Origin of the sequence: Aquimarina macrocephali JAMB N27 (assembly GCF_000520995.1) — a bacterium.
Taxonomy (GTDB): domain Bacteria; phylum Bacteroidota; class Bacteroidia; order Flavobacteriales; family Flavobacteriaceae; genus Aquimarina; species Aquimarina macrocephali.
Genome location: NZ_JACA01000011.1, coordinates 1 through 57,671, shown reverse-complemented (window position 1 = coordinate 57,671; position 57,671 = coordinate 1). Strand labels below are relative to the sequence as shown.

Annotated in this window: 52 protein-coding genes (1 of these 52 running past the window's edge); 26 read left to right on the top strand and 26 right to left on the bottom strand. The window is 32.7% G+C overall.

All coding sequences use genetic code 11. The features are described from left to right. Nucleotides 1-993: the 3' portion of an NAD(P)/FAD-dependent oxidoreductase gene (locus tag Z054_RS0108170; RefSeq protein ID WP_024769587.1), read on the top strand. The gene continues 159 nt to the left of window position 1, outside the view; only the last 993 of its 1,152 coding nucleotides appear in the window; its start codon lies beyond the left edge, outside the window; the stop codon is at nucleotides 991-993. An 81-nt stretch (nucleotides 994-1,074) separates the two neighbouring features. Here the strand turns inward: Z054_RS0108170 and Z054_RS0108165 are convergent, their stop codons facing one another. From Z054_RS0108165 to Z054_RS0108155, 3 genes are all read right to left on the bottom strand, one after another. Beyond that, nucleotides 1,075-1,935, bottom strand: coding sequence for an OmpA/MotB family protein (locus Z054_RS0108165; RefSeq protein WP_024769586.1), 861 nt, complete (start codon nucleotides 1,933-1,935; stop codon nucleotides 1,075-1,077). A 98-nt stretch (nucleotides 1,936-2,033) separates the two neighbouring features. Continuing rightward, nucleotides 2,034-3,026 carry a glycosyltransferase family 2 protein gene (locus Z054_RS0108160; protein WP_024769585.1) on the bottom strand — a complete coding sequence of 331 codons (993 nt, stop codon included), beginning with the start codon at nucleotides 3,024-3,026 and terminating at the stop codon, nucleotides 2,034-2,036. Nucleotides 3,027-3,174: 148 nt separating this feature from the next. Continuing rightward, nucleotides 3,175-3,618 (bottom strand): type I restriction enzyme HsdR N-terminal domain-containing protein, encoded by a 444-nt coding sequence (locus tag Z054_RS0108155; RefSeq protein WP_024769584.1) that lies wholly within the window; start codon nucleotides 3,616-3,618, stop codon nucleotides 3,175-3,177. A gap of 26 nt (nucleotides 3,619-3,644) precedes the next feature. Here Z054_RS0108155 and holA point away from each other — a divergent pair, with 26 nt between their 5' ends. Further along, entirely contained in the window at nucleotides 3,645-4,649 is a 1,005-nt protein-coding gene (holA, locus tag Z054_RS0108150) for a DNA polymerase III subunit delta (RefSeq protein ID WP_024769583.1), read from the top strand. 1 nt (nucleotide 4,650) lies between these two features. Here holA and Z054_RS0108145 read toward each other — a convergent pair whose 3' ends face one another. Both Z054_RS0108145 and Z054_RS0108140 read right to left on the bottom strand, forming a co-directional pair. Further along, nucleotides 4,651-5,379 (bottom strand): SDR family oxidoreductase, encoded by a 729-nt coding sequence (locus Z054_RS0108145; RefSeq protein WP_024769582.1) that lies wholly within the window; start codon nucleotides 5,377-5,379, stop codon nucleotides 4,651-4,653. Between the two features lie 79 nt (nucleotides 5,380-5,458). Further along, a complete protein-coding gene (locus Z054_RS0108140) occupies nucleotides 5,459-5,914 on the bottom strand; it encodes an Lrp/AsnC family transcriptional regulator (protein WP_034238836.1) in 456 nt (151 codons plus the stop codon). Nucleotides 5,915-6,153: 239 nt separating this feature from the next. Between Z054_RS0108140 and Z054_RS0108135 the strand changes: the two genes are divergently transcribed. Beyond that, nucleotides 6,154-7,437: a cystathionine gamma-synthase family protein gene (locus Z054_RS0108135; RefSeq protein ID WP_024769580.1), complete on the top strand. Its 1,284-nt coding sequence runs from the start codon at nucleotides 6,154-6,156 to the stop codon at nucleotides 7,435-7,437. Nucleotides 7,438-7,534: 97 nt separating this feature from the next. Here Z054_RS0108135 and Z054_RS0108130 read toward each other — a convergent pair whose 3' ends face one another. From Z054_RS0108130 to fumC, 3 genes are all read right to left on the bottom strand, one after another. Further along, nucleotides 7,535-8,077 (bottom strand): SRPBCC family protein, encoded by a 543-nt coding sequence (locus Z054_RS0108130; protein ID WP_024769579.1) that lies wholly within the window; start codon nucleotides 8,075-8,077, stop codon nucleotides 7,535-7,537. Nucleotides 8,078-8,295: 218 nt separating this feature from the next. Continuing rightward, complete coding sequence (locus Z054_RS0108125; RefSeq protein WP_035091097.1) at nucleotides 8,296-8,715, bottom strand: DUF2147 domain-containing protein; 420 nt, start codon at nucleotides 8,713-8,715, stop codon at nucleotides 8,296-8,298. A 370-nt stretch (nucleotides 8,716-9,085) separates the two neighbouring features. Then, nucleotides 9,086-10,483 (bottom strand): class II fumarate hydratase, encoded by a 1,398-nt coding sequence (fumC, locus tag Z054_RS0108120; RefSeq protein ID WP_024769577.1) that lies wholly within the window; start codon nucleotides 10,481-10,483, stop codon nucleotides 9,086-9,088. A gap of 188 nt (nucleotides 10,484-10,671) precedes the next feature. On the opposite strand from fumC, the gene Z054_RS32120 reads away from it, so the two are divergent. After that, a complete protein-coding gene (locus Z054_RS32120; protein WP_167549785.1) occupies nucleotides 10,672-10,848 on the top strand; it encodes a hypothetical protein in 177 nt (58 codons plus the stop codon). A 72-nt stretch (nucleotides 10,849-10,920) separates the two neighbouring features. On the opposite strand, the gene Z054_RS0108110 is transcribed toward Z054_RS32120, so the two are convergent. The 3 genes from Z054_RS0108110 to prfB form a co-directional block, all read right to left on the bottom strand. Beyond that, complete coding sequence (locus Z054_RS0108110) at nucleotides 10,921-13,365, bottom strand: TonB-dependent receptor domain-containing protein (protein WP_024769576.1); 2,445 nt, start codon at nucleotides 13,363-13,365, stop codon at nucleotides 10,921-10,923. Nucleotides 13,366-13,557: 192 nt separating this feature from the next. Then, on the bottom strand, nucleotides 13,558-13,899 hold the full coding sequence (gene arsC / locus Z054_RS0108105) for an arsenate reductase (glutaredoxin) (RefSeq protein ID WP_024769575.1): 342 nt from the start codon (nucleotides 13,897-13,899) through the stop codon (nucleotides 13,558-13,560). A 17-nt stretch (nucleotides 13,900-13,916) separates the two neighbouring features. Further along, nucleotides 13,917-15,015, bottom strand: a protein-coding gene (prfB, locus tag Z054_RS0108100) for a peptide chain release factor 2 (protein ID WP_152538500.1) whose coding sequence is annotated in 2 segments (ribosomal slippage) — nucleotides 13,917-14,951 and nucleotides 14,953-15,015 — 1,098 coding nt in all. Because the reading frame shifts where the segments join, the coding sequence is not laid out codon by codon here. Nucleotides 15,016-15,117: 102 nt separating this feature from the next. Between prfB and Z054_RS0108095 the strand changes: the two genes are divergently transcribed. From Z054_RS0108095 to Z054_RS0108055, 9 genes are all read left to right on the top strand, one after another. Next, the gene (locus Z054_RS0108095; protein WP_024769573.1) at nucleotides 15,118-17,529 is read left to right on the top strand and encodes a zinc-dependent metalloprotease; all 2,412 of its coding nucleotides are present in this window, start codon (nucleotides 15,118-15,120) and stop codon (nucleotides 17,527-17,529) included. A gap of 141 nt (nucleotides 17,530-17,670) precedes the next feature. After that, entirely contained in the window at nucleotides 17,671-18,888 is a 1,218-nt protein-coding gene (locus Z054_RS0108090) for a lanthionine synthetase C family protein (protein WP_024769572.1), read from the top strand. A gap of 224 nt (nucleotides 18,889-19,112) precedes the next feature. After that, nucleotides 19,113-19,313 (top strand): hypothetical protein, encoded by a 201-nt coding sequence (locus tag Z054_RS0108085; RefSeq protein WP_024769571.1) that lies wholly within the window; start codon nucleotides 19,113-19,115, stop codon nucleotides 19,311-19,313. A 180-nt stretch (nucleotides 19,314-19,493) separates the two neighbouring features. Next, nucleotides 19,494-19,700, top strand: a complete 207-nt coding sequence (locus tag Z054_RS0108080) for a response regulator transcription factor (RefSeq protein WP_024769570.1) — start codon at nucleotides 19,494-19,496, stop codon at nucleotides 19,698-19,700. 468 nt (nucleotides 19,701-20,168) lie between these two features. Beyond that, complete coding sequence (locus Z054_RS0108075; protein WP_024769569.1) at nucleotides 20,169-20,360, top strand: hypothetical protein; 192 nt, start codon at nucleotides 20,169-20,171, stop codon at nucleotides 20,358-20,360. 26 nt (nucleotides 20,361-20,386) lie between these two features. Then, the gene (locus tag Z054_RS0108070; RefSeq protein ID WP_024769568.1) at nucleotides 20,387-20,590 is read left to right on the top strand and encodes a hypothetical protein; all 204 of its coding nucleotides are present in this window, start codon (nucleotides 20,387-20,389) and stop codon (nucleotides 20,588-20,590) included. Between the two features lie 178 nt (nucleotides 20,591-20,768). After that, nucleotides 20,769-20,945: a hypothetical protein gene (locus tag Z054_RS31630; RefSeq protein WP_161635260.1), complete on the top strand. Its 177-nt coding sequence runs from the start codon at nucleotides 20,769-20,771 to the stop codon at nucleotides 20,943-20,945. Nucleotides 20,946-20,957: 12 nt separating this feature from the next. Further along, nucleotides 20,958-22,205 (top strand): HlyD family secretion protein, encoded by a 1,248-nt coding sequence (locus tag Z054_RS0108060; RefSeq protein ID WP_024769567.1) that lies wholly within the window; start codon nucleotides 20,958-20,960, stop codon nucleotides 22,203-22,205. A 3-nt stretch (nucleotides 22,206-22,208) separates the two neighbouring features. Next, nucleotides 22,209-24,338 carry a peptidase domain-containing ABC transporter gene (locus tag Z054_RS0108055; RefSeq protein WP_024769566.1) on the top strand — a complete coding sequence of 710 codons (2,130 nt, stop codon included), beginning with the start codon at nucleotides 22,209-22,211 and terminating at the stop codon, nucleotides 24,336-24,338. Nucleotides 24,339-24,414: 76 nt separating this feature from the next. On the opposite strand, the gene Z054_RS0108050 is transcribed toward Z054_RS0108055, so the two are convergent. Then, complete coding sequence (locus Z054_RS0108050) at nucleotides 24,415-24,606, bottom strand: hypothetical protein (RefSeq protein WP_024769565.1); 192 nt, start codon at nucleotides 24,604-24,606, stop codon at nucleotides 24,415-24,417. Nucleotides 24,607-24,753: 147 nt separating this feature from the next. After that, the gene (locus Z054_RS0108045) at nucleotides 24,754-26,484 is read right to left on the bottom strand and encodes a helix-turn-helix domain-containing protein (RefSeq protein ID WP_161635259.1); all 1,731 of its coding nucleotides are present in this window, start codon (nucleotides 26,482-26,484) and stop codon (nucleotides 24,754-24,756) included. Nucleotides 26,485-26,601: 117 nt separating this feature from the next. Between Z054_RS0108045 and Z054_RS0108040 the strand changes: the two genes are divergently transcribed. Further along, nucleotides 26,602-27,645 (top strand): threonine aldolase family protein, encoded by a 1,044-nt coding sequence (locus Z054_RS0108040; RefSeq protein WP_024769563.1) that lies wholly within the window; start codon nucleotides 26,602-26,604, stop codon nucleotides 27,643-27,645. 30 nt (nucleotides 27,646-27,675) lie between these two features. Here the strand turns inward: Z054_RS0108040 and Z054_RS0108035 are convergent, their stop codons facing one another. Then, entirely contained in the window at nucleotides 27,676-27,996 is a 321-nt protein-coding gene (locus tag Z054_RS0108035) for a YegP family protein (protein ID WP_024769562.1), read from the bottom strand. 116 nt (nucleotides 27,997-28,112) lie between these two features. Beyond that, nucleotides 28,113-28,436, bottom strand: a complete 324-nt coding sequence (locus tag Z054_RS0108030) for a YbaB/EbfC family nucleoid-associated protein (RefSeq protein ID WP_024769561.1) — start codon at nucleotides 28,434-28,436, stop codon at nucleotides 28,113-28,115. Nucleotides 28,437-28,506: 70 nt separating this feature from the next. Here Z054_RS0108030 and Z054_RS0108025 point away from each other — a divergent pair, with 70 nt between their 5' ends. The 3 genes from Z054_RS0108025 to Z054_RS0108015 all read left to right on the top strand — a co-directional run bounded on the left by Z054_RS0108025 (nucleotide 28,507) and on the right by Z054_RS0108015 (nucleotide 33,300). Then, nucleotides 28,507-30,642: a S9 family peptidase gene (locus tag Z054_RS0108025; RefSeq protein WP_024769560.1), complete on the top strand. Its 2,136-nt coding sequence runs from the start codon at nucleotides 28,507-28,509 to the stop codon at nucleotides 30,640-30,642. A gap of 87 nt (nucleotides 30,643-30,729) precedes the next feature. After that, nucleotides 30,730-31,770: a PLP-dependent cysteine synthase family protein gene (locus tag Z054_RS0108020; protein ID WP_024769559.1), complete on the top strand. Its 1,041-nt coding sequence runs from the start codon at nucleotides 30,730-30,732 to the stop codon at nucleotides 31,768-31,770. Nucleotides 31,771-32,040: 270 nt separating this feature from the next. Next, complete coding sequence (locus tag Z054_RS0108015) at nucleotides 32,041-33,300, top strand: aminotransferase class I/II-fold pyridoxal phosphate-dependent enzyme (RefSeq protein WP_024769558.1); 1,260 nt, start codon at nucleotides 32,041-32,043, stop codon at nucleotides 33,298-33,300. 124 nt (nucleotides 33,301-33,424) lie between these two features. On the opposite strand, the gene Z054_RS31625 is transcribed toward Z054_RS0108015, so the two are convergent. From Z054_RS31625 to Z054_RS31315, 4 genes are all read right to left on the bottom strand, one after another. Then, entirely contained in the window at nucleotides 33,425-33,571 is a 147-nt protein-coding gene (locus tag Z054_RS31625; RefSeq protein WP_161635258.1) for a hypothetical protein, read from the bottom strand. Between the two features lie 367 nt (nucleotides 33,572-33,938). Beyond that, on the bottom strand, nucleotides 33,939-34,106 hold the full coding sequence (locus Z054_RS31620) for a hypothetical protein (RefSeq protein WP_161635257.1): 168 nt from the start codon (nucleotides 34,104-34,106) through the stop codon (nucleotides 33,939-33,941). 239 nt (nucleotides 34,107-34,345) lie between these two features. Then, nucleotides 34,346-35,464 carry a GNAT family N-acetyltransferase gene (locus Z054_RS0108000; RefSeq protein ID WP_024769557.1) on the bottom strand — a complete coding sequence of 373 codons (1,119 nt, stop codon included), beginning with the start codon at nucleotides 35,462-35,464 and terminating at the stop codon, nucleotides 34,346-34,348. 136 nt (nucleotides 35,465-35,600) lie between these two features. Then, complete coding sequence (locus Z054_RS31315; protein WP_161635256.1) at nucleotides 35,601-37,304, bottom strand: transporter; 1,704 nt, start codon at nucleotides 37,302-37,304, stop codon at nucleotides 35,601-35,603. Nucleotides 37,305-37,365: 61 nt separating this feature from the next. Here Z054_RS31315 and Z054_RS0107990 point away from each other — a divergent pair, with 61 nt between their 5' ends. The 7 genes from Z054_RS0107990 to Z054_RS0107965 all read left to right on the top strand — a co-directional run bounded on the left by Z054_RS0107990 (nucleotide 37,366) and on the right by Z054_RS0107965 (nucleotide 46,915). Continuing rightward, entirely contained in the window at nucleotides 37,366-37,635 is a 270-nt protein-coding gene (locus Z054_RS0107990) for a DUF4834 family protein (RefSeq protein ID WP_024769555.1), read from the top strand. Between the two features lie 34 nt (nucleotides 37,636-37,669). Further along, nucleotides 37,670-40,111, top strand: coding sequence for a YfhO family protein (locus Z054_RS0107985; protein ID WP_051473706.1), 2,442 nt, complete (start codon nucleotides 37,670-37,672; stop codon nucleotides 40,109-40,111). Nucleotides 40,112-40,119: 8 nt separating this feature from the next. Then, nucleotides 40,120-41,406, top strand: a complete 1,287-nt coding sequence (locus tag Z054_RS0107980; RefSeq protein ID WP_394331057.1) for a glycosyltransferase family 4 protein — start codon at nucleotides 40,120-40,122, stop codon at nucleotides 41,404-41,406. Between the two features lie 326 nt (nucleotides 41,407-41,732). Then, complete coding sequence (locus Z054_RS30015) at nucleotides 41,733-42,566, top strand: BspA family leucine-rich repeat surface protein (RefSeq protein ID WP_051473705.1); 834 nt, start codon at nucleotides 41,733-41,735, stop codon at nucleotides 42,564-42,566. Further along, nucleotides 42,538-43,227, top strand: coding sequence for a BspA family leucine-rich repeat surface protein (locus tag Z054_RS28105; RefSeq protein ID WP_051473704.1), 690 nt, complete (start codon nucleotides 42,538-42,540; stop codon nucleotides 43,225-43,227). Before Z054_RS30015 ends, Z054_RS28105 begins: the two co-directional genes overlap by 29 nt. 306 nt (nucleotides 43,228-43,533) lie before the next feature. After that, a complete protein-coding gene (locus Z054_RS30010; protein ID WP_024769552.1) occupies nucleotides 43,534-45,276 on the top strand; it encodes a BspA family leucine-rich repeat surface protein in 1,743 nt (580 codons plus the stop codon). A gap of 181 nt (nucleotides 45,277-45,457) precedes the next feature. Next, entirely contained in the window at nucleotides 45,458-46,915 is a 1,458-nt protein-coding gene (locus Z054_RS0107965) for an oligosaccharide flippase family protein (RefSeq protein WP_024769551.1), read from the top strand. A 64-nt stretch (nucleotides 46,916-46,979) separates the two neighbouring features. On the opposite strand, the gene Z054_RS0107960 is transcribed toward Z054_RS0107965, so the two are convergent. Continuing rightward, complete coding sequence (locus tag Z054_RS0107960) at nucleotides 46,980-48,269, bottom strand: hypothetical protein (RefSeq protein ID WP_024769550.1); 1,290 nt, start codon at nucleotides 48,267-48,269, stop codon at nucleotides 46,980-46,982. 239 nt (nucleotides 48,270-48,508) lie between these two features. Between Z054_RS0107960 and Z054_RS0107955 the strand changes: the two genes are divergently transcribed. Beyond that, nucleotides 48,509-49,483: a hypothetical protein gene (locus Z054_RS0107955; protein WP_024769549.1), complete on the top strand. Its 975-nt coding sequence runs from the start codon at nucleotides 48,509-48,511 to the stop codon at nucleotides 49,481-49,483. Nucleotides 49,484-49,640: 157 nt separating this feature from the next. On the opposite strand, the gene Z054_RS0107950 is transcribed toward Z054_RS0107955, so the two are convergent. The 3 genes from Z054_RS0107950 to uvrA form a co-directional block, all read right to left on the bottom strand. Beyond that, complete coding sequence (locus Z054_RS0107950; protein WP_024769548.1) at nucleotides 49,641-50,735, bottom strand: amidohydrolase family protein; 1,095 nt, start codon at nucleotides 50,733-50,735, stop codon at nucleotides 49,641-49,643. A 300-nt stretch (nucleotides 50,736-51,035) separates the two neighbouring features. Next, complete coding sequence (locus Z054_RS0107945; RefSeq protein ID WP_024769547.1) at nucleotides 51,036-51,704, bottom strand: hypothetical protein; 669 nt, start codon at nucleotides 51,702-51,704, stop codon at nucleotides 51,036-51,038. Nucleotides 51,705-52,159: 455 nt separating this feature from the next. Next, on the bottom strand, nucleotides 52,160-54,940 hold the full coding sequence (uvrA, locus tag Z054_RS0107940) for an excinuclease ABC subunit UvrA (RefSeq protein ID WP_024769546.1): 2,781 nt from the start codon (nucleotides 54,938-54,940) through the stop codon (nucleotides 52,160-52,162). Between the two features lie 240 nt (nucleotides 54,941-55,180). Here uvrA and Z054_RS0107935 point away from each other — a divergent pair, with 240 nt between their 5' ends. After that, entirely contained in the window at nucleotides 55,181-55,765 is a 585-nt protein-coding gene (locus tag Z054_RS0107935; protein ID WP_024769545.1) for an RNA polymerase sigma factor, read from the top strand. 233 nt (nucleotides 55,766-55,998) lie between these two features. On the opposite strand, the gene Z054_RS0107925 is transcribed toward Z054_RS0107935, so the two are convergent. From Z054_RS0107925 to Z054_RS31615, 3 genes are all read right to left on the bottom strand, one after another. Beyond that, entirely contained in the window at nucleotides 55,999-56,667 is a 669-nt protein-coding gene (locus Z054_RS0107925) for an endonuclease III domain-containing protein (RefSeq protein WP_024769544.1), read from the bottom strand. A 70-nt stretch (nucleotides 56,668-56,737) separates the two neighbouring features. After that, nucleotides 56,738-57,487 (bottom strand): LytR/AlgR family response regulator transcription factor, encoded by a 750-nt coding sequence (locus Z054_RS0107920; protein ID WP_024769543.1) that lies wholly within the window; start codon nucleotides 57,485-57,487, stop codon nucleotides 56,738-56,740. Then, on the bottom strand, nucleotides 57,488-57,671 hold a 184-nt coding region (locus tag Z054_RS31615), incomplete at its 5' end, for a hypothetical protein (RefSeq protein ID WP_035091094.1). It abuts the gene before it with no gap.

Below are 57,671 nucleotides of genomic sequence, written 5' to 3'. Positions count from 1 at the left end.
TTACACTCTCTTGGTCTCATAAAGATATTTGAAAAAAACGCGATCAGGAAAACATATGGTTACCATTCAATGTGGGGAAATACAAGAATATTGAATAATAATTTTTTCTCTCAATTGTCGTATAAAAATGGGTTAAAAATTGATAAACAAGCTATAGTAGACGATCTCGAACAGCTGTGTAATGAGAATGTGATAAGCTATGAAAAAATGTTGAATATGATAATTTCTAAAGAAGAAGTTATTGTAGAAGTAGAAAATAATCATCAAAAAGAAATTATTACGGCAAAGATGATTATTGATGCAACAGGAAGGAATCGTGCTATTCTTAAGAAATTAAATATCCCTATTCGATTATATGATAACCTAATATCTTTTAGTTGTCACTTGCCAAGAATAGAACACCCAAAATTAACATACGATGTATTTGTAGAATCTTTTGAAGATGGGTGGGGTATTGTTTCTGGTTTAGACGAAAAAACTAATGTCTTATCGATTTTTACAAATAGAGAAAATCTTGTTCAGTTAAAATTAAGAGATTATTCGGATTGGCAATCGGTTTTGTCTAAAACTACTTTGTTAAAAGATTTTCTGGTAGAACAATCTGAAGTGAAAATTATAGGATCGGATGCAAATTCTTCTATAGCCAATTATTTATCGGGAGAAAATTGGCTGGCGGTTGGTGATGCAGCTTTATCTTTTGACCCTCTTTCTTCTCATGGTATTGCTAATGCGATATATACAGTAAGAGAAGCTTCAGATGCTATCGAATCCTATATATTAACAGGTGATAGAAAAGGGTTTGTGATGTATTCCAAAACATTGTTTTCTATTTTTGATAGTTATTATATGGTAAAAAATGAATTATACAGATCAGAATCCAGGTGGATGGAATCTTCTTTTTGGAAGAAATTCTTCCAACCAGGAGAGGAGCAAGACAAAGAAAAAACTCATAATTTTCCCAGGCAGAGTGGTACTGGTATCATTTTGGATTAATGAAAAAGCATAATACTTAAATACAAAAAGGGAGATCAAAATGATCTCCCTTTTTATATGCATATAAAAAATATTCTTTTATTATTTTTTTGTAGCTTTTTTCATACCATCTTCAATCATATTATAAAACTGATCAAGTTTTGGTAATACAACAATTCTTGTACGTCTGTTTTTTGCTTTGCTTGCTGCAGAATTATTATCAGTTACTGGTATGTAATGACTTCTTCCGGCAGCAGTCATACGTTTTGGATCTACTTTAAAGTCGTTTTGTAATACTCTTACTACAGAAGTAGCACGTTTTACACTTAAATCCCAGTTATCCAAAAGCACTTTGTTTTTGATAGGCACATTATCAGTATGTCCTTCTACTAAGAATTCGATATCTGGTTTATCATTAACAACTTTTGCTACTTTACCTAGTACTTCACGAGCTCTTGCAGAAACATTATAGCTACCACTCTTGAAAAGTAACTTGTCTGAAATAGAAACATAAACAACTCCTTTTTCTACATTAATCTCTATATCTTCATCAGCAAGATTTCCTAAGGCTCCCTTAAGACTGGTTACAAGTGCCAAGGTTACAGAATCCTTTTTGGTAAGAGCATCCTGCATTGTTCTTATTTGTAAATCTTTTTCTTTAATACTTTCTAAAGATTTTTCTAGATTCTCTGCTTCCTTAGTAGAAAGAGTGGCTAAATTACCTACATTGTTTAATAGAGCAGAATTTTGATTTTTAAGATTAGATACCTGATCTTGAAGAACTTTAAGTTGCGAAGATGAACTCGCTTTTTCTTCAAGGCAGCTATTTAATTTAACTGTAGCTGTATTTAATAGATCTTCAGTTTCTTTGTTTTTGGCTTCTAATTCTGAAAACTTCTTCTGCGAAACACAGGAAGATAGTAGAATTGCTAGAGAGGCCCCAATAATCATTGCTTTTTTCATTAGAAAATTTGTTTTTAGTCTTGTTCTGGTTATATAACTCAAAATTATTAAAAATGTGACGTAATGCTAGGTCATTAACAATAATTTATTATATCTCCTTATAATTGATCAAAATGTTTACGGTTCAAAATAAAATACTGCCATACAACGGAAAAAAGAGAATAATATTTCCCCGTTTTTGAAAGTTTTTTACGTTTTTTATTAAAAGTGTTAAAATTAGCATAGAAACTAATATGTGCCTTGAAAATAGCGAAAAAATGAGAGAATTTACCTTGTGTAATAAATCTGATCGCAGCAAGCCCGTCTAGAATCATTCTTATAAAAATCAAAAACCAGACTTTACTTCCCGGTACATTTTTGATCAGAAGATATAAGCTGTTTCTGAAATTTAAAAATGTTTTCCTGGGATTCATTGAATCCAAAGTTGCTCCCCCTAAATGATAAACCGTTGAGGAACCTTCATACATTATTATATGACCAATACTGTGGATACGCCAGCAAAGATCAATCTCCTCCTGGTGAGCAAAAAAATCTTCATCCAGTTTCCCAACTTCTTCAAATACCTGTTTTCTTATAAATAAGCATGCCCCACTAGCCCAAAATATAGTAGTAGCATCATCATATTGCCCATTATCTTCTTCGAGAGAATCAAATATTCTTCCTCGACAATATGCGTATCCTAGTTTATCGATGTAACCCCCGGCAGCTCCAGCATATTCAAAATGAGTTTTCTTTTTGTAATCAAGGATTTTGGGTTGTATAGCAGCAACTCCTGTATGGGTTTGAAATGTTTTAAGAATAGGAACCAACCAATCTTTAGTAACTTCAACATCACTGTTTAGAAGGCAAAAAATATCGGCATCAATTTTTGACAATGCATCATTGTACCCTTTGGCATAACCACCATTGACTTTGTTTTGAATAATTCTAACTTCGGGAAAAGTAGTTGTTACAAAAGTAACAGAATCATCTGTAGAAGCGTTATCAGCAAGATAAACAATAGCTTCCTTAGAATTTTTGATCACCGAAGGTAAAAATTGTTCTAATAAAGATCTTCCATTCCAATTTAATATGACGACTGCGATATTCACATCTGCAAAGTAAAAGGAATAATTGAGATAAATTCAAATAAAAAAGAATAAAGTAACGCTATTGAATTGATATCATATCTGGTTTTGAATCTGAAATATTAAAACTTTGAGTAAAAAACCGTATTATCATAAACCAGGAAAGGAATAGCTATTTGTAATCTGGTATATCTTTTAAAAATGTATATTGCTTATCGGTATAGTTCATTTGACAATAATAATGATCAAGACCATTAGTGATCATTAAGTATTCTGAATCTAAAGCAAGATTGTATCTTGCAATCTGGTCAAATACTTCCTGTGTTATTTTTACACGAGCAGATTTACATTCTATAATAAGAAAAATACTACCGTCTGGATTAAATATAATAATATCATAACGTTTGTTAAGTCCATTGAGTTGTATTAGTTTTTCTACATTAATTAAGCTTTCTGGATATTTCTTTTCTTCAATCAAATAATGAATGGTATGTTGTCGTACCCATTCTTCTGGAGTAAGGATGATGAATTTTTTACGAATTCTGTCAAAAATAGAAACTTTATTTTCGCTATTTTTGAACCTGAACTGATACTCTGGAAAGTTAAGCTTTTGCATAACACAAATTTGATGATTTTTTCTGAATGGATGAAGTAAAACAAATCGTAAGTGATATAAAAAAAGGAAATATTAAACCTGTCTATTTTCTTATGGGGGAAGAACCATATTATATAGATAAGATTTCTCAATTTATTGATAAGAATGTACTGGCAGAAGAAGAAAAAGGATTTAATCAAATGGTCTTGTATGGTCGTGATGTAAGTATAGAAGATATTGTGGCTAACGCAAAACGTTTTCCGATGATGGCAGAGAGACAGGTCGTTATTGTTAAAGAAGCCCAAGAATTATCCAGAACGATTGAAAAACTAGCAGATTATGTAGAAAACCCGCAACCTTCTACTGTTTTGGTGATGTGTTATAAATATAAAAAGATAGATAAGAGAAAAAAGCTTTATAAAATAGTTGCGAAGAATGGAGTCATTTTTGAAAGTAAAAAACTGTATGAAAACCAGGTTGCCGATTGGATAAGAAGAGTTCTTGGAGGAGCTAAATATACTATTGAACCCAAAGCGTCTCAAATGCTGGTAGAGTTTTTAGGTACAGATCTTAGTAAGATAAATAATGAGTTAGAAAAGTTAAAGCTAATTATTTCTTCAGGAACTCAGATTACTGCTGATCAAATTGAAGAGAATATTGGGATTAGCAAGGAGTTTAATAATTTTGAACTTCGCAAGGCCATCGGAACCAGAAATGAAGTTAAAGCACATCTTATCATTAATTATTTTGCACAAAACCCCAAAGACAACCCGTTGGTGGTTACCATTTCTTTACTCTATAGCTTTTTTTCTCAGGTATTACAATATCATGGCTTGAGCGATAAATCACAACGCAACGTTGCCAGTGCATTAAAAATCAATCCATATTTTGTAAAAGATTACTCAGAAGCAGCTCATAATTATCCTATGAAAAAAGTAAGCGGAATTATTGCTTACCTAAGAGATGCCGATGTAAAAAGTAAAGGAGTAGGGGCAACAAATCTTCCGCAAGGCGATATTCTTAAAGAGCTTCTGGTAAAAATAATGAGATAATTTATACCTTGGGATTTGTAGCAAAAACTGTGGCCTCGGTAATAAATCCTCGATCGTCCATTTCTAAAAGACTACTAATAGTATGGGCAATTTCTTCTCCTCTAAGTTTGGTTTGCTGTTCTGCTTCGGTGTATTGTTTTGTTTTAGAATTATTATCTATTCTGTTGTCAGAAAAACTGGTCATTACTTCACTTGGATTCACTTGCATAACTCTAATGTTATGAGGGCGTAACTCGTTTCTCCAACTTTCTGTCATACCTCGCAACGCGAATTTGGTAGCGACATATGGCGAAGCTGTTGGTGAGCCTTTTAATGAAGATGTAGATCCAATATTGATAATATTTCCGTATTCTTGAGCAACAAAATGCTTTGCCGACTCTTTAGCACATAGTGTAGCACCAAGGATATTGGTTTTAAATTGGTCCATAAATTTATCGGCTTCGGTATCAATAAGTTTTGAAATATATCCATAACCAGCATTATTGATCAATACATTAAGTCCATTCATTTTGTTTTTGGCTTCCTGTACCATATTCTGAACTTGACTTTCTTCGGTAACATCGGTCTTAATATATTCTATATTTAATGCCTTTGCTGTTTCCTGTAATGTAGTTTCATTTCTTCCAGAAATGATTACCTGAGCTCCTTTTTCTTTTAAAAGCCTAGCAGTAGCTTTTCCTATCCCAGAATTACCACCTGTGATCAATACTTTCGCATTTTTAATATTCATAATCTGTGCAATTTTATTTAGTTGAATATCAAAAGTACAGTATGTATTCTAAATCTTTTGTTAAGCCGAAATATATTTTTTAAGGAATTGGCAGATATGAGAAATCTTTTACTTCAGTCATCACAAAAGAACTTTGCACTTTAGAAATATTTTCTAAAGAAGCTAATTTGTTGGATAGAAAATCTTGATAACGCTCCATGTCTTCTGCATAGATTTTAATTAGGTAATCAAACATGCCCGCTACATGATAACATTCTACAACTTCAGGGAATTGCTGGATGTCTTTTTCAAATTTTTTTAAATAATCAGTTTGATGGAGATTTAAAGTAACATTGCAAAACACCATTAGTTGTAATCCTGTTTTTTTTCGATCTAATATGGCTTTATATGATTTTATATATCCTTCACGTTCTAGTTTCTTTACACGTTCAAAAATCGGAGTAGTAGTTAGATTTAATCTTTCTGCAATTTCTTTAATTGTGATTTTACCATCTTTTTGTAATAACAATAATATTGACCGATCTATTTTATCCATAATAATTTTCTTTATAAAGCCTGATAATATATCAAATATAGAATAATATTCTTTTTGATTTATGAATAGGTATTATTTTTTCTTAAAATGAGGCTAAATATGGTTTTTAATTCTTTTAGATGTAGTTTTATAAATTGAAATGAGGATTTAGAATTCAATTCAATTTAAGAAAGTAAAGGCAAACATGCGATCTATATTAGCATTAGCTCTACAATTAAGAAAAAGAATAAAATAAATAGATGAAGAAACACGATTTTAACCCCGAGAGCTTAATGATGACTCATGGTTATAAACCAGAATTATCAGAAGGAGCTATAAAATGCCCTATTTTTCAAACATCAACCTTTGTTTTTAAAACTGCAGAAGAAGGAAAAGCTTTTTTTGAATTAGCTTATGGTTTGAGGGAGAAATCTCCAAAAGAAGAACTTGGTCTTATTTATAGTAGGATTAATAACCCCAATCTGGAAATCTTAGAAAATCGTCTTTGTTTATGGGATAAAGCAGATGATTGTGCAGTTTTTGAAAGCGGAATGTCTGCAATAAGTACAGTATTGTTAGAATTTCTTATGCCTGGAGATTTGCTAGTATATAGTAATCCTTTATATGGAGGGACGGATCATTTTATCCATCACTTTTTAGATAAAATAGGAGTACACACGATAGGAGTAATGCCGAATCAAAGTATAGATGAAGTACTTCAAATGATCAAAGATTCTGGAAAAGCAGATCGATTAGCAATGATTTATCTCGAGACTCCTGCTAATCCAACCAATGATATTGTTGATATCGAAAAATATAGCCAGATTGCAAAACAATTTAGTACTAATGACAGAAAAGCTTTGGTGGCTGTAGATAATACATATATGGGGCCATTATGGCAACATCCTTTACAGTGTGGAGCAGATTTGGTGCTGTACTCTGCTACAAAATATATAGGGGGACATAGTGATCTCATTGCAGGAGCAGTTTTGGGAAATGCAGAACTAATGTTAAGAGTAAAAACACTACGTACTTTCCTGGGAAATATGGTAAGTCCACATACAGCATGGTTATTGCTTAGGAGTTTAGAAACTTTAAAAGTAAGAATGGATCAGCAAACAAAAAATGCTCAGATCATTGCTGATTATTTGAATAATCATCCTAAGATTGAAAAGGTATATTATTTAGGATTACTAGAAGAAGAAACAGAAGGGTATAAAACATTTCAAAAACAATGCTCTGCTCCGGGAGCAATGGTATCTTTTGATATCATTGGAGGAGAAGAAGAAGCATTTGTATTCCTTAATAATCTTAAGCTAATGAAACTTGCAGTAAGTCTGGGTGGTACAGAAAGTTTAGCAGAACATCCTAAAACAATGACACATGCAGGTGTAGATGAAGAGCAAAGACAACAAATGAATATTACAGATCGATTAGTAAGGTTATCAATAGGAGTAGAGCACTCTAAGGATTTGATCTGGGATTTAGAACAGGCACTAGAGCAAGTAAAAATTGATTCTGAATTAGAATTAGAAAAAGTATAAAAATCATAATTTTAGAGTTTAACAACAAAAAGCACGGTTAATTTCTAACTGTGCTTTTTGTTGTTAAACTCTCTGTGCTATTTATCTATAAGGTATTTTACCCTTTGTTTTCACAAATATTTTTGAGTGTTGATAGACCTTTATCCCAATCTTTACCCATCATTTCTTCCATATTAGTAAATAGATTCATAAGATTCATAGGATAAGGCATCTCGCTTTGAAAACCCCAGGTTACTTTTGTAGTATTGTTTTCCTTTAGTACTTTAATATATCCTTTGGCTTCACTTTCATAGGGTTCATAAAATTTGAGATCGGTTTCAAAAAGATTTGGTGCTTCGATTTTGGCTATAGTTTGACTACCTTTACCTACTTCTTTTACATCACTGTCCCAACTGGCTTTTGCACCAATGGCTCCATCTGTGCCTGTAAAATCTTTTTTCATATTTGGGTCATAGTCATTCCATGGGCTCCATTTGTCTAAATCAGTTAGACTATTTACATTTTCCCATACAGTCTCAATAGGAGCATCTATGCTAATTGATTTTTCATAAACTACTTCTTTAGAAACAAAGATTGCCGCTATAAGGATAATAGCAATAAGTGCAATCAGTACAATTCCAATTTTCTTTAAGATTTTCATGTTATTGTTGTTTATTTATAGTTAAAATTAGATTCAATATATAATACTCTTAACAACAAAGGTTAGATTCATAGTTTGTTATTTCTGAAATGGGGATGTATACAAATTTAAAAGTTTTTTATAAATATGTATGTGTTAGCTAATTGACAGGTTTATTAGGAGTTAATTTAACCAGGGTTTTGATAGCGAATAAAAGAGATGCAATGTTTGAGTATTACTTATTTTACTCTTCTGGCTTCAAACGTTTTAAATAAAAAACTTTTATAGGCCCTAATAAAGCAAAGATCAGTGTTATCACTATTAATCCAGACTTTTACAATATAGCTTTTACCACTATCTGCATTATAAATAGTGCCCCCTGATAATTCTCCATCTTTATAACTTAAATTTTCTAAAATATTCATCCCAAGTAAAGGGCGTCCCTTAAGTTCTTTAAGAGGGTTCTTGTTATCCAAACCATTAAGATTAGATAATGGGCGTTCTGCTCTTTTATCGATTTTTCCATAAAAATAATCTCCATCCCTATAGATTTCAATAATAGAACCTCCTTTAATTTTCCATTTTCCGATATAGGTATCAGAACTTACAGAAGAAGATAGAAAAAGTAGGGGTAGAGCTAAGAATATGATAAATTTCATTATTGTAAACATAACAATTAAATTAGATTAATTCCTAAAAAAATTATAAATGGTTTATTATCAATAGAATAAAAAACTTAAAGGTATCTAGGAAAGATTCTTATGTGCTTATCTGCGGTCTTATTTGGTTCAATTTTATTTTATAGAGTAACTTTTATTTGTAGGTGTAGAAAAACAATGATTTTATATAAAGAAATATAAATTATGTACAATAAAGATGATAAGAAAGACTAGGACTATCAAAGAATGACATCTCTCTTATTTTTGATAAATAAGAGGGTATATATGTAAAAAACCGTTATTAAAATAAATAACGGTTTTTTGATTATAATTTAAACTTTTAGTTAGTATAACACCAGATTAAAGGAATCTATTTTAAAACTCCCACCATATCTTCGGGTTTTACCCATTCATCAAATTGTTCTTCGGTTACATATCCTAAAGCTACAGCTTCATGCTTAAGTGTTGTACCATTTTTATGAGCAGTATTGGCAATTTCAGCAGCTTTATAATATCCAATTTTGGTATTTAAAGCAGTTACCAGCATCAATGAATTATTTAATAATTCGGTAATTCTCTTTTGATTGGGTTCAATACCTTGAGCACAATGCTCATCAAAAGAAATACAGGCATCCCCAATTAGTTGAGCACTTTGAAGCAAGTTTGCAGCCATTACAGGCTTAAATACATTCAATTCAAAATGTCCTTGCATTCCTCCAACATTAATAGCGACATCATTACCCATAACTTGTGCACATACCATAGTTAATGCTTCACATTGTGTAGGGTTTACTTTACCAGGCATAATGGAGCTCCCTGGTTCATTAGCAGGGATAATTAATTCACCAATCCCACTTCTTGGTCCAGAAGCCAGCATACGAATATCATTTCCTATTTTGTTTAATGAAACTCCTAATTGTTTTAAAGCACCGTGACTCTCGACAAAAGCATCATGTGCAGCCAACGCTTCAAATTTGTTCTCTGCTGTGATGAATGGTAGGCTGGTAAATTGTGCTATAAATTCTGAAACTCGTTTTGCATACCCTTTTGGAGTGTTTAACCCAGTTCCTACAGCAGTTCCTCCTAAGGCTAATTCTGCCATATGAGGTAAGGTGTTTTCTAATGCCTTAATTCCATGATCCAATTGAGAAACATAACCAGATAACTCTTGCCCGATAGTAAGTGGTGTAGCATCCATAAAGTGGGTACGACCAATTTTTACTACGTTTTTAAATTCTTCGGACTTTTTCTTAAGAGTATCTCTTAATTGAGTTACCCCCGGAATAGTTACTTCAACTATTTTTTTATAGGCCGCAATATGCATTCCTGTCGGAAAGGTATCATTTGATGATTGAGATTTATTAACATCATCATTTGGTTGTAATGTTTTCTCTCCTTCACCAATTGTTTTACCGGCTAATTGGTGCGCTCTATTAGCAACCACCTCATTTACATTCATATTACTTTGAGTACCAGAACCGGTTTGCCAGATTACCAAAGGAAATTGATTATCGTGTTTTCCTTCTAGTATTTCATCGCATACTTGTGAAATAAGATCTCTCTTCTCTATCGGTAATGCTCCTAATTCACAATTTGTATATGCTGCAGCTTTTTTTAAGTACGCAAAACCATATACAATTTCTAATGGCATAGATGCCGATGCACCAATTTTAAAATTATTTCTGGAACGTTCTGTTTGTGCTCCCCAAAGCTTATCAGCAGGTACTTTTACCTCGCCCATCGTATCCTTCTCTATTCTATATTCCATTTGGTAAGATGATTTGTTTTTTTTAAGAGTGCAAATTTAAGCATTTGCCTCACTACTTCTGAATAAAGCAGCTACTTTTTAGCATATAAATTAAGATCAGAAGAGATTTAAAAATAAATCATATTTCTGCTATGACATATAAACAAGAGTTATTATCTTTGACAAAATTTGAAAATTAGAATATTATTATGTTTGAATTCGATCAGTACCTTGGTTTTTTAGCGTTTTTAACTATCCTTACCATTGGATTTTGGTTAATGATCTTTTTATTAACCTTTGTTGTTCCTTATTGGATAATAGGAGCTAACATCGAGAACTTTAAATTAAGAAGAGAAGCTAAACGAAAAGCGAAAGAAGAAGCATAACAGTTTATAACGTATATAAAAAAAGGAAGTCATTTTGACTTCCTTTTTTTGTTTTATTAATATCGTTTTTTATTATCCTTCAAATTCTTCATCACCATTATTTCCTCTTTGAGAACGTTGCCTTTTCTTTTTCTGATTAAATCTATAGGTGAAGGATAGATTAAAACTACGTTCCCTCCATTGAAATTCATTATCCGAAATAAACGTAGTAGTAGTAGAGGTGCTTGTCCGTTTTCGAGAGTTAAATACATCACTAACGTTAAAAGTAAGCGAAGCCTTTTCTTTAAAAAGATCTTTGCTGAATGCAAAGTTCATACTAAAAATACCATCACTTTTTGTTTGCGCATTTTCACTAGGCCCTCTATAAAATAGACTGGTTTGCCAGTCTATTTTTGCCGGTAGTGTAACCTTATTATTAAGCCTTGCAAACCAACTAAAATTATCTGCATCAAGGTTTTCTCCATTATTCTCTCCTCGAACACTATTCTGAAACGCATTAAAATTACCATTTACTCTCCATTTTCTACTTGGATTGTAAGTAAGTGTAAACTCAAAACCATACCTATCGGAGCTGGTGAGGTTTATTGGAGTTCTCCTAATAACAGGGACTTCTGTACCAGGATTATTTGCATCTGCTCCAATAATAGCTGTGTCACCTGTATCTTCAGAAATAAAAGTGAATATCTGTGTAGAATGATTATAATATATAGATGTATTTAAAGTAAGTTTTCCCATTCTATTAAGATACCCTAAATCAAATGCATTAGAATAACTTGGGTCAAGATCTGGATTCCCCTGAAATAAGTTAGTAACACTGGATCTGGAAGGAAAAGGGTTAATAAACCTGGATCTAGGCCTACGTATTCTACGGTTATAGCCAAGAGTTAAACTTTGTTTTTCAGAGATTTCATACCCCAGATTAATTGTCGGAAATATATCGGTATAATTCTTTTTACTTAAATCATTACTAGTTTGTTGGTCGATAGTAATTCGTGTACTTTCTACTCTAAGACCTAATAAATAGGATAACTTTCCCCATTTACTTCCTAGTTGTGTGTACCCGGCATTTACTTGTTCTGTATATAATAAAGTGTTGGATAAATCAGAATTTGTAGTTATGGTTCCGTTATCTTCTAACTGTACCAGATAATCAGTATCTAGGTCATTAAAATTACCTCTATATCCTAATTCGAATTGAGTGTTTTCGCCAATAGGTAACACATAATCGGCTTGCAACAGAATACGATTTTGTTCTTCTATTGTTTCTACAAGCTCTACAGCGGTTATGTTTTCTTGTGTAATTTTTGATCGCTCATCTTCATTACTGTCTTCTATCTGAAAATCGAAAGTTAATTTATGACCACTGGTATCAAAATCTTTTGTATAATTAAGAGAGTATTGTTTCGTAATATCATCTTCAATTTCTGGATCAAAACGAATATTTTGACTTAAAATATCTCCATTTGAATTTAACTCCGTAATTCTATTTGTTGTATTACTTTCTTTATCACTAGATCTGTATAAAAAAGATGTAGTTACAGATGAAGTCTCATTGATATACCATTCGACTCCGATATTAGAATTTAATCCTTTACGTATCCTGTCAAAATCACGTTCTTCTCTTAAAAATGAGTTTGGTAAGCCACTAAAAAGATATTGAGTTTGGGAAAAAGAATTCCCCGGAACTTCTCTATAGTTATATCCTGAAGTTGTAAAAAAATTAAAATCTCCAGATCGATAATTTAGGTTTCCCGAAATACCAGCAGATAGGGGATAACCTCCATTGATTGTAATCGCTCCATTCATACCCTGTAATTTGCTTCGCCTTAGAATAATATTTAAAATCCCAGCGGTTCCTTCAGCATCATAACGAGCAGAAGGAGATGTGATTACTTCAACTCTTTCTATAGATTCTGCAGGTAATTGCCTTAATGCATCGGTACTATTTAAACCAACTAAACCAGATGGTTTTCCGTTAATAAGGATTCTTACATTATCATTACCACGAAGCGCAACATTGCCTTCGACATCTACAGAAACAGAAGGTACGTTATCCAGTACATCGCTTACCGTACCACCACTTACTGTGAGGTCTTTACCTACATTATAAATCTTTTTATCTAATTTAATTTCGACAGTGGTTTTTTCTGCTATGACTACTACATCATCTAGTGTTTCGGTATCCAACCCAAGAGTAATCGTACCTAAGTTTGTGTTTTTGAATAACTTTTGTTTGGGAAGGTTTTTTGTTTTAAATGAAATAAACTCTACACTTATGTTATATACTCCGGCATCTACCTCGATATTAAATTTTCCGTTTTTATCGGTAATACCACCAGTAACAATTTTTTGTAACCTGGGGCTAAAAAAAGCTATGGTAGCATATTCGAGGGGTTTGTTGGTATCTTGATCTAAGATTAAACCAGTAATATTTACAGGCCCTTTTGAAAAGTTTCTGTTTTGGGCTGATAGCATAAGTGTTGATGCCGAAAATAATAAGAATAAAAATTTCTTCATTTTTAAAATTGAATAATTCTGGCCAAAAGTATCGAAGCAGATACAAGAAGGCGGTTAATGATGTGTTAAATGTGATGTACTCAAAATGTGTGATACGTAGTATCACCTATTATGCATTACATGCATTTAGACATGAAGAAATGTAAAAGGTTTAATCTTATGCGAAAAAATATTTTATAAGAGAGGGATTACTTATATAATATCAATAACTTTTTCTGGTGGTCTTCCGATTATTGCTTTATTTCCATTAACCACAATCGGGCGTTCAATTAATTTTGGGTTATTAGAAAGTATAGTGATCAATTCGGAATCGGTAAAATCTTTACCTTTAAAATTTTCTTTCCAGATAGCTTCATTTTTTCTAACTAAATCTATAGGAGGGATACCTAAAAGTTTAAGTATTTCTTTCAATTCTTCTTCTGAAGGTGGGTTTTCCTGGTAATTAACCACATTAATGTCTTTTTTTTGTTCTTCAAGTATTGCAAGACACCCTCTTGATTTACTACATCTAGAATTATGATAAATTGTGATCATTTTAATTTTGTGTTTTTTTAATCATCATTTTTTTGTCCCATTGTCATAAGGTAAGCCTTTAGAAATTGATTGATATTTCCATCCATTACAGCATCTACATTACCTGTCTCTTCTGCAGTTCTTACATCCTTAACGAGTTTATAAGGATGCATGACATAATTACGAATTTGAGAACCCCATTCTATTTTCATTTTAGAAGCTTCAATTTCGTCCCGCTGTGCTTGTTGCTTTTTGAGTTCAATTTCAAACAATTGTGATTTAAGCATTTGCAGTGCTTTTAATCTATTTTCTTGCTGAGATCTTGTATCTGAGCATGAAATCTGGATTCCGGTAGGGAAGTGGGTAAGCTGTACTTTGGTTTCTACTTTATTTACATTTTGTCCACCTGCTCCACTAGAACGAGATGTGATAATCTCATAATCAGCAGGATTGATGTCTATTTCTATACTATCATCAGCAAGAGGATACACATAAATAGAAGCAAACGAAGTATGGCGTTTTGCATTACTGTCAAATGGAGAGATACGTACTAATCGATGTACACCATTTTCTCCTTTCAACCACCCAAAAGCATAATCTCCTTCTATTTCTAGAGTAACTGTTTTTATACCCGCTACATCGCCACCTTGATAATTAAGTTCTCTAATTTTAAAACCTTGCTTTTCTGCCCACATCATATACATACGCATTAGCATACTTGCCCAATCACAACTTTCGGTACCTCCGGCACCTGCTGTGATTTGTAAAACAGCACTCATGCTATCCCCTTCATCACTAAGCATATTTTTAAATTCCAAATCTTCAATTGATGATTTGGTCTCATCATAACGCTCAGAAACTTCTGATTCGGTAGCGTCACCTTCTTTATAAAATTCATAAAGAACTTCGAGGTCATCAACTAATGTAACTCCTTTTTTATAATCAGAAACCCATTTTTTTTCAGCATTTAGAGTACGCATTAGTTTTTCGGCCTCCTGGGCATTATTCCAAAAATCAGGAGCAAATGTTTTTTCTTCTTGATTCGCTATTTCTATAAGTTTGGCATCAATGTCAAAGATACCTCCTTAACGCAACCAGGCGCTCCCTAAGATCTTGTAAAGTCTCAGTATTGATCATAATCTATTTATTTTTGACAAAAATAAGATTTAACAGTTCAGTAAGAAGTAATTTTTGTGTTATTTTATAGATTTAGAAATTTTATCACATAAATCATAGTCTATGAAACTACGCTTCATTTGTTTATTCTTTCTAGCGGGGAATATCATTTCTGCCCAATTTTTGGAAAAACAGAAAAATCTTACATCTTTTGATGGCTATTTTAAGTTCTATTATAATGAATCAAAAGACGAAATCTACCTAGAAGTAGACAAACTTGACTCAGAATTTTTGTATGTACATTCTTTAGCTACAGGACTAGGGTCAAACGATATAGGATTAGATAGAGGACAGATTGGTGACGGAGTAGTAGTTAAGTTTCAGAAGGCTGGTAATAAATTATTACTTGTACAGCCTAATCAGCGATATCGAGCTATTACAGACAATGTACTAGAGAAGAGAAGTGTTGAACAGGCTTTTGCAAAATCTGTACTGTTTGGATTTCCTATTAAAGAGGAGAAATCTAATACATATATTATTGACTTAACTCCTTTTCTTTTACAAGATACTCACAACATAATTAATCGATTAAAATTTCAAAAAGAAGGAACATACAGTGTTGATAAAACAAGAAGTAGTTTGAGCCTGGAAAGAACTAAAGCTTTTCCTAAAAATGTAGAATTTGAGGCTTTGATTACTTATAAGGGTTCATCTATGGGGCGAAATATTAGATCTATAGCGCCAGACTCAAAATTCTTAACGGTTGTTCAACATCATTCATTTGTGGAGTTGCCAGATAATGGATATAAGAAGAGAGAGTTTGATCCCAGAAGTGGAGCTATATCGATCTCATATATGGATTATGCTACACCGGTACAAGATCCTATAAAGAAGCGATATATTATTAGACATCGATTAGAGAAAAAAAATCCAAATCAGGCTATAAGTGAAGCAAAAGAACCTATCATTTATTATTTAGACCCTGGCACACCAGAACCAGTACGATCTGCATTATTAGATGGAGCAAGATGGTGGAATCAGGCATATGAAGCTATTGGTTTTAAAAATGCATATCAGGTTAAGATGCTACCTGCAGATGCAGACCCTATGGATTTAAGATACAATGTAATACAGTGGGTACATCGTTCTACCAGAGGTTGGAGTTATGGTGCAAGTGTGGTAGATCCCAGAACGGGAGAAATTCTTAAAGGACATGTAAGTTTAGGGAGTTTAAGAATACGTCAGGACTTTTTGATAGCTCAGGCATTACTAAATCAACCTTTTGCAACGCGGGATGATAATTATCAACCCATGTTAGAAATGGCACTAGCTCGTATTCGTCAATTATCTGCACATGAAGTAGGGCATACTATTGGTTTTGCACATAATTTTACTGCAAGTACAAACGGAAGAGCCTCGGTGATGGATTATCCTCATCCAACAGTAAGGCTTAAGGATGGCAAAATAGACTTGTCGGATGCTTATGATACTAATATAGGAGAATGGGATAAGGTAACGGTAGCTTACAGTTACTCAGAGTTTGACAAAAACACCAATGAAAAAGAAGCACTTAATAAAATTTTGAACACAGCTTATCAATCTGGTCTTCGTTTTATTTCGGATAGTGATGCCAGATCACAAGGAGGAGCACATGAATTGGCTCATTTATGGGATAATGGAAAAAGTGTTACCGAGGAGTTAGGAAATATGTTGAAAATTAGAGAAGTTGCGATACGTAATTTTTCTTCAGACAATATAAGAAGTAATGAACCGTATTCGGTTTTAGAAGATGTTTTTGTACCTCTCTATTTTTTCCACAGATATCAAACTGAAGCTACTGTGAAGCTTATTGGGGGGCTAAATTATAATTATGCAGTTAAAGGTGATCAACAAACGATTGTAGAAACAGTTGGTTCGAAAAAACAAAAAGAAGCACTTGGGCAGGTTTTACAAACATTAGCTCCCGAAATTTTAGCTATTCCAGAAGATAAATTAAAATTGTTTCCACCAAGAGCTTTTGGATATGGTAGAACCAGAGAATCTTTTAAAGGAAAAACAGGAGTTGGTTTTGATGCTATTAGCGTAGCTTCTACAGCGAGTGACATGAGCCTTTCCTTGTTACTGCATCCTGAAAGAACCTCTCGATTGGTACAGCAAAAAAGTTTAGATCAAAATCAATTAGGATTAGTAGAAACTCTTGATCAATTGTTGAAGTTCTCTTTTGAAACCAAAGCAAAAAATAAGTATCATAAAGAAATACAGCATACTGTAAAAACTAATGTTTTAAAACACTTAATGAACTTAAGTAAAAATACACAAGCATATTCACAGGTTAATGCTATTGCTTATGCCAAAATTAAAGGGTTAATCCCTCTTCTTAAAAACAAGACAGGTGATGTTACTGATAAGACGTATAATGAATATTACCTGAATCAAATTAATAATTTTATAGAAAAACCAGAAGATTTTAAAGCATTACCATCCCCAAAAATACCAGATGGATCTCCTATAGGTAGTTTTAGTTGTGGTTTTTAAATATGTATCTATCATTTAATATAATTTAAATAGATGTCAGTCTAAATTCTAGAATTTAGACTGACATTGTTTGAAGCACTACTATTTTACTTTTTATCTTTACCACTTTACAAATTCGAAATACCAAATACCGGACACTACATGACTATTGAAATTCAACTAAGGAATAAATTAAAGGAAATAAGTGAGGTTATAGATGCTAAGGCAGAAAACAATCAGGAAGTAGGGGTTTTATCGGGAGTTTCTGGAGTTGCATTATTTCAATTTTATTATTCAAAGTTTTTGGATGAGGATATTCATGCAGATAAAGGAGCAGAAACCATTACGAGAGCAGTAGAACTCATTAATAATGGATTCACTTTTCCTACCTTTTGTACCGGAATTGCAGGAGCATGTTGGGTGTTGGAAATTCTTAAGGAAGAAGAATTTGTAGAGTTAGATGATGATTTTCTTTCATCAGATTTAGATTCTTATTTATTAGAAGCGATGAGAACTGATATAGAAACAGAGAATTATGATTTTCTGCATGGTGCAATGGGGTATGGATATTACTTTTTAAAACGATATCAAAACTTGACTTCAAAAGAATCAAAAAAGAAGTATAAGAACTATCTGGATGAATTGATTACTGCACTAAAAAAATCATCAAAAAAGAATGACTATGGAATATGGTGGGAATCCGTTCTAAGGCGAGAAGAAGGGATTTCGGGGTGTAATTTAAGTTTATCTCATGGAATATCGAGTATGGTTAATTTTCTATCCCGAATAGCCGAACATAAAGAATTTTATGATGATGTTAGAGAGATGTTAGAACAAGCAGTGAACTACATATTGCATTGTAAAAATAAAGACAAAACATTGACTGCTACATTTCCAAACTGGATTGTTAAAGAGAATATAGTTGATAACAATTCGAGATTAGCATGGTGTTATGGGGATTTAGGGATAGGAATATCAGTATTTCGAGCTGGTAAAATATTAGGAAATACCCAAATTAGTGATGAAGCAATAGCAATTTTAAAATATTCTACCCAACGAAGAGATATTGAAGAAGCAGGGGTTCAGGATGCCGGATTGTGTCATGGAGCATATGGAATACTTCTTATTTATAATTACTTATATAGAAAAACAGACGATATTGTATTTAAAGAAGCTTCTGATTTTTGGGCTCAGAAGGCACTGGATATGGCAATACATGAACAAGGGTATGCCGGATATATGGTATGGAGAGGGGTAGAAGAAGAGAAATGGAAATCTGAAGTAAGTTTACTTGAAGGTATCGCAGGTATTGGATTGTCTATTATATCCTATTTGGCTCCTTTTGAAACCAAATGGGATGAATGCCTTCTAATTAGCTAATTCTTTTTTCTATATAACTTCAAAAACCATAGCTTTAAATGGTTGATCTAACTACTTCGTGGTAAGATTTTCTGCGATTTAATCTGAAAATAAAGTCGAAATTCTGGAAAATCGCTCGTTTTTCCAGAATACTCAATACTACTATTTGCATTAAGCTTATGGTGTGAGCTATGTTTGTTTCTGTCAAAGCGCTTTGATATTTGTATAATTTAAAATTAGATATCATGAAAAGTAAAAAGAAACTGAGTCTTAAGAAAATGAATGTTGCACAATTAGATAGTATTAAAGGAGGGGTGAGATTTCCTTCTCCTGTTTTTACAAGTCCAACTCTCCCAACAGCAAACCCTGATGGTTGTGGTAATGGCACACAAGGATTAGCATGTCAATACTCTCAGACACCAATGAGTTGTATGGTGTGTGTGTAATGTTCAAAAGTAGATAACACTATTTTTCGATTTACTTAGAGAACACATTTTTAGCTGATTTGTGAATATATGGTTTTTCGAAAGTTGAGATGAATCGTCTGAAAATATATTTTCAGACGATTTTTTGTCTACATAATTTATATATGGAAAGTAGTTGCCAACTATAAAATATTAAAAAAAATGAAAGAAGTTCAGTTAACAAAAAGAGAGATTGATGTTATTGTTTTAATAGCTCAAGAGTTTACAACAAAAGAAATTTCTGATAAACTGTTTTTGAGTAAGCATACTATAGAAGACTATAGAAAAAACCTAATTTCAAAACTGAACGTTAGAAATTTAGCTGGATTAACAAAGTATGCGGTAATAAATAAATTGTGCGAACTTTAATATAGTTACTTAAATGTTTTAAAAAGAAGAAAAATATATTGATTACTCACTTCTTATACTCACTAACAAATGAGTTGTTAAAAAATATATACCGTTTGAAATGAACTTCAGACGGTTTTTTGTTTTATAACAGATAGGAATTATATTTATTCTTAATAAAAGAATAAATGTTTTGCTGATAGTTGACTCTGCTATTGCGAATATTTAGGTTTTACGTTGTTATGATGTATGAGATATGATAGAGCAAAACTACCTTTTTTGAGATTGGATATTCATTTTTTTAATGATTATTAATTTTTAAAAATAATCATCACATTTTTTCTAAAAACAAAATCGAAATTCTGGAAAAACGATCGAAATTCTGGAATCCCCAATACAAGATATTGCAATGAACCTCTTTGTTCTTCTATGTTTGTTGATGTCAAAGCGCTTTGATAAAAAGGAAGTTTAATAATTAAAATTTACAAAATGAGAAATTTAAAATTTGAAGAAGTATTAGAAGTAAAAGGTGGAGATGGGGCGCAAGCTACAAAAGAAGTTATAGATGGGGCTTGTGCTACAGTTGCAGTTACAGGTGTTCTTGGATGGGCAGTACCAGGACTTAACGTGGCTAAAGCCTTTTGTGCTGGTTGGACTGTTGGAAAGTTAATTAATGATTAATACTAATTTATACAAAAAATAAAAAAATGAGAGATTTAACAAATATAGAAATAGCAAATACAAACGGAGGAGTAAAAGCAACTGAAGCAGCAGGAGCAAGTTGTGCAGTAGCAGTTTTAGCTGGAGCGGCATTAATTGCCGGTACCGGAGGTTTAGGAGCAGTAGCTGCTTGGAGTATTGGTGTAGCAGCATGTACAGGGTTTTCTGCAGCAGCAGCAACATCTAAATAATCAGATTAATAATTGTTATCTGTATTTATAGTGAAAAAGGAAATTGAAAAAGGTTAAATGATCCGATTATTAATTTCTTATGATAAACTCTCTTGAGTTTTATCTCAGGAGAGTTTACAATAACAATTTTTGTGTAAACCAATCATATCATTAAAAATAAATCGTAAAAATTAATACAATGAAAAAATTAAACCTTAAAAAAAGCACGATTTCTAATCTTCAATTACAGCAAATTAATGGAGGTGCCCATCAAGGGAACGTAGGAGTAGTCGATTCTTGTACTCCAGATTGTCAACAAACGTTTGGGATTTGCTTAACAGGATCAGGAAAGAAAAAAACATTTACAGGAAGATAAAAAATAAATCATATGAGTTCCTCACTATTTAGAAAAGAAGCTATACAAAGTAATACACAACGGTTATTAGGAGACGTTTTGTTAATTCGCCCCATGTCATTTTGGATCTTTACAGGAGCAATTACTTTGATTGTTATCATAGTGGGGTTCTTTTTAGCATTTGGAACCTTTGCCCGTCGTGAGATGGTAACTGGTTATTTAGTACCCGATAAAGGTTTAGTACGGGTATATGCTCCTTTTAATGGCATCATTGATCAAAAACATAGTACAGATGGTCAAGAAGTTAGTAAAGGCCAAAACTTACTCGAAGTTACCACAGAACGAGGTACAAAAGATAGTGTTAGTATCAATCAACAATTGATTACCAGGTTAGAAGAGCAAAAAATAAATCTAGAACAACGAATTGTAGATGAAACACTGGTTCTGGATAGTGAAGGTAGCCGCTTGTCGGTAATTCTAGCCAATCACAAGAACGAATACTATCAGATCAATCAACAATTACAAAGTCAGAAGGAACAAGTACAACTGGCAAAAAAACAATGGGATACCTATAAAAAATTAAGAGTAAAAGGGCTAGTTTCTGAAGATGACCTTAGTAGTAAAAGAAGTATATATTTTAGTGCTAAGGCATCTTTTAATGCTACAAAAAGATTGCAAATCAATAAGAAAACAGAAATAGCCAATATACGAAAACAGCAGGAGCAATCCCCCTTACGTAAAAGTACCCGGTTAAAAGAATTACAAAATCAACTGGTACAAATAGAAGAACGCCTTATAGAATTAAATAATAGTCATTCTTATATGGTTAAAGCCCCGGTAAATGGCCGTATTACTTCAACCCAGGTTAATATTGGGCAAAATGTATCTTCTGCTGTGCCCATACTAACAATTATTCCAGAAAATACAACTTTGTATGCCGAGTTGTTTTTGCCTTCGAGAGCTATAGGTTTTATAAAAAAGAACCAACAGGTATTGTTACGGTATGATGCTTTTCCGTATCAACGATATGGATTGTATCAAGGCAGAATTGAACAAATAGCAGAGGCAGTTATTAATCCAAATGAGGTAGCCATACCGATTCCTATGCAAGAACCTGTATATCGCATAAAGGTTGCTTTAGATGTACAAACTATTAATGCATATGGTAAAAAAATGCCATTGCAATCAGGAATGTCTGTGGCGGCAGATATTATTTTAGAAGAACGCAGCCTGGGACAATGGCTGTTAGAACCTATTTATAGTCTAAAAGGAAAATTATAGTATATGCAAAATCCAATTCATTTACTTCATTACGGCTGGGGAAAAAGAGTGCCTGTAATCATACAAACAGAGGTAGCAGAATGTGGGTTGGCTTCTATGGCCATGGTTGCTAATTACTATGGACATAAATTAGATCTAAACTCGTTGCGCCGTAAATACTCTATATCTTCTAAAGGAGCAACACTACAAGGTCTTATAAAATTAGCAGATAACCTTCAATTTAGTTCCAGACCATTGCGTCTTGAATTAGAAGAGCTTTCACAATTAAAAACTCCATGTGTTTTACATTGGGATTTAAATCATTTCGTTGTACTTACATCAGTAAAGGGGAATAAAGTTACCATTCATGATCCGGCCGTTGGAAAAAGGGTAATGAAACTATCAGAAGTTTCGAAACATTTTACAGGAGTAGCATTAGAACTAACACCTACACCAGATTTTAAGCCAGAAAAAATTTCGAAAAGAGCAAAACTATCAGATTTCTGGAGTAGAATTACAGGGCTAAAGAGAGTGTTGACACAAATTCTGGTATTGTCATTATTACTACAGGTATTTGCTATAGCAACTCCATTTTATATGCAATTAGTGGTCGATGATGTTATTATTAGCAGGGACTTAGATTTATTGTTGATACTGGCATTAGGTTTTGGCCTTATGAAATTGGTTAATTTGGCAGTAACTGCGTTACGCGGAGTCGTTATTTTGTATATGGGAACACAACTCAATATCCAAATGGCGGCAAATCTGTTACGGCATTTGCTAAAATTACCAATGGATTACTTTGAAAAAAGACATATTGGTGATATCATCTCTCGATTCGGATCTCTCGAAGATGTAAAACAACTGTTAACTACTGGCCTTATTGAAACCGTTGTAGATGGCATAATGGCAATTGGACTTCTGGTAATGATGTTTATATACAGCACAACACTTGCTTTTATTGTTCTGGTTGCTGTGGTATTATATATTATTGTACGATTAGCATTGTATCGCCCGTACAGACAATTAAAAGAAGAGGCCATTGTAGCAGATGCCAAACAGAATTCTAATTTTATGGAAACCGTTAGAGGAATTCAAAGTGTTAAACTATTTGGTAACGAAAGTCAGCGACAAACCGTATGGCATAATTATTATGCCGATGCTATGAATACAGGGATACGAATTGGAAAACTGGATATCGGATATAACTTTATTAATGGATTTTTATTTGGCGTCGAAAATGTTATTGTGATTTATTTGGCAGCCTCATTAGTGATGGATAGTTTAATGACTATTGGAATGTTGTATGCTTTTATGTCTTATAAAGGCCAGTTTACAGAAAAAGCTTCTGCCTTGGTTAATAAGTTTATACAGTTTAAAATGCTTTCCCTTCATATGGAACGCCTGGGGGATATTATCCTTACCGAGCAAGAAGAAGATATTGATAGTAAAAGGCAATTGTCACAGATAAAAGGAGAGCTAAACCTAGAAAATATTAGTTTTCGATACTCTGATAATGAATCGTATTTGTTTAAGAACCTTAATTTTAAAATAGAACAGGGGAGTTCTATAGCAGTGGTGGGAGCATCGGGTTGTGGAAAAACTACATTGATGAAGGTGATGTTGGGATTACTAAAACCAGAAACAGGTACCATCCTTATTGATGGGTATGATATACGAAAGGTAGGGTTAAGAACATATAGAAATTTGATAGGTACAGTAATGCAAAATGATCAGTTATTATCGGGTAGTATAGCAGATAATATTTGTTTTTTTGACCCGGACTCTGATCAGGAATGGATAGAACAAAGTGCAAAAATGGCAGCTATACATCAGGATATCATGGCAATGCCAATGGGATATCATACCTTGATAGGGGATATGGGGAGTAGCCTGTCTGGAGGGCAAAAACAGAGATTACTACTCGCAAGAGCTTTATACAAAAAACCTAAAATATTGTTTCTCGATGAAGCTACCTCACATCTTGATGTAGGTCTGGAATCTGTAGTGAATACTACTGTGAAAAAGTTGAATATTACAAGAATAATTATCGCGCATAGACCAGATACCATTGCGATGGCTGATCGAGTAGTTGCATTACAAACCGGTCAATTGTTAGAAGCGAAAATACCTGATGTAGCAATGGCGATATAGAGACTAAAAAAACTTTACTTCTATTTTTAATAGAAGTAAAGTTTTTTTATAAATAATATAAACAAAAAGTTATTTATTAAATGCCTCCACCAATTTCAGTTTGACAACTTTCACAACTTTCAGTATGGCAGCCACCACCTCCACCACTTGCCATTTGATTGTTAGGATGTAAATGGACCCCGCCGTAAATTTTGTTTAAACCATTAATTTTAGAAATTTCAAACTTTTTTAATATGAGTTTTTTAGATTTGAATGATTGTTTTTTCATTAATTCTTTATTTAAAATTTAGAGAATCAAAAGTATGTAAAATTTAATTTCTCTATACAGGAGTATTTGGTCTATTACACGAAATTCCAGAATTCCGACTAACTTCTGAACTAATTTAATATGTGTAATAAGCCTTTTTTATTCTGCTCATTGTTTATTGTTTTCAGCTTTTCGTAATTCCTTAATAAAATAGGATGGTTTAATTTTAACTTGTTTATAAAAAGCATTAGAAAAGGTTTCGGCACTGTTATATCCCATTTCATTGGCGATAGCTTTTATAGTATATTTTTGTAACGTAATGTTTGTTTTTAGTTCTTTTACTGCATGTGCTATGCGAAGCTCGTTTAGATAGGTGGTAAAGGTTTTATTCTTATAGTGATTGATTACCCGAGATAAGTATTTAACATTAGTATTAATATCATCTGACAGTGATTGTGCGCTGATCCCAAGAGTAAGATATTTTAGTTCCTTTTCAAATTCATCTAATTTACCCAATATATGAGTTATATGTTTTTCAGGTACTTGTATAGTTTTATTAGCAGCAACGATTTCTGTTTTTTTATCAATATGTACAGACTCAGAAACTACGGTATGTGCTTCCATTAATTTTTCAAATCTTAAACGATATAATCTTTTTTTTCGATATTGATAATATAACAAGCCACCAGAAGATAATAGTAGTATGATAAGTATCAGTATACTCGAGACGTATGTGCTATTACTTTTGTTTAATTTTTGTATCAGAACATCCTGTTCTTCTAATAAGAGAGGAATGTCATAATCTTCTTTTACTTTTTTACTAATGAATATTTGGTCGTTTAAATATTCATTCAGAACAGTATTGAGTTTATTAAGGTATTTATTTTGATTTTGTAAATCATTTACGTTCTTGTAATAATTTTTTAGATATTCATAAGTCTTAATATGGGTATATTGAGGGATAGATTTTAATGTTTCTAATATAGAATCTGTTTTTTTAAAATAAGATATTGCCTTTTCTTTGTTGTCTAAATCATAGTATGATTTTCCCAGATAAAAATAAGCATCAATTGTCTTAGCCTTATCTTTAAATTCAATCATTGTGGGTAGAGCTTTGTTAATACTATCAATTGCGGTTTGGTACTTTCTTTTTGCATATTGATTAATACCTTCACATAAAACAAAGTATGATTTCATAGGAATCAAGTTTGAATCAGCACTTATAGAAGCTTTGTAATATCCTACAGTATTATAATAGGTGGTAGAATCATACTTTTTAATACCTAAATAGGTTTCTGCAATAATATGTAGAGTATAGAGATAATTTACTTTATGATTGTATTTAGTTCCATTTGAATAATATTTTTCACACTTTTTAAAAATTTCTAAGGCTTTTTCTTTATCATTTAAATGTTCACTTTTAATGGTGGCAATATGATAATCTACTCTGTTCACTAAATCAATATTTTTATTTAAAATGGCATGTTTACGTGCTTCGTTTAAGTTATTGATTGTTTTTTTGATATCTCTTTTTTCATACAAAAAAAGTTGAGCTTTAGCAAAGTAAGCAAGAGCTGGATATTCTTTATTTTGTTTACTTTTTGTATACATTATAATACTATCCATATATTTATGTTCCTCTTCATAATTAGAAATGTATTTATAGAGGTATAAACCTTTAACTATTTTTAAAGTATCTGTATTATTCTTGGCTTTTTTTATATAAAAATCTGCAATTTTTTTTGCTTTCGTAGAATCTGTTTTTCGAAGTTTGAAAAACTGTTGAGCAAGTTCTTTGTAATTTTTTTGCAGTAAAGAATCTGTAAAATTTTGTGCCGTTAGTGAGGTCGAAGCAAAAAGAAATTGAAGTAAAAGATAACATATGAAAAACCTATACATAATATTTTTTTGGAGGAACATTTATTTTAGAGCAATATGCTAGTGCCATTCGCAAAAATAACATTATTTTTATTGGTCGAGTAGATTACAATATAAATCATATAGTATAATAAAAAAATGAAAATAGATCTTAGAAGCGATACGATTACCAAGCCTACTCCAGAAATGCTTACCGCTATGATGAATGCTGAGGTAGGGGATGATGTATATAAAGAAGATCCTACAGTAAATGCATTAGAAGAAAAGATAGCACATATGTTTGGTAAAGAAACTGCATTGTTTTTCCCATCGGGAAGTATGGCAAATCAAGCAGCTATTAAGTTACATACACAACCAGGTGAACAATTGATTGCTGATAAATTTGCACATGTGTATAATTATGAAGGGGGAGGAGTTTCTTTTAATAGTGGTGTATCGTGTAAATTACTAGATGGCCATAGAGGTATGGTTACAGCTGCCCAGGTAGCAGCAGCAATTAATCCACCAGATTTTTATCATAGCCCATTAACAAGTTTGGTGTGTATAGAAAACACAACCAATAAAGGAGGTGGGGCATGTTATGATTTTGAAGAAATTAAAAAAATAAAGCAAGTATGTGATCAGAATGATCTTGGATATCATTTGGATGGAGCACGACTATGGAATGCCTTAGTAGCCAAAAATGAAAGTGCTGCACAGTACGGAGAAGTTTTTGACTCTATTTCTGTTTGTTTAAGTAAAGGTTTGGGAGCGCCAATAGGATCTGTTTTGATTGGCGATGCTAAAATTATGGAGAATGCAATCCGGGTCAGAAAAATCTTAGGAGGAGGAATGCGTCAGTTAGGGTATTTGGCAGCGGCAGGATTATATGCTATTGAGCATCATATCGACCGATTAGCAGAAGATCATAAAAGAGCCAAAGAAATTGGTGAAGTATTAAAAAAATTACCTTTTGTAACACAAATCGAACCCATAGATACCAATATAGTTATATTTGTTATAGATGGCGATGAGGAAGATTTTATTGCACAGATGGCATCAAAAAATGTTCATTTTTATGGAATGGGGCAAGGCAAATTAAGATTTGTGACGCATTTAGAATATACCCAACAAAAGCATGAGTACTTTTTAGAATTATTAACTTCAGTAACTCTGAATAAAAATAAAGCTGCTCATATATAATGAGCAGCTTTATTTATAAACACTTAAAAATTAAATTTCTTTAGTATCGGCACCAGACGAATTTTCTTTTACAGAATTGATACCATTTTCCATTCCAGACTCAGAAGCATACATTTGACTACTACCTATTATCTGGCCATTACCAGCTTTTAGGTTAAAATAGAACTTACCATTTTTAGCTGTTTTACGTTCGTATCGACCATCTTCAGATGCATTTTTCTTAACTGAAGCGATTCCATTTTCAGCAGCAGATTTACTGTTGTAAACCTCACTACTTAAGATAACTTGTCCGTTTTTTGCTTTTAAGGTAAAATGATAGCTAGACCCTTCCTTATTTTTGAGTTCAAACATATTGTCAGATTTTAGTTAATTTTTTAGCTTTTGTTAAAATTATAGAATTAAAAGGAGAAAGAAAAATAGCTAACTGCATTTTTTTTAAGCCAACATCCTTATAATCGATGACAATACTATTTAAATAAATCCAGTCCAGGAATATTTGGCATACCTTCCTTAGCTACTGCAGCCAATTCTGTTTCATTAACCTGTGTTGCTTTTGCAATAGCATTATTTAAAGCTAAAATTAAGTAATCCTCTAACTGTTCTATGTCTTCTAATAGTTGATCAGATATAGTGATTTTTTTGACTTCTCTATTTGCGGTGAGTGTAATTTTAAGCAAACCATCAGGACTTTCTTCGTCTACTAAAACGGTATTTAACCTTTCTTTAGTTTCCTCTACTTTTTTCTGAGTTTCCTTTAATTTACCCATCATCCCCATCATATCTCCAAACATGTGTATGTGTTTTTAAAATTTATAAACACAAAATTAGTACTTTGGCTGTTAATAAACTAACAAGATTATTATGAAAACTTCATTCATTATATTCTTATTATCACTTATTTTCGCAACTTCTTGTAAAAAAAATACCATGACGACATTGGATTCTAAAGTTCAACCTCCTATAGTAGCTAAAAAGCCTACAAATCTAGAAAAACATGATGATGTACGTGTTGATAACTATTTTTGGTTAAATGACCGTGAAAACCAAGAGGTAATTGATTATTTAGAGCAGGAGAATACCTATAATGATAAAATGACTGCTCATACAAAGAAGTTTCAGACAGATCTTTTTGAAGAAATGAAGAGTCGTATTAAAGAAGATGATTCTTCGGTACCGTATAAATTAAATGGGTATTGGTATTTAACCCGTTTTGAAAAAGGAAAAGATTATCCTATATATTCTAGGAAAAAAGAAAGTCTTGATGCAGAAGAAGAAATCCTCTTTGATTGTAATAAAGAAGCCGAGGGACATAGTTATTATAGATTATCTGGACTTAGTATTAGTCCTGATAATAGACTGGCGGCATTTGGTGTAGATACTGTAAGCAGACGTAAATACACTATACGAATAAAAAACCTTGAAACAGGTGAAATATGCCCAGAGACTATAGAAACAACGACAGGAGGCAGTACCTGGGCTACAGATAGTAAAACTTTATTTTACACCAAAAAAAATGAAGAAACACTGCGGTCTGATAAAATTTATAGACATGCTCTGGGAACTCCGGTATCAGATGATATAGAGGTTTTTAATGAAACAGATGACACCTTTTCTACATTTGTATATAAGACCAAATCTAAAAAATACCTTGTCATAGGATCAAGCAGCACGTTAACTTCAGAATATAGAATTTTAAGAGCAGATGATCCTACAGGAGAATTTAAAGTTTTTCAGCCAAGAATAAGAGGGGTAGAATATGGAATTGCCCATTATAATGATCATTTCTATGTGTTGACTAATGCAGATGAGGCTACTAATTTTAAACTAATGAAGGTGCCTGAGGGTAATACAGCCAAAGAGAACTGGAAAGATGTTATACCACACCGGAAAGACGTTTTGATTGAAGATGTAGAGATTTTTAAAGAGTATTTAGTTATTAGTGAGCGTAATAATGGCCTTAATAAGATTAATATTAAACGATGGGATGGTACTGCTGACTACTACCTTCCTTTCGATAATGAAACCTATACCGCTTATGTGAGTGCAAACCCTGATTTTGACACCAAAAACCTAAGATATTCTTATAATTCTCTTACCACTCCTAATTCGGTAATTGATTTTGATATGAAATCTAAGGAAAAAGAAGTGAAAAAGGAACAAGACGTACTTGGTGGTAAATTTGACAAAAATAATTATGTTTCAGAAAGAGTATGGGCAACAGCAGAGGATGGAACTAAGATTCCTGTTTCTTTAATATATAGAAAAGGCATACAAAAAGACGGAAATAATCCATTATTACAATATGGTTACGGTTCATATGGATCAACTATTGACCCTTATTTTTCTACAGCCAGATTAAGTTTACTGGATAGAGGGTTTATTTATGCCATTGCTCACATAAGAGGAAGCGAATATCTGGGAAGATCCTGGTACGAGGACGGAAAACTTCTTAAAAAGAAGAACACATTTACTGATTTTATTGATTGCTCAAAATCTTTAATTGCTCAAGGATATACCTCTACCGATCATTTATATGCAATGGGAGGTTCTGCCGGAGGACTATTGATGGGAGCGATAGTTAATATGGCTCCAGAATTATATAATGGAGTAGTGGCAACAGTACCTTTTGTAGATGTTGTAAGTACGATGCTTGATGATAGTATTCCTTTAACTACAGGAGAATACGATGAATGGGGTAATCCTAATGAAAAAGAGTACTATGCATATATGAAGTCATATTCTCCTTATGATAATGTTGTAGCTCAAGAATATCCAAATATGTTAATAACTACAGGTTTACATGATTCTCAGGTACAATATTGGGAACCGGCAAAATGGGTAGCAAAATTAAGAGAGTTAAAGACAGATAATAATTTATTGGTATTGCATACGAATATGGAAGCCGGACATGGAGGAGCCTCAGGGAGATTTGAAGCACTTAAAGAAGTAGCAGAAGAATATGCCTTTTTATTAGATTTAGAAAGTATCAAAGAGTAATTAAAAAAAAATAATGTAACTTCGTACCGTTTTTGTAACAGTTAGTGGACCCCCATTTTATTCCACGAATCTGTAAAACACATTTATATGAGAGAAGATATTAGGGCTTATAATAATGTTTTAGAGCTTATTGGCGATACCCCGCTTATAAAATTAAACAGAATTATGAAAGACTTTCCGGGAAATTACTACGCAAAAGTAGAATCTTTTAACCCGGGACACTCCACCAAAGATAGAATTGCACTTTATATTATAGAAGAAGCAGAAAGAAGAGGTATTCTTAAACCCGGTGATACCATTATTGAAACAACTAGTGGTAATACAGGTTTTAGTTTAGCAATGGTTAGCGTGATCAAAGGTTACGATTGCATTCTTGCTGTTAGTTCTAAGTCCTCTAAGGATAAAATTGCAATGCTTAAGAATATGGGAGCAAAGGTATATGTATGCCCGGCCCATGTAAGTGCTGATGATCCAAGATCGTATTATCAGGTGGCAAAAAGACTTCATGAAGAAATAAAAGGATCTGTATATATAAATCAATATTTCAATGAACTAAATATTGATGCACATTATAATTCTACAGGACCAGAAATTTGGGATCAAACCAATGGTAAGCTTACACATTTTATTGCGTGTTGTGGAACCGGAGGAACTATCTCAGGTACTGCGAGATTTTTAAAAGAAAAAAATAGTAATGTGCGTGTTTTGGGAATCGATGCTTATGGATCGGTTTTAAAAAAGTATCATGAAACCAGAGAATTTGATGAGGAAGAAATATATCCTTATAGAATTGAAGGCTTAGGTAAAAATTTAATCCCTACTGCAACAGATTTTGATGTTATAGATAAATTTGAAAAAGTAAGTGATGAAGATAGTGCACATACAGCTAGAGAATTAGTGAAAAAAGAAGGGCTGTTTTTAGGATATACAAGTGGAGCAGCTATACAAGGTGTAAAACAACTTGCTGAGCAAGGTGAGTTTGATGAAAATAGTAATGTTATTATTATTCTTCCTGATCATGGATCACGATACATGAGTAAAGTATTTAGTGATGATTGGATGACAGAGCAAGGATTTTTTGATAGCAAAAATGAAATTGATGCAACAAAAGTTCAATTCATTAAATAAAATATATTTGAAATAAAATTATAAACATCCCGATATTTCGGGATGTTTTTTTTGATATAATTTTTACAATATGCTTCTTATTTCCTCAATTGTTGATGTCAGTTTTATTTATTAAATTACAGAAAATCATTAAAATACTTGTGGTTCATTGTGTAGTAGATTTTATAAAGTGTTAAAATAACACTTTATAAAAGTGAAATTGAATATAATTATGTCATCAAATCAATTTTCCGTATTTTCGCACACTTATAAGAAACAATTTTTTGATAAATGAGAGATTTATTTGATAAGATTTATAAAGACAAAGGACCATTAGGAAAGTGGGCGGATCAGGCAGAAGGATATTTTGTTTTTCCTAAACTAGAAGGACCTATATCAAATAGAATGAGGTTTCAAGGGAGAGAAGTAATTACCTGGAGTATCAATGACTATTTGGGATTAGCAAATAAAGAAGAAGTTCGTAAGGTAGATGCAGAAGCAGCTGCAGCTTATGGATCTGCATATCCAATGGGAGCAAGGATGATGAGTGGGCATACAGATCTTCATGAACAGTTACAAGATGAATTGGCAGAATTTGTCGATAAAGAGGCATCATATTTATTAAATTTTGGATACCAGGGAATGGTTTCTACTATTGATGCACTGGTAAGCAAAGATGATATTATTGTATATGATGTAGATGCACATGCATGTATTATTGATGGAGTACGATTACATCAAGGACAACGCTATACATATCGACATAATGATATAGAAAGTATTGATAAAAACTTGATGAGAGCCACAAAAATGGCGCAAAAGACAGGAGGAGGAATTTTACTGATTTCTGAAGGTGTTTTTGGAATGCGAGGAGAGCAAGGAAGATTAAAGGAAATCGTAGCTTTAAAAGAAAAGTATAACTTTAGATTGTTTGTTGATGATGCACATGGATTTGGTACATTAGGAGCAACAGGAGCAGGAACAGGTGAGGAGCAAGGTGTTCAGGATCAGATTGATGTGTATTTTGCAACTTTTGCTAAGTCTATGGCTAGTACAGGAGCATTTATTGCTGCCGACCAAGAGATTATAGATTATTTAAAGTATAATTTGCGTTCTCAAATGTTTGCAAAATCATTACAGATGCAATTAGTAGTAGGAGCTCTTAAGCGTTTAGATATGCTTAGAACAATGCCTGAACTAAAAGCTAAGCTATGGCAGAATGTAAATACTTTGCAGAATGGACTTAAAGAAAGAGGTTTTGACCTAGGAACTACACAAAGTTGTGTTACACCAGTATATTTAAAAGGAAGTATTCCTGAAGCTATGGCTCTGGTAAAAGACCTTAGAGAAAATTATGGAATTTTCTGCTCTATTGTAGTATATCCTGTGATACCTAAAGGGTTAATATTATTGAGATTAATCCCTACAGCTTCACATACTATGGAAGATATTGAAGAAACACTTATTGCATTTTCTGCAATACGAGAACGATTAGAAAATGGAACTTATAAGCGTATGTCTGCTGCTGTTGCTGCCGCAATGGGAGAATAAAGAACTAACATCAATATTTCTTGAAATAGAGATTGATTTGACCGCTACAAAATAAATCGGATTATAAAAAAGGCTACTAAAAGTAATTTCTAGTAGCCTTTTTAGTATAAATATTCTAAGTGTTTTAGCAGTGACAAGTCCAGTTTACTGTTGGATCATTAGTAATCTGCTCGTCCATACGTGCTCCTCCAACAATTTTTCTAAGATTCAATTCAGTAACAGTTGACTTTTCAAGAGATAATTTTTTGAAATTTAATTTTTGTTTTTTCATAATAGTAATGATTTAATGTAAATTAATATTTAATAGATTTCCCCCGAACATTATAGACACTCAGGCATATGTCTTTGTGTTTACTGTTGTTACATTTTGTAACTGAGGTAAATGTATAATTTGACTATAATGTTATGTCCTGATTCTTTTAGTTTTCAAGAAATCAGGACAATATTTTTATGAAAAAAGAAATCTAATATTAAACTGTGACCAAATCTGTTGGTTTGGCTACTTGGGAAGTTGTTAAGGAGGTAATCAAGGGGCATACTGCTCAGTTTTTGACTATATTAAAAAAAGGGTCTAACTTTAAAAAAGTCAAACCCTTAATATTTTTGTTTTTTTAAATAATTTTCTAATTGATATAATATTAGCAGGGGTCATATAAAACAGATGCAGGATCAAAACAGCCATATCCACAACAGAAAAAATTTACAGGGCAAGCTCTGCAGTTAGCTTCTTCACCTCCATTGATTTTTTTCTTTTGTTGGTTACTTAGATTTTTAACTCCATTTACATTTAAAATGTTTTTTAACATGATGTATAGTTTTAAGAATTTGAAAACTCTGATTTTTTTAAAGACACTCAGACTTTATGTCAAAGTTTTATATCTACTTACTACAAGTAGAAATGTTGGTCTCATTAAAAATAGATAAAATCTAAGAAGGTGGTGTTAGCTATTTATTATTTTACTAAGTATTAATAATCTTAAATATAAAATTAAGACTACAGCAATCCCTAGCACATTAACTAATAGGTAGATAAAAATAAAAGCGGTTAAATGCTTTTTCTAAACGTTCGCCTCATCTTATGTTGCTCATGTTCATAACCATTCCAAAGGGCCTGGATTGCTTTATTTTCTTCAAGCTCGGGATTAGTTTCAACAACTTCAATCCCATTACGAAGAAAAGCTTCATTCATTTCTTTAAAAATAAGTGCAGTAACTCCTTTATTTTGGTATTCTGGATCTACTCCTATAAGATAAAAAGCTGCTGTGTCATTTCTACGCTGTGCTTTTAGGATATGAAGAAATCTTAGAGGATAGACTTTACCATTCATTTTTTTCAAAGCTTTTGAAAATGAAGGCATTACAATCGAAAATGCTATAAGCTTACCTGTTTTATCCGCGATACAGGTAATATACTCAGGGTTTAGATATGGTAAGTATTTCTTTTTATACATATCTATTTGATATTGCTGTATAGGAACAAAAGTTTGTAAGCTACTATAAGTTTTATTTAGTAGATCAAACATGTCATCAGCATATTGAAGTATCTCTTTACTTTTGTTGAATTTAAGGAGTTGAAGCTGATAACGTTCTTTAATAACCTGTGCGAATTTTATTACTTTTTCTTTGGTCTTTTTCGGAACTCTTATTTTGTATTCTACCCATGTAGCAGCAGGTTCAAAATTAAGTTGCTCCATATGTTTCGAATAGTAAGGGTAATTGTACCAGGTAATCATGGTATTTAACTCTTCAAATCCTTTAATTAGAATTCCTGCTTTATCCATATTTGAAAAACCTACAGGGCCCTCCATATATTCTAAGCCATGCTGAGTTCCATATTCTGAAACTTTCTCTAATAATGCTTTAGTTACTTCAATATCATCAATGACATCAAACCATCCAAAACGTACTTTTGGTTTTTTTTGTTCGTTTACTTCAATCCAATTTATAATTGCAGCGATTCTTCCTACTATGGTATCGCCTTTGTAAGCTAAGAAATATTTTGCATCAGAGTTTCTAAAAACGGGATTCTTCTTTGGATTCATCACATCTACCTCTTCCTTGATAATAGAAGGGACATAATATGGGGAATCTTTATATAATTCAAAAGGAAATTTAACAAACGTTGTTAAATCTCCTTTTGAAGTAATTTCTTTAATCGTAATCATATATCATCTCTAATTCATCACAAATATATAATCCTTTTATTAAATATTATGATTGCATACAGATCATTTTAATAATAATTGCATTAGATTCTTTATTTAAATGCCTAAAAGAGTTTTATTCCCGCTTTTTTCACCATTACTGATCTATTTTTTCTAATTCTTTGTCTAGATCAGAGTCATCGGTTTTATTATCTTTTTCCTCTTTGTTTTTGCGTTTTTGTTCTTCTTTTTTTCTTTTCTTTTCTTCTTTTTGACGCTTCTTTTCCTCTTTTTTTCTTCTCTTTTCTTCTGCTTTCTTATTTTTTTCTTGCTCCTTTTGGTACTTTTCGTACTCAGCATCCACATCTTCCTCTTGCTTTTGTTCTTCCTTTTTCTCTTCCTTTTCTTTATTGTCAGAATCTAGCTCTTTTTCCATTTTTTCGAGTTCCTGGAGCTCTTTATCTATATCTTGTAGTTCTTGGTCAACCCCTTGTTGTTTCTCCATTTTGTCCAATTCGGCATCAATATCATCGATCATTTTTTGCTTTTCTTTCTCTGCTTGGATTTCAGCTTTTTCAGCTTTTCTGGCTTCTTTTGCTTCACGTTTTAGACGTCTAGCTTCTTCTTTCTTAAATTTCTTACCTTCTTTTTTAGCGACCTTTTCATTTTCAATACGTTCACGTTCCAGTCGTTCTTCAGTTCGTCTTTCATCAAGATCTTTTTCAATTTCTTCCCTGAAACCATCATCTTCAAAATCATTAACAAAAGGAGTTTTTCCTAATTTCAGGCTATCGTTTTCGATTTCTTCACCTTCTTCAAGTTCATCCAACTCACCTTCATTTTCTTCTTCATTTTCTTCTTCACCTTCATTTTTTTCTTTTTCTCCGTCTTTAATACCACCTTCTAATCCTGGCTGTTCGATGATCTCGTCTTTGGTATGCCAGTCAAATCGATAAGATGCTCCAAAACTAAAAGTAAAAACAGAAGGAGTATCTTTAAAATTGAATGCAATATTTGCATCCAACTGTAAGTCTTTATTATATAAATAGGCCCCTCCGAGTCTAAGAATATTATCACTGTAAAAATCACTTTTTTGCCCTTGGTATTCTCCAAAAGCAGCCCATTTCTCATTAATTGTATGGGTAGAAGTAATAATCCAACCAATAATCGGATCATCTGTAGTTACTTTATCAACAATTAAGTTGGTCACTAACACCCAGTTTCCATTTAAACTAGTGGTCCAGTTATTCTGAGTCATTAAAACAATCTTTGGGCTAAAAGTATCGTCGTTTGGCGCAGTAAATGGATTGTCTTTTGACACAAAATTAGCTCCAACATAAGCAGAAACTGCCGGAATAAGGCTTTTCCACTTAAACCTGTAGCGCTCTTTCCAGCTTTTTAATTCATCATAATTAGTAGAATCTTTTTTTGGCCTCTTATAGGGATCGTAAATCAGATATTTTGCACCAATCGTATTTACTTCAAAATTACTTCTCTTTATTTTTTCTTCGTTACCGCCAATAGTTTGTCTAACTCCATCTGCTCTAAATGTACCATTTAATCTAAGTTCTAATTGTTCAATTAACAAGCCATATCGCACAGAATAATCAAACTTAAAAACATTAGTCTTTGTATTAAGGAGTTTATGTTTCTCTTTTCCAAAACCAAAACCACCTTCTAATTGTAAAACATTATTACCAACCGAAAAAGCACCTTGTGATGTACCAGGTCTATTGGTATTGATCTTCTCGGTATATTGTGCAGAAACCGTTAGGCTACATAAAAATAGGGTAATTAATAACAGAATAGACTTAGGGCACATATTCAATAGATTTGGTTCAAATATAGCAGATTTTATCATTTTTTTAGGACTGTCTACCTGTAATTGTATGCAGAGTTCATTATTTTTGAAAAAAAATGTTATGCAAGAAGCATCACTACAAGGGGTATTAAAGATAATTCTCATTATAATCTTAGTATATTATGGACTAAAGGTAATAACGCGATTATTTGGTCCTCTATTGCTTAGATATGTTACAAAGAAAGCAGGAGAGAAATTTAAACAACAATTTGATCAATACCAGCAACCCCAGCAGTCTGCAGAAGGTGAAGTAACTATTGAAAAAAAATCGAAACAAAATTCTTCTAATAAAGATGTAGGAGAATATATCGATTATGAGGAAATTGATTAATTTGGCTCTTTATTAGTAAACTCACACACACATCATGTCTTTAATCAAAAGATTCTTACCTCATATACTTGTCATTTTAGGTTTTGTAATAGTTTCATTGGCTTATTTTAATCCTGTATTAAGTGGGAAAATGCTCTATCAAAATGATATAAAGCATTATGAGAGTATGGCTAAACAACAAAACGATTATCGGACTAATACCGGTAAAGAAACGTATTGGAATAATTCTGCTTATGGGGGAATGCCTACTTATCAGCTGGGAGCAAAATTTCCACATGATTATATGGATAAATTGGATCGTTTGATTCGTTTTTTACCTAGACCAGCAGATTATCTTTTTCTTTATTTGCTTAGTTTTTATATTCTGATGCTTGTCATGCGTATCCCATGGAAAATTGCGATTTTAGGAGCATTAGCCTTTGGGTTTTCTACATATTTAATTGTCATAATAGGAGTAGGGCATAATTCTAAAGCACATGCAATCGCTTACTTCCCGCTGGTTCTTTCAGGGATTATAATGGTTTTTCAGAAAAGATATGTTTGGGGATTTTTATTGACAGCACTGGCTATGGGCTTAGAAATACAAGCCAATCATTATCAGATGACATATTACCTGGGGTTACTTACTCTAGTCATGGGAGTATCTTATTTTGTTGACGCTATACGAAAAAAAGAAATTCCACATTTTTTTAAATCTGTAGGTACGTTGGTACTGGCCGTGCTTTTAGGATTGGCCACAAATGCAACAACTTTATTATCTACATCAGAATATGTTGATACCAGTATTAGAGGTAAAAACCTATTAGCAGAAACTACAGCAACTTCTTCAGAGAAGAATGGATTGGATTATGAATATATTACAGAATACAGTTATGGTAAATTAGAATCCTTAAATCTTTTTGTTCCTAAATTAATGGGATTAGGTAGAGCATCTGATTTGGGTACAGATTCTGCTTTTTATCAAAAATTGATTGAATTAGGACAGCCGAGAGATCAAGTTAATTATTATACTAAAGTTACAGGACTGTATTGGGGAGAACAACCTTTTGTAGAAGCTCCTCCATATTTAGGAATAACAGTAGTGTTTTTAGCACTTTTAGGATTGCTATTGGTTAAAGGAAGGCTTCGCTGGTGGCTGGTGGCAGGAATGATATTGTCACTCGCTTTGAGTTGGGGTAAGAATTTAGAGTTTCTAACAAGGTTTTTTATTGATTATGTACCTTTTTATAATAAGTTCAGAGCAGTATCAAGTATTCAGGTCATTTTAGAGTTATTAATACCTATTGCTGCTGTTTTTGGGTTACATCGTTTCTTTAATGACAAAATATCTATTGAAGAAAGGCAAAAGAAATTTTTAATTTCATTAGGAGTTTTTGGAGGATTGTGTCTGATTTTTTGGCTGTTTGGAGGAAGTTTATTTAGTTTCAAGTCGTCTTCAGAAGTTCGATTAGGGATTGAACAACCTGCTATTTTTGATGCTATCAAAGAAGATCGAATTGCAATTATGAAAAGTGATAGTTTGCGTTCACTTCTGTTTATAATTCTAATGGGAGGTGTGCTTTGGTTTAGTTTAAAGAAAAAGTTTTCAGAAAATATTACCCTTATCGCACTAGGAGCACTAATTGTAATAGATTTGGTTACTATAGATAGACGTAGTGTTGATAATGAGGGTTTTATCTCTAAGCGTGAATACAGAAACTATTTTCAACCAACTGCGGTGGATAAAGAAATTTTAAAAGACGAATCTTATTTTAGAGTATTAGATCAGGCTAGAGGTTTTAATAATTCACACACCAATTACTTCTTTAATTCTATTAACGGATATACTGCAGTACGTCCCAGAAAAATGGAAGATATGTATTTTGGCCATATTGCCAAAGGTAATCTGGAAGTAATCAATATGCTTAACGTAAAATATGTAATTCAACAAAATAAAGAAGGACAACTAGATGTTCAACAAAACCCTTCGATTAATGGAGCAGCTTGGTTTGTTGAAGAACTAAAATTTGTAGACAATTATAAGAAGGAATTTGAATCATTAAATACTATAGATACCAAAAAGACTGCGGTTATTAGAAAAGATTATCAAGGAGATTTAAAAGGTTTTACCCCTAAAAAAGATAGCATTTCTACAGTGTCAATTTCTAAAACCCAGCCTAATCATTTGGCATATAATGTATATGCTGCTAATCCAGGTTTTATTGTCTTTTCTGAAACATATTATAAAGATGGTTGGAATGCATATATTGATGGGGAAACTACACCTATATACCCGGTAGATTATATGTTAAGAGGCCTAAAAGTACCAGCAGGAAAGCATTCGATAGAATTTAAGTTCGAACCTCAGGTTGTTAAAACAGGTAGCGCTATTACACTTACAAGCTCTATTATTTTTGTCTTATTAATAATAGGAGGATTGTATTTTCAATATAAGAAAACAGGGAGTTTATTATCTTTAACAAAAGAAGATAAGTAAGGTATATTGTGAAGGTTCTAATCATTACATATTATTGGCCTCCAGCGGGAGGACCCGGAGTACAGCGATGGCTTAAGTTTGTCAAGTATTTTAGAGATTTTGATATAGAGCCAATAGTATATGTGCCCGAAAACCCTACATATCCTCTAGAAGATACTTCTTTATTGTCCGAAATTCCTGAAGGAATAGAAGTATTAAAACAGCCTATTTTCGAACCTTATCGTTTTGCTCAGGTATTTTCTAAAAAGGAAACCAAAACGATAAGTAAAGGGATTATTGCTGGGAAAGAGAAGCAATCTTTCATACAGCGACTGCTATTGTATATACGAGGTAATTTTTTTATCCCAGATGCCCGTAAATTTTGGGTGAAACCTTCGGTAAAATATTTAGAGAAGTATCTTTCAGAAAACAAAATTGATACTATTATTACTACCGGGCCACCTCATAGTATACACTTAATAGGGAAGGAGTTGAAACAACAAACTGGCCTAAGGTGGTTTGCCGATTTTAGGGATCCATGGACTACCATAGGGTATCATGATAAACTGAAACTCACAAAACGATCTATGCAAAAGCATATATCTATGGAGAAAGAGGTGTTGAGTTCCGCAGATCATATTGTTGTTACTAGTTTTACTACCCAAAAAGAGTTTAAAGCCATTACCAATACTCCAATTTCTGTAGTGACTAATGGTTATGACAGAGAATCGATTCCTGAAACGATTTTGGATACTAAATTTACCCTTTCACATATAGGATCTTTATTGTCTGGTAGAAATCCAGAGAATCTTTGGAAAGCCTTGTGTGATTTAACCAAGGAAAATGAAGCATTTTCTGAAGCATTTCAATTACAATTGGTAGGAGCTGTTAGTGATGATGTATTGTCTTCAATTCAGGAGGCTGGATTATCAGATTTTTTAGAATTGAAAGGTTATGTCCCGCATATAGATGCTATAAAAATCCAGAGAAGTTCACAAGCTTTACTATTGATCGAAATAGATAGTAAAGATACTCGATGTATTATTCCGGGTAAATTATTTGAATACATGGTATCTAAAAGACCTATTATAGCATTGGGTCCCGCTGGTGCAGATGTATCCAAACTTATTTTTGATACAAATTCAGGATGCTTTTTTGAATATCATGAATACGAAAAGATAAAAATGCAATTACTTCAGTATTTTGAGCAATTTCAGGAACAGAAATTGGCGTCTCATGTTATAGGAGTTGAAAAGTATAGCAGGAGGGAGTTGACTAGAGCGTTGGCTGAAATATTAAAGAATCCAGAAATCTAAATTTAAGTATTGTAGTATTGTCCAAATTTATGATCACTTCTATTTAACACACACACACACACAATTTTTCATTTTATTATAAAATATCACTCGAATTGATACTTTTTTCGCTATTAATATCGATATGTACAATAGTTAGATATAGCAGATATCAAATAAAACATAGCGAATATCCAATAGCATATACCGAATAAAAAACAATGTCTTTTCGTGATAAACATCTTTCTAGGTTTGTTTAAAATATTAATTATTAGAAACAAAATTACGTAAGCTCTGAGGTTTTCTTTTTTTAAACCTGAGATCACGCCTCAAAAAAAGATGTGAAAATGATGAAACGAAAACAAATTAAAGTAAGTGTGTTGGCCTTATCGATGATGGCCATATTGTCTATTGGATGTAGTAAAGACGATGATGTACAGCCTCAGGCAGAAACTCCTGATGAGACCCCTGTAGTAAATAAGGCTCCTTTAATTGATACTCAAACGTTTACTACAGCAGAAGATATCGCCGATGATGTGGTGATCGGTACAATAGTAGCCACAGATCCAGAAAGCAAAACGCTTACTTTTACACTGACTAAAAACAGTACTGATCTTTTTGAGTTAACCGAAGCGGGAGAATTAAGTTTGGTAGCTGATAAAAAATTGGATTTCGAAACAGTTACCTCACACACACTAACCGTAGAAGTATCAGACGGTACTCATAAAGCTAGTGCAGATATTACTATTTCTGTAGAGAATGTGGTAGAAGCCTTTATCACTACCTGGGAAACTACTACTGCTAATGAAGAAATTACTTTTCGATTTGATACAAACCGAACTTATGATTCTACTATTGATTGGGGAGATGGAACAATAGATACTAATGTAACAAGTACACCACTGCATACCTATGCAATTGCTGGTGTCTATACAGTTAAAGTTTCAGGAAAATTTCCTAGTGTTAATATGAATTGTGACAATGAAGATGTTCAGAAACTAAAGACTATAGAACAGTGGGGAGATATTATATGGGAATCTTTTCATGTTACTTTTAGTAGTTGCGAAAGTATGAAATATAATGCTACAGATGTACCTAATCTTTCTAAGGTGACTATTATGTCGGGTATGTTTATTGGTGCTGCTTCTTTTGATGGAGATCTTAGTAAATGGGATAAGTAATGTAACTAATATGGATCGTATGTTTGGCGCAGCTTCTTTTAATGGAGATGTTAGTACTTGGGATGTAAGCAAGGTTACAAATATGAATAGGATGTTTTATGGTGCTACTTCTTTTAATAGAGATCTTAATAATTGGAATGTGAGTATGGTGACTAATATGACTGAAATGTTTGGTCTAGCTGATTCTTTTAATGGAGATATAAGTCAATGGGATGTAAGTAATGTAACTGATATAGATAAGATGTTTGTTGGCGCTAAATCTTTTGATAGAGATCTTAGTAAATGGGATGTAAGTAATGTAACTAATATGGAGGGTATGTTTGCTCGTGCTACTTCTTTTAAAGGAGATTTGAGTACTTGGAATGTGAGTAAAGTAACTAATATGACTTTTATGTTTAGTAGTGCTATTTCTTTTAATGGAGATCTTAGTAATTGGGATGTGAGTAATGTAACGATTATGTATGATATGTTTAGTAAAACTAACATGTCTACGGCCAACTACGATGCGTTACTTACCAAATGGGCGGCTTTACCAAATTTACAATCTAATGTAGCTTTTGGAGTACACGGGTTAACCTATTGTGACGCATGGCATGCTAGACATACATTAATAAACGATAAGAACTGGACATTCACCGGTGATGATAGTTGTCCTAGATAGGTAATTGAGGGATATTTATATAAAAAGAGGTTGTTATATATAAACAACCTCTTTTTTTTACCAGGTTTTAAATGTTCTATATTCAAACTAGAAATCACTTCCTTTTAAGAATGTATGTATAGTACAGATATCAAACAAAGCATAGCGAATATCAAACAGCGTATAGCGAATAAAAAACAACTTCTTTTCGAGGTAAACATCTTGCTAGGTTTGTATCAAAATATCAAGTATTAGAAACAAAATTACGTAAGCTCCTCAGGTTTTCTTTTTTTAAAATCTGAGCGTACGCCTCAAAAAAATGTACAAATGAAGAAACGAAAACAAATTAAAGTAAGCGTGTTGGCTATATTGATGATGGCCGTATTATCTATTGGATGTAATAAAGATGATGACGCACAACCTCAACCTCCTGTAGTTAATGAAGCACCAGTGATTAATGCTCAAACATTTACTGTGGCCGAAAATGTTGCTGATGATGTAGTTATTGGTACTGTAGCAGCAACAGACCCAGAACAAGCTTCGATTACTTTCGAACTTACCCAAAATAGTAATGATCTTTTTGAGTTGACAGATGCGGGAGAATTAAGCCTGGTAGCGGGTAAAAAACTGGATTTTGAAACTAGTACTACATATACGCTTACTGTAGAAGTATCTGATGGTACGCATAAGGCTAGTGCAGATATCACCATTTCTTTAGAAAATGTTGAAGAATCTTTTATTACGACCTGGAAAACGACCACGGCTAATGAAGAAATTATTTTTCAACTTAATGATGAACTAATCTATGATTTTACCATTGATTGGGGTGATGGAACCATAGAAGCTAATGTAACAACTAGTCCGAAGCATACTTATGTAGAGCCAGGTGTACATACCGTTTCTGTTTTTGGAGTATTACCAGCAGTTCAATTTAAAGATAAACCTGGTGATGTTGAAGGAGAAGGTGCTGTTTCAAATGCTGCAAAATTAGAAACGATAGAGCAGTGGGGAGATAATGAATGGGAATCTTTTGCAGAAGCTTTTATTGATTGCGAAAATATGACGTATAATGCCAAGGATATACCAAATTTGTCAAAGGTAACAGAATTGCAATCTATGTTTTATGGTTGTACTAAGTTTAATGGGGATATTAATAATTGGGATGTAAGTACCATAACAAGCATGAGAAGTATGTTCTCTGGTGCCAGTTCTTTTAACAAAGACCTTGATCAATGGGATGTTAGTAATGTAACAAATATGACAGGGATGTTTTCTAATGCTACTTTGTTTAATGGAAACATAAGTACATGGAATGTAGGTAAGGTAGAAAAAATGGGCTCTATGTTTTTTAAAACTACTTCTTTTAATGGAGATATAAGTACATGGAATGTAAGTAAGGTAACTAATATGAATGGTATGTTTAGCGATGCTACAGTTTTTAATGGAGATATAAGCAAATGGAACGTTACTAATGTAGTTAGTATGGCATCTATGTTTAGTGAAGCTACTTCTTTTAATCATGATCTTGGTAATTGGGATGTAAGTAATGTTACGAACATGAGGTTTATGTTTTCTATAGCTAAAGCTTTTAATAAAAATCTTAATAATTGGGATGTGAGTAAGGTAACCGATATGGCGGATATGTTTAATGGGGCTATTGCTTTTAATGGAAACATAGATGCTTGGAATGTAAGTAATGTAATTAGTACCAAAGGAATGTTTACTCATGCGCAATCTTTTACAGGAGATCTTAGTAACTGGGATGTGAGTAAGGTTGGTAATATGAATTCTATGTTTTTTTACGCTACCTCTTTTAATGCAGATATTAGTAAATGGGATGTGAGTAGTGTAGTAAGTATGTCATCAATGTTAGATGATTCTATGCTTTCTAATGATAATTATAATACGCTATTAATCGAATGGTCCAAATTACCAAACATACAATCCAATGTAACTTTAGGAGCAAAAGGTCTAGAGTATTGTAATGATAATGTACAAAGAAACACTTTAATAGTTGTAAAAGGTTGGACTATTACAGGGGATGTGGCTAAGATTTGCCTAGATAAATAATACGTATAATGTTATTAAAAGAGGTTGTTAGAAGTAACAACCTCTTTTTTATTATAACAAGTAATATAGTAGTATAAAAGAATTTTGAAATGAAAAAATAATGAAATCGTAATAAGCTATTACCGCTAATCTTGTATTTTGTACTTTTAGGCTCTAAAATTAAAACTATCGAGAAATAGTAATGGGAGTAGTTGTTAATCAAACCATACGAAATATTATTATTACCTGTCTTGGGTTTGGTATTGGAGCTATAAATACCTTGTTCTTATTCACCAATTTTATGGATGAAGAACACTATGGATTGATTTCTTATCTAATTACAGCTTCAAATCTGATATGGCCCTTAATGGCATTTGGTGTACATAATACTCTGGTGAAGTTTTTTTCATCCTATTCAGATCAGAAGCAACAGGATAAGTTTCTAACTATGATGTTGATCTTACCCTTTTTGCTAGCCTTGATCCTGGGGTTGATAGGTGTTTTTTCCTATACTACAATCCTTGATTTGTTTAGCGATAAGAATACAATAGTACAACCTTATGTCTGGACTATTTTTATACTGGCGTTTGCGGTATCTTATTTTGAAGTGTTTTTTGCATGGTCAAAAGTAAAGCTCAAGAGTGTATTCGGAAACGTAATGAAAGAGCTGTTCTTAAGGTTGTGCATCAGTATTCTTTTGTTTTTGGTGTATTTTGAAATCCTTACAATTCAGCAATTCGTATACGCACTTATGATTGCATATGTATTGCGTACAGGTATTATGCAAGTATATGCGTTGAAGCTTCATCGTTTTAAACCACAATTTTCACTACCTGATAATTATATTTCGGTACTTAAGTATTCTGGATTGATATTGATTGCAGGTTCTGTGGCTACCTTATTAATTGATTTGGATAAGACGATGATAGAGCGCTATCTTCTTATAGAAAATGTGGCTAAATATGGTATATGCGCCTATATCGCCAGTGTGATTATTATTCCTTCTAGAGCTATGCACCAGATTACATATCCTTTAACAGCTAAATTAATTAACGAAAAGGCAAAAGATCAATTACGGGATTTGTATAAAAAAAGCTCTCTAAATCTTTTGGTAACCAGTGGATTACTTTTTGTGCTAATTATTTGTAATGTGCATCAGCTTTTTGAAATTATTCCTGATGAGTATGAATTGTATATATGGGTTGTAATTTTGATCGGAAGTGCTAAACTATTCGATAATCTTTTAGGAAATAATAATGCGATCTTATATAGTTCTGATTATTACAGAATGGTATTATATATAGGAGTAGGGATGGCAATTCTTACTATTATACTCAATATGCTTTGGATTCCTGATTTTGGAGTTACTGGCGCAGCTATTGCTACATGCATTGCAGTGTTTTGCTATAACTTTGCTAAGTTATGGATTGTCTATGCTAAATTTGGGATGCATCCGTTTTCGAAAAAAACAGCTTTGGCATTAGTGCTAATTATAGCTTTTGTTTTTGGATTTTATTTTTGGGAATTACCGTTTCATCCGATTCTTAATATCATTTTTAAAAGTATTATAATTGGCTTGGGATATGCTATTGTTTTTTATATGCTGAAAGTATCTGTAGATATTAATAATTTAATACAGAAAATCCCTCGAGATGCTTAAAGCATACTACTCTGAGGGATTTTCCAACTAACCAACCAAAAAATTTAATGTCTTATATGTCTTCTTAGCTTCTACTTCTGCTGCTACGAGAACGAGAATTGTTTGATCTCGATGCTCTGTTAGAAGTATTGCTTCTTTGTCTATTTGTTGTTGCTCTGGATCTATTTGTTCTCTTACTACTATATTGACTGTTATTAGAACGTTTTGTTACATTACCAGAGTAATTTCTACCAGAACTTCTTTGTCTTTGAACCTGATTTGTCTTTGCTACGGTATTACGAGACCTATTATTTCTGTTATACTTAGGTCTGTTGGTTACAGCACTTCTGGTTCTTTGTTGAGTTGATTGAACTCTTTGTCTAGATGGAGTACTTCTATTGTTTGATTGTACTCTCTGTCTGGTCTGAGTATTTCTACTCGTCGTACGTGTTCTTGTATTTGGTGTTACAGAACGTGTTCTGTTTACATTTCCGATTTTATTGTTATTCGATCTACTTCTGGTCGTACTTCTGGTACTATAGTTATTTGATCTGCTACGAGTCGTATTACCTCTATTATAATTAGATCTACTACGAGCTACTTTATTATAGTTACGATCATTTCTTTTATACATTGCTGTTCTATGACCTCTTGTTCTATATGTAATACCTCTGGCACTAGAACCTCTATATCCTCTGTTATAACTTGATACTCTACTATGTGGTCTGTAATAGTTACGGCTTCTGTATGGTCTGCTGTAATATCCACTATAATAATTAGATCTGTATACAGTATATGAACATCTATAAGGAGTATAATATCTTCTGTATGGTCTTTCATACACAATACATCTGCTTACTACTGGTATTGTAAAATAAGCGTGAAACGGTCTGTATTCATAATATCTGTTATATCTGTTAATATAACCTGTACAGTTTAAGAAATTTCCGTAGTTATTATAATTAACATATAATCCACCAACTCTTGAGATACGTCCATAATTATTATAATTGATATATATGTCTCCAGCTTGTATAATTCTACCGTTATAGTCATAAAAGATAGGTACATCTTCTATTTGTACTACAGCTCCATAATCATCATACTGTACATAAGAATCATAATCATATCCAGAGTTAAAACTTATGTTTACTCCAGGAGCATTAACTCCAACACTTACACCGCTTCTTTGTCCATTGATATAAAAATCAAATTGACCATCTGCATATACCGAAAAATTAATTCCTCCTTCAGAGAAGATGAATGATTTTCCATAATTGTAATATCGAGCAGATGATTCTGTATTCGTTTCTGAAGCGTTAGCAGTAAATGATGCTAACAATAAGCCTGTAAAAAGTAAAACAAAATTTTTCATAATCTGTGGTTTTAAAATGAGAACAGAAATTAATTTTTCATTCTCAATTTTATAGTATCAAGCAGTGTGCCAAAAAACTAAACACTTAAAAAACAGTGGTTTATGTTTTTGGAGTTTCTAAAACTGTTCTACTTGTATGTACACTATCTAGAAAAAAGATTATAAAAATATATTCATAAGAGGGGTAACAATATTCTTTGTGTATTGATATGAAGGTGTAAACTTTAAAAATTAAGATGATGAATACATTAAAAAATATTTTGGGAATAGTATTATTAACTACTTTTTTGATAAGCAGTTGCTCAAAAAATGATGATGATCCTATACCACAGCAAGAAATTCTTGATTATAATGACATTCTAGGATTTTATGAATCCAACGGTGTGCAAAAACAAGATTTTACAGTTGATGCGACCACAGGAGGTACTATTACCGGAGAGGACGGGACTAAGATAATTTTTCCTCCAAATTCTCTGGTTGATAGTGATGGAAATTTAATTAGCGGTACAGTAGATGTTGCGATTAAAGAAATTTTTACGGCAAGTCAAATGATTTTGTCTAATAAACCTACTAATGCAGTTAATTTTTCTGACGAAAATACCTTTCTTCTTTCTGAAGGAGAGACAGAAGTTGTGGTTACTCAAAACGGAAATTCTCTGGATATGGCGCCAGGTACATTTTATCAGGTTCAGGTTCCATCTGCAGGAGGTGCAGATAATGATATGCTCCCTTTTGCCGGGACGATAACAAATGATGGAAGTATTGTTTGGAATGCAACACGAGATGTTGGAATTGGTAATGGAACAAGTGGCATTGTATATAATGCAGCTCCGTCTTCTTATATCTATGATGTATTTGATACTGGATGGTCAAATTGTGATAAATTTTATGCGTATCCAGGAGCAAAAACCACAAATTATATCAATTTAACTAATAGCCCTAATGCTACAGAAACTGCTGTGTATTTAGTTTTTGAAGAAAATAACTTGCCTGCTGTTGTTAAAATCTTTAATGCCGGGACTCCAATCATACAAAGCTATACAGACTCTTTACCAGTTGGGTTGGCAGTTACCTATATAGTAATTACTATCGAGAATAATCAACAGTATTTGGCGATTAAAAATGTAATTATCTCTGAAGAAGAAGAGCTTTCGTTTAATTTTGAACCTAAAACAACACAAGAAATTTTGGACACCCTGGCATTATTAGATTAATATTATAATTGGTTTATGGTTTAGATTGATATTGGATTATTATTATTATTATTATTATTATTAATTATGGAGTGTTTGATGTCAAACACTCCATAATTTTTATATACGATACTTTACCAATTGTATCATTATATGGAAATAATGAATAGCTTATTTTCTATTTAGGAAATAGACTCTTGTCGATATTAGGGATTACTTTTAGTGCATTTTTATAATACAGCTTTTTTAATACTTCATCATCAAGATCTAACCCGTACATTTTCCAGAAAGCATGATATCTTTTGTAGTAGGGAAAATACTCATCGTCTGATTCTAAAACTCTGAAGTAGGTATAGTACTCTTTGGGTTTCCACGAATCTTTTCCGAACATTACTCTGTCTTGATATTTGGTAAGAAAAGCTTTTGCATTACGGGGTTGCCTACCTAATTCTGCTATGACCGCTCCAATCTCGCTATACATATTAGGCATTTCATCCATAAGCTCAGCAAGTTTTGCAAGGTTGTTTCCGTACCACCCTAAATGTGCATTGATAAACTTAGTGTTTTTATGTTTTTTAAAAATATTGTGTTGTTCTTGTATAATGGTTTCCCAGGAACCAGTTACTTTGGAATCTCTTTTTCTTCTTGATCGCAGCTTAAGTTCTAGCCAGCGCTCATTCTTATTATCATGTGCATCCCAAAATGATTTTGGATCTGCAGAATGTATCAAAACCGGGATGCCTAGTTGGCCACATTTTTCCCATACAGGCCCTATTCGCGGATCATCGATCTTAATACGATTGCCTTTACTATCTTTATTATCCATCCCCTGGCTTTTATAGATCTTCAATCCATTGGCCCCCATAGCTACATCTTTTTCTATTAGAGCAACTGTTTTTTCTGTCCATCCAGGTTCATCAATTCCTTTAAGGTCAATATTTGTAAATACGATGAATCTATTTGGGAAATTTGTTTTAACGTTTTCTAGTGATTTGGTAAGATGTTCATCTGATCCTCTACCTCTTCCTGATAGATTTACCATCACCCCCATGTTTAGTTTATCCATTTCGGTAACAACCTCTTGCAGATTTTGTGTTGGCATTCTAAATTGATGATTATGAACATCGATAAAAGGAAATTTTGCTTTTTTAATTTCTGCTCCGGATACGACTAGAGTAGAGGGTGGGTCGTAATCTTCGAATTCCATTTTTTGAGCATTTATTGATGCACTAGCGATTATAAAAAACAATAAAAAAGTTTTGCAGAAATTCATATTTTTTGATTTGATATTTATTGAAATGACTACTTGAGATAAGTATGTGGTATAAATATATAATATTCATGCTGTCTTGAAAAAAGGTTAACAACACTTTAAAATTAAATAAGAAAAGAGATTCGTCAATTGTATGTGGTTTTGCGTTAGGGATAGTAGTGTAAATCCCGCAGCACGCCAATAGTGTGCGAGGAATTGCAACGGATAGCCCGCTCGAACGCTCTAAATAAAAAACCCCGCTACCAAATACTCCAGGCAACGGGGTTTAAACAACTAACCAATCTTTATACAATCTATTTTTTAATCATCATCATCGTCGTCATCGTCGTCGTTATATCTTTTTTTTCTTTTTCTATTCTTATAATAGTGACTATCATCATCATTGTCATCGTCATTATGTTTATAATGTTTATTTTTCCAATTCTGATTATAGTATGGGGAATGAGTGATTGAACATCCATCTATTCCACAATATCCACAGCCATCATAATGTACATTACCTTCTACATATTTTATTCGTCCATATTTTTTATAGTAGATATGTAGTCCTCCTATTTGATATACTAATCCTCTTCTATTATATCTCATAGATACAGAGCCTATTCTACGTACTCTATTATATCGATCATACGTTATATAATTACGTCCTACCTTTTTTAATCTACCATAATAATCATATCTAATGAAGTTGTTATAATGTCTACGATGTGTATATGAACCTGGCGTATTATAAGTGTTACGGCTCCAATTGCCATGATGAGATCTACCTCTTCTTTTAATGATTCTGTAATCTATGTCTCCATCTGGATACACAAAAAACTTTATTCCGCCCTCTACAAATACAATGGGTTGTGCATGGTGATAGCGTTTTGTAACCCTATCCTGGTGATCCGAGTGTTTTTGGTCGGTCGCTTGTGCAGTTGTTCCTACTAGTAATAATACTGCAATAAAAAGTATCATTTTTTTCATAACTTACATGTTTTGGGTTTGTGCCTACTCATTAGCTTTTCGGCTTCCGCTATTTGATAAGTAGTGTTTCAAATGGCGTGCCAAAAATTTGTAAGAAATCAAAAACTGATTGTAATTAATTGATTTTTAGTGAGTTATTTTTTTAAAGATGTTTTTGCTCTCTATAATCTTCTTTAAAGAAGTGGTAGCTAATGATTCTATTTTGATTGGTTGTAGAGATTAGAGTTGTAAAAAAATATATAAATTTTGGTTGAATTTTTAAATGAACACTATTTTATAAAATAGTGTTCAAAATATGTTGAATTTGTATGTTCTGGTAGGTTGTATCGATTTCGAATTAATGAAATTATGTAACAAATTGACCTATTGTATACTTTGTAATTATGAAGTAAGAAGTATTAGAACGCAAAATGGGTTAGAGTGGCATTACTTTTGATAAGAAAATATCACTAAAATTATAGCTTCTCTTTCAGATATTCTCCTGTATATGATCCTTTAATTTTTACAATTTCTTCGGGCGTACCTTCTGCAATGATATTGCCCCCGTTTTTACCACCTTCGAGTCCAAGATCAATTATATAATCGGCACATTTTACAAGATCTAAATTGTGCTCTATCACTAAGATAGAATGCCCTTTTGCAATCAATTCATTAAAAGACTTGAGTAATTTTTTAATATCATGAAAATGAAGCCCTGTGGTAGGTTCATCAAAAATAAATAATGCTTTGTCTTTGGTATTTCCTTTTACCAAAAAGGAGGCAAGTTTAATTCGTTGAGCCTCACCACCAGATAGTGTAGATGAACTTTGCCCTAATTGTACATATCCAAGACCAACGTCTTGTAAGGGTTGTAGTTTTCTTTGAATTTTGGTTTGATTATGATCTGAAAAGAAATCAATGGCATTATCTATGGTCATTGAGAGTATATCATGAATATTTTTATCATGAAATGCTACTTCGAGAACATCTTTTTTAAAGCGTTTTCCGGCGCAGGTTTCACATTCCAGATGTACATCGGCCATAAACTGCATCTCTATCGTAACTTCTCCTTCTCCTTTACATGTTTCGCATCGACCACCATCTACATTAAAAGAAAAGTGCTTTGCTTTATAGTTACGAATGCCGGATAATTTTTGGGTAGCGAATAAGTTACGAATATCATCATAGGCTTTAATGTAAGTAACAGGATTAGAGCGAGAGGATCTACCAATTGGATTTTGATCTACAAACTCTACATGTTTTATATTACTATAATTGCCTTTAAGTTCTGTAAACTGTCCGGCTTTTTCTCCATAACCTCCCAATTGTTTAAGTAAAGAAGGGTAAATGATTTTTTTGACAAGAGTACTCTTACCACTACCAGAGACTCCTGTAATAGCTGTAAAGACTCCCAGAGGAACTTTTACATCAATATTTTTTAGATTATTCTCACGTGCACCAATGATTTCGACATTATATTTTGAAGTTCTTCGAGTTTCGGGAACTTCGATTTCAAGGGCTCCATTCAGGTATTTTGCAGTAAGAGAATCTGCTTTCAGGATTTGATCAAAAGGACCTGTTGCAACGACATGACCGCCATAAGTACCAGCTTCGGGACCTATATCGATGATCTCATCGGCCGCTTTCATAATATCCTCATCATGCTCTACGACAATTACTGTATTTCCTAAATCACGAAGAGATTGTAGTACTTTGACCAGCTTTTCGGTATCTTTTGGGTGTAATCCTATACTAGGTTCATCAAGAATATACATAGAACCAACCAGGCTACTTCCTAAGGAGGTTGCCAGGTTAATACGCTGTGACTCTCCTCCGGATAGTGTATTTGATTTACGATTAAGCGTTAAATATTCTAATCCTACATTTTGTAAAAATTCTAATCGACTATTGATTTCTTTAAGAAGACGATTAGCGATTTTAGCGTCGTATTCGTTAAGATTAATATTTTTAAAGAAATCGGCTAATTCGTTTAAGGGTTTTTCTACCAAATCTGTTACTGTGGCTCCATCAATCTTCACATAATTAGCTTCTTTACGCAATCGCTTTCCTTTGCAGGTGTTACATTTCGTTTTTCCGCGGTAGCGAGAAAGCATTACACGATTCTGAATTTTATACGCTTTGGCTTCTAGTTCTTTAAAGAAACTGGTAATACCTTCAAAATATTCATTTCCTTTCCATAGTAATTCTCTATCCTGATCTGATAATTCGAAATATGGTTTATGAATAGGGAAATCAAATTTATAGGCACTATTTACCAATTGATCTTTATACCATCCCATACTATCACCTCGCCAGGGAAAAACGGCTCCTTCGTATACACTTAATGCAGTATTTGGGACAACAAGATCGTCATCAATACCTATTACATCACCATAACCTTCACATTCTGGACAGGCACCATACGGATTATTAAAACTAAATAAATGTATATTGGGTTCGAGGAAAGAGACTCCGTCTAATTCGAATTTATTACTAAATTGTCTTAGGTTACCACCATTTAGTGTTTCGATAAAGCAAGTACCTTTCCCTTCAAAAAATGCAGAGCCAATAGCATCTGCCAAGCGGTTATAAAAGTCTTCTTCGTCTCTTTTTACGATACGATCGACAACTAAATAAAAATCATCATTTTCTTGTATAGCAGCGTCTTCTATCCTGGTTACAGTACCATTATTTTTTATACGTGCATATCCTTGTTGTTGTAATACTTTTAGTTTTCCTTCTAGTGTACGACCATCTTCAATATGAATAGGGGAGAGTAGTAATAGTTTTTCGCCATCTTCAAAAGATTTTACGTATTCGATTACATCGCTTACTCTATCTTTTTTTACCTGATTACCAGAAACAGGGGAGTAGGTCTTACCAATTCTGGCAAAAAGTAATTTTAAGTAATCGTAAATTTCTGTAGTAGTACCAACAGTAGATCTTGGATTTGTAGAGTTTACTTTTTGCTCTATTGCTATTGCAGGTGCTATCCCTTTAATGTAATCTACTTTGGGTTTATTAAGACGCCCTAAAAACTGTCTGGCATAGGAGGAAAGGCTTTCTACATATCTGCGTTGTCCTTCGGCATATAAAGTATCAAAAGCCAAACTAGATTTACCAGAACCAGATAATCCTGTAATGACTACTAATTTGTTTCTAGGAATAACTGCGTCTAAATCTTTCAGGTTGTGAAGATTAGCTCCTTTAATAATTATATTCTCTTTTGGATCTAAGGTTGTAATGTCTTGAATCATAGTAAATATGCGGTAAGAGAGCAAAGATAAGGATTACTAAACAAGTATTATAACGTATGTAGATTGAAAGTTTAGTTAAAAAAATTAACAAGAAATTGTTTGAAATTAAATGAATGTTACTATATTAGCCCCTGATTAAGGAACCAAAATTTAAACAAAACTGCCTATAGCATACCTTTACTTTAAAAGTTTAACATAGCACGAGCCCCACGCTTGTTTGTACTAAATAATAGTCAAGGTATGAAAAATTACACCCTAACAGACGCAGTTCTGGTTAATAACTACATTAAAGGAGACGAATGTGCCCTTTCTGTTCTTATCGAACGTCATAAGCAACGTATTTACAGTTTTATTTATTCAAAAGTTTTTGATAGAGATGTCTCTGAAGATATTTTCCAGGATACTTTTATTAAAGTGATCCGAACCTTAAAAAATGGAAAATATAATGAAGAAGGGAAATTTCTTCCTTGGGTAATGCGTATTGCCCATAATTTGGTAATTGATCACTTTAGAAAAGGAAATCGTATGCCAAAATTTGAAGATAATGGAGAATTTAGTATTTTCTCTGTAATCAGCGATGGAAACCTAAATGCCGAAAAGAGATTAATAAAAGATCAGGTAGAAGAAGATTTACGTAATTTGATTCAAGAATTACCAGACGATCAGAAAGAAGTCTTAATAATGCGTATGTATAGAGACATGAGTTTTAAAGAAATATCTGATAAAACAGGTGTTAGTATAAACACTGCTCTTGGTAGAATGCGATATGCATTAATTAATTTAAGAAAAGTAATAGAAAAAAATAATATTGTTTTAACAAATTAATAACTTTTTTATACAATAAAGTAGATTTAGTGCCGTTATCCCTGTATAACCCTTTAATTTAAGATTATATAATATGGCAAAATTTTACTTTAAGTCTTCTAAAAAAGAGGAAAAACATTTAGTACCAAGCGGAAGAACAATAGATTTTCTTCTAAACTATTCAAAATCGTTACAGGTTGTAGAATATAACAATCTTAAGTTTGAAACGATTTTAAATTAAACTTATAAAAGGCCTATTTCTTAATAGGCCTTTTTGCTTTTTGGTACTCGTCTAAAACAGTTTTTCTACCTATAGTTTTGGTAATGATATCTTTATCAAGATCCCAGCCTCTTGCAGGAGAATATTCTCTACCGTACCATATGATTTGAAGATGCAGGTCGTTCCATAGTTCTTTAGGAAATAACCTCTTGGCGTCTTTTTCGGTTTGCGTAACATTTTTACCATTAGTAAACCCCCATCTATACATTAATCTATGAATATGTGTATCTACAGGAAATGCAGGTACACCAAATGCTTGAGACATTACTACACTAGCAGTTTTATGACCAACAGCTGGTAAGGATTCCAGAGCTTCAAAACTTTGAGGAACCTCTCCGTTATAGTTATCGATAAGAATTTGAGATAACCCATGAATTCCTTTGGATTTCATAGGGCTTAACCCAACAGGTTTTATGATTTCCCGAATTTCTTCTACAGATAATCTAATCATTGCATAGGGATTATCTGCTCTGTCAAATAGGAGTGGAGTGATTTTGTTCACTCTTACATCTGTACTTTGCGCACTCATTAATACTGCAATGAGTAAAGTATAAGGATCTTTATGATCTAATGGGATTGGTATTTTTGGATATAATTCCTGAAGTGTCTTAATCGTAAAATCTACCTTTTCCTGTTTGGTCATATTACAAAATTAATTTGAGCTAAAGTTAAAAATAAAATTAGTAGCTTATGGTTTAATAGTTACTAAAACATTAATTGAGGTCATTTATTAGCTTTAGTAAAGTTTCTTTTTTTCTGGTCGCTAACGGAATTTTGTTTTTATCTTTTAATACAAGGTAATCCCCATCTCGTTTATCATATCGTAATAAATAATCCAGGTTTACTAAATGAGATTGATGGCATCTAAAAAATTGTTGCGATGAAAGTATATTTTCATATTCCTTAAGTCCCTTAGATACTAATAGACTATCCTGTTTATGGATAAAAAACTTTGTGTAACTACCGTTTGCTTCCAGATGCATGATATCTTTAACAAATACAATCTGAATACCATATTTGTCTTTTAGAACCAAACGTGTAGGTTCTTTTGATTCATCATTTATGTTATCTATAAGTGTTTGTACTCGCTGTGGCGTTTTATGATACTCAAATTCGGATCTTGCCTTTTTGATAGCTTCTACTAATTCTTCGGGGTCAATAGGCTTTAGCAGATAATCTAAGGCACTAAATTTTATTGCTCTTAACGCATATTTTTCATGAGAAGAAGCAAATATTACCTGGAAATTGATTTCAGGTAATTTTCGTAATACATCAAATCCAGTACCATCTGGCATCTCAATATCAAGAAATACAAGATCTGGTTCGCTAGCAGTAATTAATGCGATTCCTTCTGCTACATTTGTTGCTTCTCCTATGAAATCTACATTAGGACAATACTCATTAAGTAACTCTAAAAAATTTCTTCTTGCTGCAGGGTTATCTTCTATAAGGACTACTTTCATTTATATGTATTGAAATGGTAAATTAAATGTTACTTGTGTACCTTGAGAAAGGTCTTGGATGTCAAATGCAATTTTTTTCTTTCGCATTTTACGATATAAATCGATACGTTCTTCTGTGATTTTTATAGCGTGAGATACATGATCTTTACGTTTTATCTTCATAGCTTCTTCTATTCCAGATCCA

Excerpts from the sequence above, each read along its gene's own strand:
- Z054_RS0108165 (WP_024769586.1), bottom strand. The coding sequence starts at position 1,935 with ATGAAAAAAGCAATGATTATTGGGGCCTCTCTAGCAATTCTACTATCT.
- Z054_RS0108155 (WP_024769584.1), bottom strand. The coding sequence starts at position 3,618 with ATGCAAAAGCTTAACTTTCCAGAGTATCAGTTCAGGTTCAAAAATAGC.
- holA (WP_024769583.1), top strand. The coding sequence starts at position 3,645 with ATGGATGAAGTAAAACAAATCGTAAGTGATATAAAAAAAGGAAATATT.
- Z054_RS0108145 (WP_024769582.1), bottom strand. The coding sequence starts at position 5,379 with ATGAATATTAAAAATGCGAAAGTATTGATCACAGGTGGTAATTCTGGG.
- Z054_RS0108140 (WP_034238836.1), bottom strand. The coding sequence starts at position 5,914 with ATGGATAAAATAGATCGGTCAATATTATTGTTATTACAAAAAGATGGT.
- Z054_RS0108135 (WP_024769580.1), top strand. The coding sequence starts at position 6,154 with ATGAAGAAACACGATTTTAACCCCGAGAGCTTAATGATGACTCATGGT.
- Z054_RS0108130 (WP_024769579.1), bottom strand. The coding sequence starts at position 8,077 with ATGAAAATCTTAAAGAAAATTGGAATTGTACTGATTGCACTTATTGCT.
- Z054_RS0108125 (WP_035091097.1), bottom strand. The coding sequence starts at position 8,715 with ATGAAATTTATCATATTCTTAGCTCTACCCCTACTTTTTCTATCTTCT.
- fumC (WP_024769577.1), bottom strand. The coding sequence starts at position 10,483 with ATGGAATATAGAATAGAGAAGGATACGATGGGCGAGGTAAAAGTACCT.
- Z054_RS32120 (WP_167549785.1), top strand. The coding sequence starts at position 10,672 with ATGTTTGAATTCGATCAGTACCTTGGTTTTTTAGCGTTTTTAACTATC.
- Z054_RS0108110 (WP_024769576.1), bottom strand. The coding sequence starts at position 13,365 with ATGAAGAAATTTTTATTCTTATTATTTTCGGCATCAACACTTATGCTA.
- arsC (WP_024769575.1), bottom strand. The coding sequence starts at position 13,899 with ATGATCACAATTTATCATAATTCTAGATGTAGTAAATCAAGAGGGTGT.
- Z054_RS0108095 (WP_024769573.1), top strand. The coding sequence starts at position 15,118 with ATGAAACTACGCTTCATTTGTTTATTCTTTCTAGCGGGGAATATCATT.
- Z054_RS0108090 (WP_024769572.1), top strand. The coding sequence starts at position 17,671 with ATGACTATTGAAATTCAACTAAGGAATAAATTAAAGGAAATAAGTGAG.
- Z054_RS0108085 (WP_024769571.1), top strand. The coding sequence starts at position 19,113 with ATGAAAAGTAAAAAGAAACTGAGTCTTAAGAAAATGAATGTTGCACAA.
- Z054_RS0108080 (WP_024769570.1), top strand. The coding sequence starts at position 19,494 with ATGAAAGAAGTTCAGTTAACAAAAAGAGAGATTGATGTTATTGTTTTA.
- Z054_RS0108075 (WP_024769569.1), top strand. The coding sequence starts at position 20,169 with ATGAGAAATTTAAAATTTGAAGAAGTATTAGAAGTAAAAGGTGGAGAT.
- Z054_RS0108070 (WP_024769568.1), top strand. The coding sequence starts at position 20,387 with ATGAGAGATTTAACAAATATAGAAATAGCAAATACAAACGGAGGAGTA.
- Z054_RS31630 (WP_161635260.1), top strand. The coding sequence starts at position 20,769 with ATGAAAAAATTAAACCTTAAAAAAAGCACGATTTCTAATCTTCAATTA.
- Z054_RS0108060 (WP_024769567.1), top strand. The coding sequence starts at position 20,958 with ATGAGTTCCTCACTATTTAGAAAAGAAGCTATACAAAGTAATACACAA.
- Z054_RS0108055 (WP_024769566.1), top strand. The coding sequence starts at position 22,209 with ATGCAAAATCCAATTCATTTACTTCATTACGGCTGGGGAAAAAGAGTG.
- Z054_RS0108050 (WP_024769565.1), bottom strand. The coding sequence starts at position 24,606 with ATGAAAAAACAATCATTCAAATCTAAAAAACTCATATTAAAAAAGTTT.
- Z054_RS0108045 (WP_161635259.1), bottom strand. The coding sequence starts at position 26,484 with ATGTATAGGTTTTTCATATGTTATCTTTTACTTCAATTTCTTTTTGCT.
- Z054_RS0108040 (WP_024769563.1), top strand. The coding sequence starts at position 26,602 with ATGAAAATAGATCTTAGAAGCGATACGATTACCAAGCCTACTCCAGAA.
- Z054_RS0108035 (WP_024769562.1), bottom strand. The coding sequence starts at position 27,996 with ATGTTTGAACTCAAAAATAAGGAAGGGTCTAGCTATCATTTTACCTTA.
- Z054_RS0108030 (WP_024769561.1), bottom strand. The coding sequence starts at position 28,436 with ATGTTTGGAGATATGATGGGGATGATGGGTAAATTAAAGGAAACTCAG.
- Z054_RS0108025 (WP_024769560.1), top strand. The coding sequence starts at position 28,507 with ATGAAAACTTCATTCATTATATTCTTATTATCACTTATTTTCGCAACT.
- Z054_RS0108020 (WP_024769559.1), top strand. The coding sequence starts at position 30,730 with ATGAGAGAAGATATTAGGGCTTATAATAATGTTTTAGAGCTTATTGGC.
- Z054_RS0108015 (WP_024769558.1), top strand. The coding sequence starts at position 32,041 with ATGAGAGATTTATTTGATAAGATTTATAAAGACAAAGGACCATTAGGA.
- Z054_RS31625 (WP_161635258.1), bottom strand. The coding sequence starts at position 33,571 with ATGAAAAAACAAAAATTAAATTTCAAAAAATTATCTCTTGAAAAGTCA.
- Z054_RS31620 (WP_161635257.1), bottom strand. The coding sequence starts at position 34,106 with ATGTTAAAAAACATTTTAAATGTAAATGGAGTTAAAAATCTAAGTAAC.
- Z054_RS0108000 (WP_024769557.1), bottom strand. The coding sequence starts at position 35,464 with ATGATTACGATTAAAGAAATTACTTCAAAAGGAGATTTAACAACGTTT.
- Z054_RS31315 (WP_161635256.1), bottom strand. The coding sequence starts at position 37,304 with ATGATAAAATCTGCTATATTTGAACCAAATCTATTGAATATGTGCCCT.
- Z054_RS0107990 (WP_024769555.1), top strand. The coding sequence starts at position 37,366 with ATGCAAGAAGCATCACTACAAGGGGTATTAAAGATAATTCTCATTATA.
- Z054_RS0107985 (WP_051473706.1), top strand. The coding sequence starts at position 37,670 with ATGTCTTTAATCAAAAGATTCTTACCTCATATACTTGTCATTTTAGGT.
- Z054_RS30015 (WP_051473705.1), top strand. The coding sequence starts at position 41,733 with ATGATGAAACGAAAACAAATTAAAGTAAGTGTGTTGGCCTTATCGATG.
- Z054_RS28105 (WP_051473704.1), top strand. The coding sequence starts at position 42,538 with ATGGAGATCTTAGTAAATGGGATAAGTAATGTAACTAATATGGATCGT.
- Z054_RS30010 (WP_024769552.1), top strand. The coding sequence starts at position 43,534 with ATGAAGAAACGAAAACAAATTAAAGTAAGCGTGTTGGCTATATTGATG.
- Z054_RS0107965 (WP_024769551.1), top strand. The coding sequence starts at position 45,458 with ATGGGAGTAGTTGTTAATCAAACCATACGAAATATTATTATTACCTGT.
- Z054_RS0107960 (WP_024769550.1), bottom strand. The coding sequence starts at position 48,269 with ATGAAAAATTTTGTTTTACTTTTTACAGGCTTATTGTTAGCATCATTT.
- Z054_RS0107955 (WP_024769549.1), top strand. The coding sequence starts at position 48,509 with ATGAATACATTAAAAAATATTTTGGGAATAGTATTATTAACTACTTTT.
- Z054_RS0107950 (WP_024769548.1), bottom strand. The coding sequence starts at position 50,735 with ATGAATTTCTGCAAAACTTTTTTATTGTTTTTTATAATCGCTAGTGCA.
- Z054_RS0107945 (WP_024769547.1), bottom strand. The coding sequence starts at position 51,704 with ATGAAAAAAATGATACTTTTTATTGCAGTATTATTACTAGTAGGAACA.
- uvrA (WP_024769546.1), bottom strand. The coding sequence starts at position 54,940 with ATGATTCAAGACATTACAACCTTAGATCCAAAAGAGAATATAATTATT.
- Z054_RS0107935 (WP_024769545.1), top strand. The coding sequence starts at position 55,181 with ATGAAAAATTACACCCTAACAGACGCAGTTCTGGTTAATAACTACATT.
- Z054_RS0107925 (WP_024769544.1), bottom strand. The coding sequence starts at position 56,667 with ATGACCAAACAGGAAAAGGTAGATTTTACGATTAAGACACTTCAGGAA.
- Z054_RS0107920 (WP_024769543.1), bottom strand. The coding sequence starts at position 57,487 with ATGAAAGTAGTCCTTATAGAAGATAACCCTGCAGCAAGAAGAAATTTT.